This window comes from Halopseudomonas salina (assembly GCF_014637955.1).
Lineage (GTDB): Bacteria > Pseudomonadota > Gammaproteobacteria > Pseudomonadales > Pseudomonadaceae > Halopseudomonas > Halopseudomonas salina.
On sequence record NZ_BMFF01000010.1, the window covers coordinates 1 to 52683 of the forward strand.

General features: G+C 58.2%; 70 protein-coding genes and 1 riboswitch (1 of these 71 only partly in view). Of the genes, 56 read left to right on the plus strand and 14 right to left on the minus strand.

What is annotated here, in order from left to right; genetic code table 11:
• From IEV54_RS16620 to rplQ, 29 genes are all read left to right on the plus strand, one after another.
• Positions 1-89, plus strand: an 89-nt coding sequence (locus tag IEV54_RS16620) for an EF-Tu C-terminal domain-related protein (protein WP_074842176.1), incomplete at its 5' end; no start/stop codon positions are given.
• Between the two features lie 157 nt (positions 90-246).
• Positions 247-558 carry a 30S ribosomal protein S10 gene (gene rpsJ / locus IEV54_RS16625; protein ID WP_028614853.1) on the plus strand — a complete coding sequence of 104 codons (312 nt, stop codon included), beginning with the start codon at positions 247-249 and terminating at the stop codon, positions 556-558.
• Between the two features lie 93 nt (positions 559-651).
• A complete protein-coding gene (rplC, locus tag IEV54_RS16630; protein WP_150279276.1) occupies positions 652-1287 on the plus strand; it encodes a 50S ribosomal protein L3 in 636 nt (211 codons plus the stop codon).
• Between the two features lie 12 nt (positions 1288-1299).
• Positions 1300-1902, plus strand: coding sequence for a 50S ribosomal protein L4 (rplD, locus tag IEV54_RS16635; RefSeq protein WP_150279277.1), 603 nt, complete (start codon positions 1300-1302; stop codon positions 1900-1902).
• Positions 1899-2198 carry a 50S ribosomal protein L23 gene (rplW, locus tag IEV54_RS16640; protein WP_150279278.1) on the plus strand — a complete coding sequence of 100 codons (300 nt, stop codon included), beginning with the start codon at positions 1899-1901 and terminating at the stop codon, positions 2196-2198. The genes rplD and rplW overlap by 4 nt, the downstream gene beginning before the upstream one ends.
• Before the next feature lie 10 nt (positions 2199-2208).
• On the plus strand, positions 2209-3033 hold the full coding sequence (gene rplB, locus IEV54_RS16645) for a 50S ribosomal protein L2 (protein WP_150279279.1): 825 nt from the start codon (positions 2209-2211) through the stop codon (positions 3031-3033).
• Positions 3034-3045: 12 nt separating this feature from the next.
• Positions 3046-3321 (plus strand): 30S ribosomal protein S19, encoded by a 276-nt coding sequence (rpsS, locus tag IEV54_RS16650; RefSeq protein WP_150279280.1) that lies wholly within the window; start codon positions 3046-3048, stop codon positions 3319-3321.
• Between the two features lie 12 nt (positions 3322-3333).
• Positions 3334-3666 (plus strand): 50S ribosomal protein L22, encoded by a 333-nt coding sequence (gene rplV / locus IEV54_RS16655; protein ID WP_150279281.1) that lies wholly within the window; start codon positions 3334-3336, stop codon positions 3664-3666.
• A gap of 11 nt (positions 3667-3677) precedes the next feature.
• On the plus strand, positions 3678-4358 hold the full coding sequence (rpsC, locus tag IEV54_RS16660; RefSeq protein WP_150279282.1) for a 30S ribosomal protein S3: 681 nt from the start codon (positions 3678-3680) through the stop codon (positions 4356-4358).
• 11 nt (positions 4359-4369) lie between these two features.
• Complete coding sequence (gene rplP, locus IEV54_RS16665; RefSeq protein ID WP_096348041.1) at positions 4370-4783, plus strand: 50S ribosomal protein L16; 414 nt, start codon at positions 4370-4372, stop codon at positions 4781-4783.
• Complete coding sequence (rpmC, locus tag IEV54_RS16670) at positions 4783-4974, plus strand: 50S ribosomal protein L29 (protein WP_150279283.1); 192 nt, start codon at positions 4783-4785, stop codon at positions 4972-4974. Before rplP ends, rpmC begins: the two co-directional genes overlap by 1 nt.
• Positions 4975-4976: 2 nt before the next feature.
• On the plus strand, positions 4977-5240 hold the full coding sequence (rpsQ, locus tag IEV54_RS16675; RefSeq protein ID WP_150279284.1) for a 30S ribosomal protein S17: 264 nt from the start codon (positions 4977-4979) through the stop codon (positions 5238-5240).
• A gap of 44 nt (positions 5241-5284) precedes the next feature.
• Positions 5285-5653 carry a 50S ribosomal protein L14 gene (rplN, locus tag IEV54_RS16680; protein ID WP_096348042.1) on the plus strand — a complete coding sequence of 123 codons (369 nt, stop codon included), beginning with the start codon at positions 5285-5287 and terminating at the stop codon, positions 5651-5653.
• 11 nt (positions 5654-5664) lie between these two features.
• Entirely contained in the window at positions 5665-5979 is a 315-nt protein-coding gene (rplX, locus tag IEV54_RS16685; protein WP_150279285.1) for a 50S ribosomal protein L24, read from the plus strand.
• Between the two features lie 17 nt (positions 5980-5996).
• On the plus strand, positions 5997-6536 hold the full coding sequence (gene rplE / locus IEV54_RS16690) for a 50S ribosomal protein L5 (protein ID WP_150279286.1): 540 nt from the start codon (positions 5997-5999) through the stop codon (positions 6534-6536).
• Positions 6537-6546: 10 nt separating this feature from the next.
• Positions 6547-6852: a 30S ribosomal protein S14 gene (gene rpsN / locus IEV54_RS16695; protein WP_150279287.1), complete on the plus strand. Its 306-nt coding sequence runs from the start codon at positions 6547-6549 to the stop codon at positions 6850-6852.
• 39 nt (positions 6853-6891) lie between these two features.
• The gene (gene rpsH / locus IEV54_RS16700) at positions 6892-7284 is read left to right on the plus strand and encodes a 30S ribosomal protein S8 (RefSeq protein ID WP_150279288.1); all 393 of its coding nucleotides are present in this window, start codon (positions 6892-6894) and stop codon (positions 7282-7284) included.
• A gap of 12 nt (positions 7285-7296) precedes the next feature.
• On the plus strand, positions 7297-7827 hold the full coding sequence (gene rplF / locus IEV54_RS16705) for a 50S ribosomal protein L6 (RefSeq protein WP_150279289.1): 531 nt from the start codon (positions 7297-7299) through the stop codon (positions 7825-7827).
• Between the two features lie 10 nt (positions 7828-7837).
• On the plus strand, positions 7838-8188 hold the full coding sequence (gene rplR / locus IEV54_RS16710; RefSeq protein WP_150279290.1) for a 50S ribosomal protein L18: 351 nt from the start codon (positions 7838-7840) through the stop codon (positions 8186-8188).
• Positions 8189-8198: 10 nt separating this feature from the next.
• On the plus strand, positions 8199-8702 hold the full coding sequence (gene rpsE / locus IEV54_RS16715; RefSeq protein WP_150279291.1) for a 30S ribosomal protein S5: 504 nt from the start codon (positions 8199-8201) through the stop codon (positions 8700-8702).
• 6 nt (positions 8703-8708) lie between these two features.
• Positions 8709-8891, plus strand: a complete 183-nt coding sequence (rpmD, locus tag IEV54_RS16720; RefSeq protein ID WP_150279292.1) for a 50S ribosomal protein L30 — start codon at positions 8709-8711, stop codon at positions 8889-8891.
• Positions 8892-8894: 3 nt separating this feature from the next.
• Positions 8895-9329, plus strand: a complete 435-nt coding sequence (gene rplO / locus IEV54_RS16725) for a 50S ribosomal protein L15 (protein WP_150279293.1) — start codon at positions 8895-8897, stop codon at positions 9327-9329.
• Entirely contained in the window at positions 9330-10661 is a 1332-nt protein-coding gene (gene secY / locus IEV54_RS16730; protein ID WP_150279294.1) for a preprotein translocase subunit SecY, read from the plus strand.
• A 24-nt stretch (positions 10662-10685) separates the two neighbouring features.
• A complete protein-coding gene (gene rpmJ, locus IEV54_RS16735) occupies positions 10686-10802 on the plus strand; it encodes a 50S ribosomal protein L36 (protein WP_150279295.1) in 117 nt (38 codons plus the stop codon).
• A gap of 170 nt (positions 10803-10972) precedes the next feature.
• Positions 10973-11329: a 30S ribosomal protein S13 gene (gene rpsM / locus IEV54_RS16740; RefSeq protein WP_150279296.1), complete on the plus strand. Its 357-nt coding sequence runs from the start codon at positions 10973-10975 to the stop codon at positions 11327-11329.
• A gap of 20 nt (positions 11330-11349) precedes the next feature.
• A complete protein-coding gene (gene rpsK, locus IEV54_RS16745; RefSeq protein WP_022962893.1) occupies positions 11350-11739 on the plus strand; it encodes a 30S ribosomal protein S11 in 390 nt (129 codons plus the stop codon).
• Between the two features lie 13 nt (positions 11740-11752).
• Complete coding sequence (gene rpsD, locus IEV54_RS16750; protein WP_150279297.1) at positions 11753-12373, plus strand: 30S ribosomal protein S4; 621 nt, start codon at positions 11753-11755, stop codon at positions 12371-12373.
• 25 nt (positions 12374-12398) lie between these two features.
• Complete coding sequence (locus IEV54_RS16755) at positions 12399-13400, plus strand: DNA-directed RNA polymerase subunit alpha (RefSeq protein WP_150279298.1); 1002 nt, start codon at positions 12399-12401, stop codon at positions 13398-13400.
• Between the two features lie 26 nt (positions 13401-13426).
• The gene (gene rplQ, locus IEV54_RS16760; RefSeq protein WP_150279299.1) at positions 13427-13810 is read left to right on the plus strand and encodes a 50S ribosomal protein L17; all 384 of its coding nucleotides are present in this window, start codon (positions 13427-13429) and stop codon (positions 13808-13810) included.
• A gap of 289 nt (positions 13811-14099) precedes the next feature.
• On the opposite strand, the gene uvrA is transcribed toward rplQ, so the two are convergent.
• Entirely contained in the window at positions 14100-16931 is a 2832-nt protein-coding gene (gene uvrA, locus IEV54_RS16765; protein WP_150279300.1) for an excinuclease ABC subunit UvrA, read from the minus strand.
• A 211-nt stretch (positions 16932-17142) separates the two neighbouring features.
• Between uvrA and IEV54_RS16770 the strand changes: the two genes are divergently transcribed.
• The 4 genes from IEV54_RS16770 to IEV54_RS16785 all read left to right on the plus strand — a co-directional run bounded on the left by IEV54_RS16770 (position 17143) and on the right by IEV54_RS16785 (position 20920).
• Positions 17143-18564 (plus strand): MFS transporter, encoded by a 1422-nt coding sequence (locus IEV54_RS16770; RefSeq protein ID WP_150279301.1) that lies wholly within the window; start codon positions 17143-17145, stop codon positions 18562-18564.
• Between the two features lie 3 nt (positions 18565-18567).
• Positions 18568-19065, plus strand: a complete 498-nt coding sequence (gene ssb, locus IEV54_RS16775; RefSeq protein ID WP_150279302.1) for a single-stranded DNA-binding protein — start codon at positions 18568-18570, stop codon at positions 19063-19065.
• Positions 19066-19278: 213 nt separating this feature from the next.
• Complete coding sequence (locus IEV54_RS16780; RefSeq protein ID WP_150279303.1) at positions 19279-19956, plus strand: histidine phosphatase family protein; 678 nt, start codon at positions 19279-19281, stop codon at positions 19954-19956.
• 76 nt (positions 19957-20032) lie between these two features.
• The gene (locus IEV54_RS16785) at positions 20033-20920 is read left to right on the plus strand and encodes a sugar nucleotide-binding protein (protein WP_150279304.1); all 888 of its coding nucleotides are present in this window, start codon (positions 20033-20035) and stop codon (positions 20918-20920) included.
• A 43-nt stretch (positions 20921-20963) separates the two neighbouring features.
• Here IEV54_RS16785 and IEV54_RS16790 read toward each other — a convergent pair whose 3' ends face one another.
• Positions 20964-21629, minus strand: coding sequence for an OmpW family outer membrane protein (locus IEV54_RS16790; RefSeq protein ID WP_150279305.1), 666 nt, complete (start codon positions 21627-21629; stop codon positions 20964-20966).
• Between the two features lie 199 nt (positions 21630-21828).
• On the opposite strand from IEV54_RS16790, the gene IEV54_RS16795 reads away from it, so the two are divergent.
• The 6 genes from IEV54_RS16795 to IEV54_RS16820 are packed head-to-tail and all read left to right on the plus strand — an operon-like array spanning position 21829 to position 26651.
• Positions 21829-22590 carry a DUF3450 domain-containing protein gene (locus IEV54_RS16795; RefSeq protein ID WP_150279306.1) on the plus strand — a complete coding sequence of 254 codons (762 nt, stop codon included), beginning with the start codon at positions 21829-21831 and terminating at the stop codon, positions 22588-22590.
• The gene (locus IEV54_RS16800) at positions 22587-23930 is read left to right on the plus strand and encodes a MotA/TolQ/ExbB proton channel family protein (RefSeq protein WP_150279307.1); all 1344 of its coding nucleotides are present in this window, start codon (positions 22587-22589) and stop codon (positions 23928-23930) included. Before IEV54_RS16795 ends, IEV54_RS16800 begins: the two co-directional genes overlap by 4 nt.
• Positions 23923-24438, plus strand: a complete 516-nt coding sequence (locus tag IEV54_RS16805) for a MotA/TolQ/ExbB proton channel family protein (protein WP_150279308.1) — start codon at positions 23923-23925, stop codon at positions 24436-24438. Before IEV54_RS16800 ends, IEV54_RS16805 begins: the two co-directional genes overlap by 8 nt.
• Before the next feature lie 10 nt (positions 24439-24448).
• Entirely contained in the window at positions 24449-24871 is a 423-nt protein-coding gene (locus IEV54_RS16810; protein ID WP_150279309.1) for an ExbD/TolR family protein, read from the plus strand.
• Positions 24871-25566: an energy transducer TonB gene (locus IEV54_RS16815; RefSeq protein WP_150279310.1), complete on the plus strand. Its 696-nt coding sequence runs from the start codon at positions 24871-24873 to the stop codon at positions 25564-25566. Before IEV54_RS16810 ends, IEV54_RS16815 begins: the two co-directional genes overlap by 1 nt.
• On the plus strand, positions 25566-26651 hold the full coding sequence (locus IEV54_RS16820) for a tetratricopeptide repeat protein (RefSeq protein WP_150279311.1): 1086 nt from the start codon (positions 25566-25568) through the stop codon (positions 26649-26651). The genes IEV54_RS16815 and IEV54_RS16820 overlap by 1 nt, the downstream gene beginning before the upstream one ends.
• A gap of 42 nt (positions 26652-26693) precedes the next feature.
• On the opposite strand, the gene IEV54_RS16825 is transcribed toward IEV54_RS16820, so the two are convergent.
• From IEV54_RS16825 to IEV54_RS16855, 7 genes are all read right to left on the minus strand, one after another.
• Positions 26694-27215 carry a DUF3299 domain-containing protein gene (locus IEV54_RS16825; RefSeq protein WP_150279312.1) on the minus strand — a complete coding sequence of 174 codons (522 nt, stop codon included), beginning with the start codon at positions 27213-27215 and terminating at the stop codon, positions 26694-26696.
• Positions 27216-27244: 29 nt separating this feature from the next.
• On the minus strand, positions 27245-28507 hold the full coding sequence (locus IEV54_RS16830) for an ABC transporter permease (protein ID WP_150279313.1): 1263 nt from the start codon (positions 28505-28507) through the stop codon (positions 27245-27247).
• On the minus strand, positions 28507-29220 hold the full coding sequence (locus tag IEV54_RS16835) for an ATP-binding cassette domain-containing protein (RefSeq protein ID WP_150279314.1): 714 nt from the start codon (positions 29218-29220) through the stop codon (positions 28507-28509). Before IEV54_RS16835 ends, IEV54_RS16830 begins: the two co-directional genes overlap by 1 nt.
• Positions 29221-29301: 81 nt before the next feature.
• Positions 29302-29958 carry a DUF2796 domain-containing protein gene (locus tag IEV54_RS16840; protein ID WP_150279315.1) on the minus strand — a complete coding sequence of 219 codons (657 nt, stop codon included), beginning with the start codon at positions 29956-29958 and terminating at the stop codon, positions 29302-29304.
• A gap of 88 nt (positions 29959-30046) precedes the next feature.
• Positions 30047-30982, minus strand: a complete 936-nt coding sequence (gene trxA, locus IEV54_RS16845; protein ID WP_223825557.1) for a thioredoxin — start codon at positions 30980-30982, stop codon at positions 30047-30049.
• A gap of 24 nt (positions 30983-31006) precedes the next feature.
• Positions 31007-31666 carry a class I SAM-dependent methyltransferase gene (locus IEV54_RS16850; RefSeq protein ID WP_150279317.1) on the minus strand — a complete coding sequence of 220 codons (660 nt, stop codon included), beginning with the start codon at positions 31664-31666 and terminating at the stop codon, positions 31007-31009.
• A 58-nt stretch (positions 31667-31724) separates the two neighbouring features.
• Positions 31725-32633 carry a LysR family transcriptional regulator gene (locus IEV54_RS16855; protein ID WP_150279318.1) on the minus strand — a complete coding sequence of 303 codons (909 nt, stop codon included), beginning with the start codon at positions 32631-32633 and terminating at the stop codon, positions 31725-31727.
• A 129-nt stretch (positions 32634-32762) separates the two neighbouring features.
• Here IEV54_RS16855 and IEV54_RS16860 point away from each other — a divergent pair, with 129 nt between their 5' ends.
• From IEV54_RS16860 to IEV54_RS16930, 15 genes are all read left to right on the plus strand, one after another.
• Positions 32763-33752 carry an NAD(P)H-dependent flavin oxidoreductase gene (locus IEV54_RS16860; protein ID WP_150279319.1) on the plus strand — a complete coding sequence of 330 codons (990 nt, stop codon included), beginning with the start codon at positions 32763-32765 and terminating at the stop codon, positions 33750-33752.
• A complete protein-coding gene (locus IEV54_RS16865; protein WP_150279320.1) occupies positions 33749-35233 on the plus strand; it encodes an AMP-binding protein in 1485 nt (494 codons plus the stop codon). Before IEV54_RS16860 ends, IEV54_RS16865 begins: the two co-directional genes overlap by 4 nt.
• A gap of 119 nt (positions 35234-35352) precedes the next feature.
• The gene (nrdR, locus tag IEV54_RS16870; RefSeq protein ID WP_150279321.1) at positions 35353-35826 is read left to right on the plus strand and encodes a transcriptional regulator NrdR; all 474 of its coding nucleotides are present in this window, start codon (positions 35353-35355) and stop codon (positions 35824-35826) included.
• Positions 35819-36952: a bifunctional diaminohydroxyphosphoribosylaminopyrimidine deaminase/5-amino-6-(5-phosphoribosylamino)uracil reductase RibD gene (ribD, locus tag IEV54_RS16875; RefSeq protein ID WP_223825555.1), complete on the plus strand. Its 1134-nt coding sequence runs from the start codon at positions 35819-35821 to the stop codon at positions 36950-36952. The genes nrdR and ribD overlap by 8 nt, the downstream gene beginning before the upstream one ends.
• 12 nt (positions 36953-36964) lie before the next feature.
• Positions 36965-38227 carry a sodium:proton antiporter NhaD gene (nhaD, locus tag IEV54_RS16880; RefSeq protein WP_150279322.1) on the plus strand — a complete coding sequence of 421 codons (1263 nt, stop codon included), beginning with the start codon at positions 36965-36967 and terminating at the stop codon, positions 38225-38227.
• Positions 38228-38255: 28 nt separating this feature from the next.
• A complete protein-coding gene (locus tag IEV54_RS16885; protein WP_150279323.1) occupies positions 38256-38921 on the plus strand; it encodes a riboflavin synthase in 666 nt (221 codons plus the stop codon).
• 82 nt (positions 38922-39003) lie between these two features.
• Positions 39004-40098 carry a bifunctional 3,4-dihydroxy-2-butanone-4-phosphate synthase/GTP cyclohydrolase II gene (gene ribBA / locus IEV54_RS16890; protein WP_150279324.1) on the plus strand — a complete coding sequence of 365 codons (1095 nt, stop codon included), beginning with the start codon at positions 39004-39006 and terminating at the stop codon, positions 40096-40098.
• A gap of 58 nt (positions 40099-40156) precedes the next feature.
• Positions 40157-40636, plus strand: coding sequence for a 6,7-dimethyl-8-ribityllumazine synthase (gene ribH / locus IEV54_RS16895; RefSeq protein ID WP_150279325.1), 480 nt, complete (start codon positions 40157-40159; stop codon positions 40634-40636).
• On the plus strand, positions 40633-41112 hold the full coding sequence (gene nusB / locus IEV54_RS16900; RefSeq protein WP_150279326.1) for a transcription antitermination factor NusB: 480 nt from the start codon (positions 40633-40635) through the stop codon (positions 41110-41112). The genes ribH and nusB overlap by 4 nt, the downstream gene beginning before the upstream one ends.
• Positions 41113-41143: 31 nt before the next feature.
• On the plus strand, positions 41144-42136 hold the full coding sequence (gene thiL, locus IEV54_RS16905; RefSeq protein ID WP_188434492.1) for a thiamine-phosphate kinase: 993 nt from the start codon (positions 41144-41146) through the stop codon (positions 42134-42136).
• Positions 42129-42614, plus strand: coding sequence for a phosphatidylglycerophosphatase A family protein (locus tag IEV54_RS16910; RefSeq protein ID WP_150279328.1), 486 nt, complete (start codon positions 42129-42131; stop codon positions 42612-42614). Before thiL ends, IEV54_RS16910 begins: the two co-directional genes overlap by 8 nt.
• A 23-nt stretch (positions 42615-42637) precedes the next feature.
• Positions 42638-43291, plus strand: coding sequence for a retropepsin-like aspartic protease family protein (locus IEV54_RS16915; RefSeq protein ID WP_150279329.1), 654 nt, complete (start codon positions 42638-42640; stop codon positions 43289-43291).
• Positions 43292-43408: 117 nt separating this feature from the next.
• Positions 43409-44020, plus strand: coding sequence for a GTP cyclohydrolase II (gene ribA / locus IEV54_RS16920; protein ID WP_150279330.1), 612 nt, complete (start codon positions 43409-43411; stop codon positions 44018-44020).
• On the plus strand, positions 44020-44445 hold the full coding sequence (locus tag IEV54_RS16925) for an MFS transporter (RefSeq protein ID WP_150279331.1): 426 nt from the start codon (positions 44020-44022) through the stop codon (positions 44443-44445). Before ribA ends, IEV54_RS16925 begins: the two co-directional genes overlap by 1 nt.
• Positions 44445-45299, plus strand: coding sequence for a helical backbone metal receptor (locus IEV54_RS16930; RefSeq protein ID WP_150279332.1), 855 nt, complete (start codon positions 44445-44447; stop codon positions 45297-45299). Before IEV54_RS16925 ends, IEV54_RS16930 begins: the two co-directional genes overlap by 1 nt.
• A gap of 36 nt (positions 45300-45335) precedes the next feature.
• Here the strand turns inward: IEV54_RS16930 and IEV54_RS16935 are convergent, their stop codons facing one another.
• From IEV54_RS16935 to IEV54_RS16955, 5 genes are all read right to left on the minus strand, one after another.
• Positions 45336-47150, minus strand: coding sequence for a TonB-dependent receptor domain-containing protein (locus IEV54_RS16935; protein WP_150279333.1), 1815 nt, complete (start codon positions 47148-47150; stop codon positions 45336-45338).
• Positions 47151-47290: 140 nt separating this feature from the next.
• A riboswitch (cobalamin riboswitch) is annotated at positions 47291-47506 on the minus strand.
• Positions 47507-47555: 49 nt separating this feature from the next.
• Positions 47556-49439: a 1-deoxy-D-xylulose-5-phosphate synthase gene (dxs, locus tag IEV54_RS16940; RefSeq protein ID WP_150279334.1), complete on the minus strand. Its 1884-nt coding sequence runs from the start codon at positions 49437-49439 to the stop codon at positions 47556-47558.
• Between the two features lie 88 nt (positions 49440-49527).
• Positions 49528-50415 (minus strand): polyprenyl synthetase family protein, encoded by an 888-nt coding sequence (locus IEV54_RS16945; RefSeq protein WP_150279335.1) that lies wholly within the window; start codon positions 50413-50415, stop codon positions 49528-49530.
• Entirely contained in the window at positions 50412-50651 is a 240-nt protein-coding gene (locus tag IEV54_RS16950) for an exodeoxyribonuclease VII small subunit (RefSeq protein WP_150279336.1), read from the minus strand. Before IEV54_RS16950 ends, IEV54_RS16945 begins: the two co-directional genes overlap by 4 nt.
• Before the next feature lie 66 nt (positions 50652-50717).
• Positions 50718-51491: a sulfite exporter TauE/SafE family protein gene (locus IEV54_RS16955; protein WP_150279337.1), complete on the minus strand. Its 774-nt coding sequence runs from the start codon at positions 51489-51491 to the stop codon at positions 50718-50720.
• 129 nt (positions 51492-51620) lie between these two features.
• Between IEV54_RS16955 and IEV54_RS16960 the strand changes: the two genes are divergently transcribed.
• Positions 51621-52379 (plus strand): alpha/beta hydrolase family protein, encoded by a 759-nt coding sequence (locus IEV54_RS16960; RefSeq protein ID WP_150279338.1) that lies wholly within the window; start codon positions 51621-51623, stop codon positions 52377-52379.
• A 56-nt stretch (positions 52380-52435) separates the two neighbouring features.
• Positions 52436-52683 carry the 5' portion of a copper-binding protein gene (locus IEV54_RS16965; protein ID WP_150279339.1) on the plus strand. Its footprint extends 64 nt past the window's final position, so 248 of the gene's 312 nt are visible here — the first part of the coding sequence; it begins with the start codon at positions 52436-52438; its stop codon lies off the right edge, out of view.

Sequence of the window (52683 nt, forward strand, 5' to 3'; positions counted from 1 at the left end):
CGATCGCCATGGAAGATGGTCTGCGCTTCGCGATTCGCGAAGGCGGCCGTACCGTTGGTGCCGGCGTGGTTGCCAAGATTATCGCCTGATAATCTGACGCCATAAGCAAAAGCCTCCGTTTAACGGGGGCTTTTGTATTTTGGTTGACACTGGGTGGGCGCATCAGTAGAATTGCGCCTCCCTTGGATGGGCCTACCCGACGTTTCGGGTAGCTCTGAAGAATTGAAGCTTGGAGTTTCTGGTCAAATGCAGAACCAACAGATTCGTATTCGGTTGAAGGCTTTTGACCACCGCCTGATAGATCAGTCAACCCAGGAAATCGTGGATACCGCGAAACGTACTGGGGCTCAGGTCCGTGGTCCAATTCCTTTGCCGACACGCAAAGAGCGTTTTACAGTGCTGGTTTCACCGCACGTCAATAAAGATGCCCGAGATCAGTACGAGATCCGCACCCATAAAAGGGTTTTGGATATCGTTCAGCCTACCGACAAGACTGTCGATGCGCTGATGAAGCTGGATCTGGCAGCTGGCGTTGAGGTTCAGATCAGCCTCGGCTGATAGTCCCATACGACGGGGGCTATAAGTCGTGTAACGCCCTGTAATGGGCGGCCATAGCGGGTAATAGCCCCGTGCACTCATGAGGTTTACAAGATGACTATTGGTTTAGTCGGCCGGAAATGCGGTATGACCCGCGTTTTCACTGAAGATGGTGTATCCATACCGGTTACGGTTGTAGAAGTAGAGCCTAACCGCGTCACCCAGGTTAAATCCCTCGACACTGACGGCTATCAAGCTGTTCAGGTGACCGTAGGCGAGCGTCGCGTTTCCCGCGTCAGCAAGCCGATGGCAGGGCACTTTGCCAAAGCCAACACCGCGGCTGGCCGTCGCGTCAGCGAATTCCGCTTTGAAGAAGGCGAGTTTGCTGCTGGCTCAGAAATTACCGTTAGCATTTTCGAAGCGGGTCAGTTCGTTGATGTTACTGGTCAGTCCAAAGGTAAGGGCTTCGCCGGTACTATCAAGCGCTGGAACTTCCGCGGGCAGGATGCTACTCACGGTAACTCCGTATCTCACCGCGTTCCTGGCTCTATCGGCCAGTGCCAGACTCCTGGTCGGGTATTCAAGGGCAAGAAGATGGCTGGTCACATGGGTGCTGAGCAAGTGACCGTGCAGACCCTTGAAGTTGTCCGCGTTGACGCCGAACGTAATCTGCTGCTGATCAGGGGCCCGGTCCCTGGTGCGCCAGGTAGCGACGTCATTGTCCGCCCGGCTGTCAAGGCCAAGGGTTAAGGGGGAGTTACCATGAATCTGAATGTAGCTGGTGCAAATGCGATCGAAGTTTCCGATCTGACTTTTGCCACCGAGTTTAATGAGACCCTCGTTCATCAGGCCGTTGTTGCATATATGGCTGGTGGTCGTCAGGGCACCAAGCAGCAGAAGACCCGTTCTGATGTGTCCGGTGGCGGCAAGAAGCCATGGCGTCAGAAGGGTACCGGTCGTGCCCGTGCTGGTACCATCCGTAGCCCAATCTGGCGCGGGGGCGGTACCACTTTTGCAGCACGTCCGCAGAACCATGAGCAGAAGCTGAACAGGAAGATGTACCGTGGCGCACTGCGCTCGATCCTGTCCGAGCTGATCCGCCTGGACCGTCTGGTAGTGGTTGAAGACTTCGCAATGGAAGCTCCCAAGACCAAGGCCCTGGTTGGCAAGCTCAAGGAGCTGAACCTGGACAACGTGTTGATCGTCACCGACAACCTCGACTCCAATCTGTACCTGGCTGCGCGCAATCTGCCGCACGTTGACGTACGGGACGTTCAGGGTTCGGATCCGGTCAGCCTTATCGCTTACGACAAGGTACTGATTACCGTACCCGCTGTTAAAAAGTTCGAGGAGATGCTGGGATGAACCAAGAGCGCATTTTCAAAGTACTGCTTGGCCCACATGTATCCGAGAAGGCTACCGTGTTGGCTGACAGCAAGAACCAGTTTGTGTTCAAGGTGGAAACCACCGCGACCAAACTGGAAATCAAAAAGGCTGTTGAGCAATTGTTCAGCGTCAAGGTGAAGACTGTTGCAACCTTGAACGTCAAGGGCAAGACCAAGCGAACCGTTCGCGGCCTGGGTAAGCGTAATGACTGGAAGAAGGCGTACGTCAGCCTGCAGCCTGGTCAGGACATCGATTTTGCCAGCGCTGATAAGTAAGGGGTAATTCATGGCACTAGTTAAATGTAAACCTACTTCCCCTGGCCGCCGCTTCGTTGTCAAGGTCGTAAATACTGATCTGCACAAGGGCGCTCCATTTGCTGCCCTGGTTGAGAAGCAAGGCAAGTCTGGTGGTCGTAACAACAATGGCCGTATCACCACGCGTCATCGCGGGGGCGGTCATAAGCAGCATTACCGTCTGGTCGATTTTCGTCGCAACAAGGATGGCATTCCGGCCACCGTTGAGCGTATTGAATACGATCCGAACCGTACTGCGCACATCGCTCTGCTGAAATATGCTGACGGCGAGCGTCGCTACATCATCGCACCCAAGGGTGTGAGTGCTGGCGATCAGGTTGTATCTGGTGCCGAGGCGCCGATCAAGCCGGGTAATTCCCTGCCGCTGCGCAATATTCCCGTTGGTAGCACGATCCACGCGATCGAGCTGAAGCCGGGTAAAGGCGCTCAGGTTGCCCGTAGTGCTGGCACATCTTCGCAGCTGGTTGCTCGTGATGGGGCCTATGTGACAATTCGCCTGCGTTCCGGCGAAATGCGCAAGGTGCTGGGCGAGTGTCGCGCCACCCTGGGCGAAGTGTCCAACGGTGAGCACAGCTTGCGCTCGCTGGGTAAGGCCGGTGCTACCCGCTGGCGTGGTATTCGACCGACTGTTCGTGGTGTTGCCATGAACCCGGTTGATCACCCGCATGGTGGTGGTGAAGGTCGTACATCAGGTGGTCGTCATCCGGTATCACCTTGGGGGTTCCCGACCAAGGGTGCCAAGACTCGGTCAAACAAGCGCACTGACAAGATGATTGTCCGTCGCCGCAGCAAGTAAGGAGATACGACTGTGCCGCGTTCTCTCAAGAAAGGTCCTTTTATCGATCTTCACCTGTTGAAGAAGATTGAAGTGGCAGTTGAAAAGAATGATCGCAAGCCAATCAAGACCTGGTCGCGTCGTTCCATGGTTCTGCCACAGATGGTCGGTCTGACCATTGCAGTACATAACGGTCGTCAGCATGTTCCGGTAATGGTTTCGGAAGATATGGTCGGTCACAAGTTAGGCGAATTTTCTGCAACGCGTACCTATCGTGGTCACGTAGCAGACAAGAAAGCCAAGCGCTAAGGGGTTAGAAAGATGGAAGTAGCCGCTACTCATAAAGGCGCCAGACTTTCTGCCCAGAAAGCGCGTTTGGTCGCCGACCAGATCCGCGGGAAGAAAGTGGATGAGGCCCTGAACCTGCTGAAGTTCAGCAACAAGAAGGCCGCTGAAGTCATCAAGAAGATTCTCGAGTCGGCTATTGCCAACGCGGAACACAATGATGGCGCAGACGTGGATGACCTGAAGGTGTCCACCGTGTTTGTCAACGAGGGTCGTTCATTGAAGCGCATCATGCCACGTGCCAAAGGCCGGGCTGATCGCATCGTTAAGCGGTCTTGTCATATCACGGTCAAGGTTGCTGACAAGTAGGAGTCGATCACATGGGTCAGAAAGTACATCCGATTGGCATACGCCTCGGTATTGTTAAACAGCACACTTCGGTGTGGTACGCAGAAGGTCGCACTTATGCGGACTATCTGTTCACGGATCTGAAGGTACGTGAGTACATTCAGAACAAACTGAAAGCTGCTTCGGTCAGCCGAGTTGAGATTCAGCGTCCGGCACAAACCGCCAAGATCACCATTCACACCGCCCGTCCGGGCATCGTGATTGGCAAGAAGGGTGAGGATGTCGAGAAGCTGCGTCAGGAATTGACCAAGCAAATGGGCGTGCCCGTGCATATCAACATCGAAGAGATCCGCAAGCCGGAGCTCGATGGTGCCCTGGTAGCACAAAGCGTTGCTCAGCAGCTGGAGCGTCGTGTGATGTTCCGCCGTGCGATGAAGCGTGCTGTACAGAACGCCATGCGCATTGGTGCCAAGGGTATCAAGATCCAGGTAGGTGGCCGCCTTGGCGGTGCCGAGATTGCCCGGACCGAATGGTACCGTGAAGGCCGCGTGCCGTTGCACACTCTGCGCGCCGACATCGACTACGCGACGGCTGAAGCCCACACCACATACGGTGTGATTGGCGTCAAGGTTTGGATTTTCAAAGGTGAGATCATTGGTGGTCAGCCTGAAGAAACCAAAGCTGCCGCTCCCAAGAAAAAAGCTGCTAAGTAAGGGGTACGCACATGTTACAACCCAAGCGTACGAAGTTCCGCAAGCAAATGACCGGCCACAACCGTGGCTTGGCTCTTCGCGGTAGTAAGGTGAGCTTTGGCGAATACGCCTTGAAAGCTGTTGGCCGGGGTCGTTTGACCGCTCGCCAGATTGAGGCCGCTCGTCGTGCCTTGACCCGTCATGTTAAGCGTGGCGGAAAAATCTGGATTCGCGTGTTCCCGGACAAGCCAATCTCCAAGAAGCCGTTGGAAGTTCGGATGGGTAAAGGTAAGGGTAATGTCGAGTACTGGGTAGCCCAGATCAAGCCTGGCAAAGTCCTGTATGAGATTGAAGGTGTTTCCGAAGAGCTGGCGCGCGAGGCGTTCGCCTTGGCCGCTGCCAAGCTGCCTCTCGCTACCACCTTTGTTAAGCGGACGGTGATGTGATGAACGCAACTGAACTTCGTGAAAAATCTGCCGAGCAGCTCAATGAGCAGCTGCTCACCCTGCTGCGTGACCAGTTCAATCTGCGCATGCAGAAGGCAACCGGTCAACTCGGTCAGAGCCACCTGCTGAAGCAGGCAAAGCGTGATATCGCTCGCGTCAAGACCGTGCTCAACCAGAAAGGTGGTAAGTGATCATGGCTGAGACCAAGACTACAAGTAGTGTTACCGGCCGTGTGGTCAGTGACAAGATGGACAAAACCATCACTGTGCTCATCGAGCGCCAGGTAAAGCATCCGCTGTACGGTAAGTACATGCGTCGTTCTACCAAGCTCCACGTGCATGATGAGAACAACGAATGCCGCATCGGCGATCTGGTCACCATTAAGGAAACCCGTCCCTTGGCTAAAACCAAGAGCTGGACCCTGGTACAGATCGACGAGCGCGCGGCGCAAGTTTAAAGCCCCGCGCGTTTTAGCGGAATTTTTAAGGGTCGGAGAAAGTTATGATTCAGACTCAATCCATGCTGGAAGTGGCTGACAACAGTGGTGCACGTCGCGTTATGTGTATCAAGGTTCTGGGCGGTTCTCACCGCCGCTACGCTGGCATTGGCGATATCATCAAGGTGACCGTGAAGGAAGCAATTCCCCGCGGCAAAGTAAAGAAAGGCCAGGTGCTTAACGCGGTCATCGTGCGTACCCGTCACGGCGTACGCCGTACGGACGGTTCGCTGATCCGTTTTGATGGCAACGCTGCCGTTCTGCTCAATAACAAGAATGAGCCGATCGGTACCCGCATCTTTGGGCCAGTGACCCGTGAACTGCGTAATGAGCAGTTCATGAAGATCGTATCCCTCGCGCCCGAAGTGCTGTAAGGAGCCCGGTCATGCAAAAGATTAAACGTGAAGACGACGTAATCGTCATCGCCGGCAAGGATAAAGGCAAGCGCGGCAAGGTCCTCAAGGTCCTGGCTGATCAACGACTGCTGATTTCCGGCGTCAACATTATCAAGCGGCACACCAAGCCAAATCCCATGGCTGGTTCGCAGGGCGGTATTGTTGAAAAGGAGGCGCCCATCCACGTCTCCAACGTGGCAATCTTCAACGGCGAGACCAGCAAGGCCGATCGTATCGGCTTCAAGGTCGAAGACGGTAAGAAGGTTCGTATTTTCAAGTCGACGCAAAAAGCCGTCGACGCTTGAGAATCTAGGTGCTTACCATGGCAAGATTGAAAGAAGTATATCGGACGACTCTCGTTCCCCAGCTCCAGGAAGAACTTGGACTGAAGAACGTGATGGAAGTACCGAAGCTCACCAAAATCACCCTGAACATGGGTCTTGGTGAAGCTGTCGGCGACAAGAAAATCATCGAGAACGCGATGGCTGATCTCGAGAAGATCACTGGCCGTAAAGGCATTGTGACCTATGCTCGCAAGTCGATCGCCGGTTTCAAGATTCGTGACGGCTGGCCCATCGGTATCAAGGTAACCTTGCGCCGTGAGCAGATGTACGAATTCCTGGATCGCCTGCTGTCGATTTCTCTGCCGCGCGTGCGTGACTTCCGTGGCCTGAACGCGAAATCGTTCGACGGTCGCGGCAACTACAGCATGGGCGTCAAGGAACAGATCATCTTCCCGGAGATCGATTACGACAAGATCGATGTTCTGCGTGGTCTGGACATTACCTTGACAACAACTGCCAGGACGGATGACGAAGGTCGCGCGCTGCTGCGTGCGTTCAAGTTCCCGTTCCGTAACTAGGAGTCAGGTAATGGCTAAAGTCAGCATGAAAAACCGTGAGCTCAAGCGTTCGCGCACGGTTGCCAAGTACGCCAAGAAGCGTGCTGAAATCAAGGCTGTCATCGGCAATATCAACGCGTCTGTTGAAGACCGTTGGAATGCCCAGGTGGCCCTGCAAAAACTGCCGCGCGATGCCAGCCCGGTTCGTCAGCGTAACCGCTGCCGCATCACTGGTCGCCCGCACGGTGTATATCGCAAGTTTGGCCTGAGCCGTATCAAGTTGCGTGAAGCAGCTATGCGCGGTGATGTCCCCGGTCTGGTCAAGGCCAGCTGGTAAACCAGACCTTAATTACTCAGTTTCAGGAGCACAAAGCCCATGAGTATGCAGGACCCGTTAGCAGATATGCTGACCCGCATCCGTAATGCCCAGATGGCTGAAAAGTCCAGCGTAAGCATGCCTGCGGCAAAGCTGAAGGTGGCTGTCGCCAAAGTATTGAAAGAAGAAGGCTATGTGGCCGGTTACGACGTACAGGGCGATACCAAGCCTGTGCTGTCCATCGAGCTCAAGTACTTCGAAGGCAGGCCGGTTATTGAAGATATCAAGCGCGTAAGCCGTCCCGGTCTGCGCCAGTACAAGTCCGTTGACCAGATTCCCAAGGTCAAGGGTGGATTGGGCGTGTCGATTGTCTCCACCAACAAAGGTGTTATGACTGATCGCGCTGCTCGCGCTGCCGGTGTCGGCGGTGAAGTGCTCTGTACCGTATTCTGATAGGGGGTTACGATGTCTCGCGTCGCTAAGGACCCTGTCAAATTGCCACAGGGTGTAGAAGTAAAGCTGAACGGTCAGGATATTTCCGTCAAGGGAGCCAAGGGCTCCATGGATCTGGTCCTGCACTCGACAGTCGAAGTTGTCCAGCAAGACGGCATGCTGCATTTTGCCGCTCGTGAAGGCAGCGTCAACATGGCCATGGCCGGTACCACGCGTGCGTTGGTGCAGAACATGGTTACCGGTGTCACCGATGGCTTCGAGCGCAAGCTCCAGCTGGTAGGTGTTGGTTATAAAGCACAGTCCAAGGGGCAGACTCTGTCCCTGGCGCTGGGTTATTCCCACCCTATCGAGTATCAGCTGCCCGAAGGTGTTTCTGCGGAAACTCCCAGCCAGACTGACATCATCATCAAAGGTATCGACAAGCAGCTGGTCGGCCAGGTAGCCGCGGAAATTCGTGATTTCCGTCGTCCCGAACCCTATAAGGGCAAGGGTGTACGCTACGCCGATGAGATCGTGCGTCGTAAAGAAGCCAAGAAGAAGTAGGGCATAGCAAATGAGCGATAAAAAAGTTATTCGTCTCCGTCGCGCTCGCCGTTCGCGTCTTAAGCAGCGCGAGCTGGAAGCCGTACGTCTGTGCGTGTACCGTTCTTCGCAGCACATGTACGCACAAGTGATCTCGGCTGATGGCGCCAAGGTTTTGGCCAGCGCTTCCACGCTGGACTCCGAGCTGCGCAGTGGTAGCACTGGCAACATCGAAGCCGCCAAGAAAGTCGGTCTGCTGGTTGCCGAGCGCGCCAAGGCCGCCGGTATAACTCAGGTCTCCTTCGACCGTTCCGGCTTCAAGTATCATGGCCGCGTGAAAGCGCTTGCCGACGCCGCTCGTGAAGGCGGGCTGGAATTCTAAGGGTAGAGCTATGGCTAATTTCGAGCAAAAGCGCGACGAAGGTTACATTGAGAAACTGGTTCAGGTAAACCGCGTTGCCAAGGTAGTAAAAGGTGGCCGTATCTTCGCTTTCACCGCTTTGACGGTGGTAGGTGACGGTAATGGTCGCGTGGGTTTCGGTCGTGGTAAGGCGCGTGAAGTGCCTGCCGCCATCCAGAAAGCCATGGAAGCCGCACGTCGTAACATGATCCAGGTGGACCTGAACGGTTCAACCCTGCAGTATCCGGTCAAGGCCGCGCATGGCGCCTCCAAGGTGTACATGCAGCCTGCTTCCGAAGGTACCGGTGTAATTGCCGGTGGTGCAATGCGCGCCGTCCTGGAAGCTGCTGGTGTGCATAACGTACTGGCCAAGTGTTACGGTTCCACCAATCCGGTCAACGTCGTTCAGGCCACTTACAAGGGCCTGAAGTCTATGCAGTCGCCTGAGTCGGTAGCGGCCAAGCGCGGCAAGACCGTTGAAGACATCGTGGGGTAAGCTGACATGGCTAATGCAACAATTAAAGTGACCCTGTTCAAAAGTGTCGTCGGTCGTCTGCCGAACCATAAGCTCTGCGTCAAGGGCTTGGGTCTGCGTCGGATCAACCACACTGTCGAGGTCGAAGATACTCCGGCCGTTCGTGGGATGATCAACAAGGTCTCCTACATGGTTCGGGTAGAGGGTTAAGACATGAAACTGAATGATCTGCGTTCCGCGCCGGGTGCACGCCGTAACAAGCTGCGCGTCGGCCGCGGTATTGGTAGTGGTCTGGGCAAGACAGCCGGCCGTGGTCACAAGGGTTTGAGCTCGCGTTCCGGTGGCACCGTTGCCCCCGGTTTCGAGGGTGGTCAGCAGCCTTTGCACCGCCGTCTGCCGAAGTTCGGCTTCACGTCCAAGATTGCCATGGTCACTGCGGAAATTCGTACCAGCGAGTTGAACAAGCTGGACGCTGACGTAATTGACCTTCAGGCGCTCAAGGATGCCAATATCATTGGCAACAAGTTTGTACGTGCCAAGATCGTCCTCTCCGGCGATGTGACCAAAGCGGTCAACATCAAGGGGCTGATGGCCACCAAAGGTGCGCGTGCAGCAATCGAAGCAGCTGGCGGCAAATTCGAGGAATAAATGGCTAAGCAAGGCGCTCTCTCAGGAATCAAACAAGGCGGCCTGACCGAACTTTGGACGCGACTGCGTTTTCTGTTCCTGGCAATCATTGTCTACCGCATCGGGGCGCATATCCCGGTTCCGGGTATAGATCCTGATCGTCTGGCCGAGCTGTTCAGACAGAATGAGGGTACCGTTCTTAGCCTGTTCAACATGTTCTCGGGTGGTGCATTGGAGCGGATGAGTATCTTTGCTCTGGGTATCATGCCGTACATCTCTGCGTCGATTATCATGCAGCTGATGACGGCGGTGAATCCCACCCTGGAGCAGTTGAAAAAGGAAGGTGAGTCCGGTCGGCGCAAGATAGCCCAGTACACGCGTTATCTGACGCTGGTTCTGGCGCTTGTGCAGGCGGTCGGGATGTCGGTAGGCCTCTCCAGTCAAGGCGTCGCGTTTGATACAGGGTTTGGCTTCTATTTCATAGCAGTCACCACCTTTGTGGCGGGCGCGATGTTCATGATGTGGCTGGGCGAACAGATCACCGAGCGGGGTATCGGCAACGGTATTTCCATGTTGATCTTCGCGGGTATCGTGGCTGGTCTGCCGAGCGCAATCGGGCAGTCCTTCGAGGCGGCGCGTCAGGGTGATATCAATATCTTCGCTCTGATTGCCATTGCCTTGTTGGCCATCGGTCTGGTGGCCTTCGTGGTCTTTGTTGAGCGCGGGCAGCGTCGGATTACCGTTAACTATGCCAAGCGTCAGCAAGGTCGCAAGGTGTTTGCTGCGCAAACCAGCCACCTGCCGCTGAAAGTGAACATGGCAGGTGTGATTCCGGCGATCTTTGCCAGTAGCATCCTGTTGTTCCCTGCGTCGCTGGGTACATGGTTCGGTCAGGGCGAAGGTATGGGTTGGTTGCAAAGCGTCTCCCAGGCACTCGCTCCAGGCCAGCCGTTGAATATCATTCTGTTTACCGCAGGAATTGTTTTCTTCTGCTTCTTCTATACAGCGTTGATGTTCAACCCCAAGGACGTGGCAGAAAACCTCAAGAAGTCAGGTGCGTTTATTCCTGGTATCAGGCCTGGTGAGCAGTCGGCGCGCTATATTGATGGCGTACTGACACGGCTGACCATGTTTGGTGCCATGTATATGGCAGCGGTTTGTTTGCTGCCCCAGTTCCTGGTGGTATCGGCCAATGTGCCCTTCTATCTGGGTGGGACCTCACTGTTGATCGTTGTAGTGGTTGTGATGGACTTCATGTCCCAAGTACAATCGCACCTCGTTTCTCAGCAGTACGAGTCTCTTATGAAGAAATCCAACCTGAAAGGCTATGGCGGCAGCGGTATGCTGCGCTGAGATGCCAGGTTCTAGGAGTCAGTTATGAAAGTTGGAGCATCGGTCAAGAAGCTTTGCCGTAACTGCAAGATCATCCGCCGCAATGGTAGCGTCCGTGTGATTTGTGCAGCTGAGCCCCGTCACAAACAGCGCCAGGGTTAATTTTTACCCTATCTGTTTGTCGACTACGTCTCAGGATAACCGCCACTCGGCCAGATAACTGGTCGGGTGGTTGATTTTTATTTATGTTAGCGCTACCCTACTGCACCCTTTTTCTCACAACCTATGTTGTTTTGGTTGAGTAGAGTAGCTGTCAGACGGAGTAAATTTGGATGGCCCGTATTGCAGGCGTCAACATCCCGGATAACAAACATACTGTTATCTCATTGACCTATATCTTTGGTATCGGTCAAACCAAGGCACAGAAAATCTGTGCGGCCACTGGCATTGCGCCCAGTGCAAAAATCAAGGATCTAAGCGAGGAGCAGGTTGATCTGCTGCGCACCGAGGTGGGCAAGAACAACACTGAAGGTGACCTGCGTCGTGCGATCAACATGAACGTCAAGCGTCTCATGGATCTCGGTTGTTATCGTGGTCTGCGTCACCGTAAGGGCCTTCCGGTCCGCGGTCAGCGCACCAAGACTAACGCCCGTACCCGTAAGGGTCCGCGCAAGCCGATCCGTAAGTAAACGCGAAGGAATATACAGATATGGCTAAGCCTGCTGCTCGTGTACGTAAGAAAGTAAAAAAGACGGTGGTTGATGGGATCGCCCACATCCACGCGTCTTTCAACAACACCATCATTACCATTACCGACCGTCAGGGCAACGCTCTGAGCTGGGCGACTTCTGGTGGTTCCGGTTTCCGTGGTTCGCGTAAAAGCACCCCCTTTGCTGCCCAGGTTGCAGCTGAGCGTGCTGGTCAGGCTGCTCTGGAATACGGTCTGAAAAACCTAGACGTTAACGTGAAGGGCCCAGGCCCGGGTCGTGAGTCGGCTGTTCGTGCTCTGAACTCTTGTGGCTACAAGATCAGCGGCATCACCGATGTCACCCCCATCCCACATAACGGCTGTCGCCCGCCTAAAAAGCGCCGCGTGTAACCAGGAGACGGAAATGGCTAGATATATTGGTCCCAAGTGTAAACTGTCTCGTCGCGAAGGCACTGACCTGTTCTTGAAGAGCGGCGCCCGTGCTATCGAATCCAAGTGCAAGCTGGACAGCCCTCCAGGTGTGCATGGTCAGCGTCGTGGTCGTCTCTCCGAGTACGGCACCCAGCTGCGCGAGAAACAGAAAGTTCGTCGTATCTACGGCATCCTCGAGCGTCAGTTCAGCAACTATTACAAGGAAGCTGCCCGTCTCAAGGGCCCGACCGGTGATAACCTGCTGCAACTGCTCGAGCGTCGCCTGGATAACGTTGTATATCGTATGGGGTTCGGTTCGACTCGTGCAGAAGCGCGTCAACTGGTCTCGCACAAGGCAATCAGCGTCAATGGCAAAACCGTTAACATCGCTTCGTTCCTGGTGTCCCCAGGCGACGTGGTTGCTGTTCGCGAAAAGGCCAAGAACCAGTTGCGTATCGGCGGTTCTCTGGAGCTCGCAGCGCAGCGCGGCCAATCCGAGTGGTTGGAAGTAGATGCAGCGAAGAAGGAAGGTGTCTTTAAAAGCCTGCCCTCACGGAGTGATCTGTACGCCGACATCAACGAGAACTTGATCGTCGAGCTTTACTCCAAGTAAGCGTCAGACAGCAAAAGGTGCCCCCATGCAGAGTTCGGTTACCGAGTTTCTAACACCACGTCATATTGACGTACAGGAAACCTCGCCCACGCGTGCCAAGATTACTCTTGAGCCGCTTGAGCGTGGTTTCGGCCATACCCTGGGCAATGCGCTTCGTCGTATTCTGCTCTCCTCCATGCCCGGTTGTGCCGTGGTAGAGGCGGAAATCGACGGCGTTTTGCATGAGTACAGCGCCATCGAAGGCGTTCAGGAAGATGTCATCGAGATCCTGCTGAACCTGAAAGGTCTGGCAGTCAAGATGCACGGCCGTGATCATGTGACCCTGACCCTGTCCAAAAAAGGACCGGGTCAGGTGACCGCAGCTGATATTCAGCTGGATCACGATGTCGAAATCATCAACCCAGACCACCTGATTGCTACCTTGTCCGACAATGGTTCGCTGAATCTTAAACTGACCGTGGCCCGTGGCCGTGGTTACGAGCCAGCTGACGCACGTCAGACTGACGATGATGAAAGCCGTTCTATCGGCCGGTTGCAGCTTGACGCCACATATACCCCGGTTCGCCGTGTGGCCTATGTTGTTGAAAGCGCCCGTGTCGAGCAGCGCACCAACCTGGACAAGCTGGTTATTGACCTGGAAACCAACGGAACGCTGGATGCTGAAGAAGCTATCCGCCGTGCTGCGACCATCCTGCAACAGCAGCTGGCCGCCTTCGTTGACCTGAAAGGTGAGAACGAGCCCGTTGTTGAGCAGCAGGAAGACGAGATTGATCCGATTCTGCTGCGTCCGGTTGATGACCTTGAGCTGACTGTACGTTCAGCCAACTGTCTGAAAGCCGAAAATATCTACTATATTGGCGATCTGATCCAGCGTACCGAAGTGGAACTGCTGAAGACCCCGAACCTGGGCAAGAAGTCCCTGACCGAGATCAAGGATGTTCTGGCCTCGCGTGGTCTGTCACTGGGTATGCGTCTGGACAACTGGCCGCCTGCAAGCTTGAAGAAGGACGACAAGGTTTCGGCCTGATCGTCCTGACACCGAGGAATTGAGAGATGCGTCATCGTAAAAGTGGTCGTCACCTGAGTCGGACCAGCTCGCACCGTAATGCCATGTTCCAGAACATGGCGGTGTCGCTGTTCGAAAACGAACTGATCAAGACTACTCTGCCCAAGGCCAAGGAATTGCGCCGTGTTGCAGAGCCGCTGATCACCCTGGCGAAAGAAGATACTGTCGCCAATCGCCGTCTGGCATTTGACCGCACTCGCAGCAAAGAAGCTGTTGGTAAGCTGTTCAATGACCTGGGCAAGCGTTATGCCGAACGTCCCGGCGGTTATGTGCGTATTCTCAAGTGCGGTTTCCGCGCTGGTGATTCTGCGCCCATGGCTTACGTCGAGCTGGTCGATCGCCCTGACCTGGCTGCTGCCAGCGAAGAGTAATAGCCAAGCGCTAGAAAAAACCGGACCTTGTGTCCGGTTTTTTTGTGGCTGGTATTTGGGTATTCGGAGTCTTGTGTATTCAGAGAGATCGAACAGTTGGACTTGAGTTTGGTGCTAGCTGCGGAACCGTTAGCCCTTCCCATGACACGCTACAAGCCGTCCCTGGGGCTCGTCGTCGCACGTCCCTGTGCTCCGACGGTCATGGGAAGGGCTGACGGTCCCTCAGCAATCGAGCTTCCCGCAAGCCGCAACTTAAAGCCTCTTCGAGAGTAAGCGGTTTTTCCCAGGCTCAGCTATCCCGCTTCAGCAGCGGCCCAAGGAAGCTACCGGTATGCGAGTGCGCCATTGCAGCCACCTGCTCCGGTGTTCCCGTCGCAATGATCTTGCCACCACGTGAGCCCCCCTCTGGTCCCAGATCGACGATCCAGTCTGCAGTCTTGATCACATCCAGATTGTGTTCGATCACCACCAGGGTATTGCCGTGATCGCGTAGGCGGTGCAGCACGTCCAGCAGTTGCTGAATGTCGGCAAAGTGCAGGCCGGTTGTCGGCTCGTCGAGGATATACAGGGTTTTGCCGGTATCACGCTTGGACAGCTCGCGGGCGAGCTTCACCCGCTGTGCTTCACCACCGGACAACGTGGTAGCGGACTGGCCCAGGCGAATGTAGGACAGGCCCACGTCAATCAAGGTCTGTAGCTTGCGGGCCAGGGCCGGGACGGCCTCGAAGAACTCGCGGGCTTCCTCGATGGTGAACTCCAGTACTTCATGGATGTTCTTGCCCTTGTATTTGATCTCCAGCGTCTCGCGGTTGTAGCGCTTGCTCTTGCACACATCGCAGGGCACGTAGATGTCCGGCAGAAAGTGCATTTCCACTTTGATCAGGCCGTCGCCCTGACAGGCTTCGCAGCGACCGCCCTTGACGTTGAACGAGAACCGGCCGGCCTTGTAGCCACGCGAGCGGGCTTCCTGGGTGCCGGCGAACAGCTCGCGGATAGGGGTGAACAGGCCGGTGTAGGTAGCCGGGTTGGAGCGGGGAGTTCGGCCGATCGGGCTCTGGTCGATATCCACTACCTTGTCCAGATGCTCCATCCCGTGGAAACTGTCGTAGGGCGCAGCCTCCAGGGTGGTGGCGCCATTGAGTTCGGTGGCGGTGATCGGGTGCAAGGTGTTGTTGATCAGGGTGGATTTGCCTGATCCTGATACGCCGGTGACACAGGTCATCAGGCCAGTCGGGATTTCCAGGGTAACGTTCTGCAGGTTGTTCCCGCGAGCGCCCTTGAGCTGCAACCAGCCGTCTTTTTTCGGTACATGTCGTTTTGCTGGAACGGGGATCTTCACCTTGCCAGACAGGTATTGTCCGGTGAGCGAATTGGGATTGTCCATGACCTCTTGGGGTGTGCCCTGGGCAACGATCTGGCCGCCGTGCACGCCGGCACCTGGGCCGATATCAACTACGTAGTCGGATTGGCGGATGGCGTCTTCGTCATGCTCTACGACGATTACCGTGTTACCGATATCGCGTAGATGCACGAGGGTGGAAAGCAGGCGCTCGTTGTCCCGTTGGTGCAGGCCGATGGAGGGCTCATCGAGAATGTACATGACGCCCACCAGTCCAGCGCCGATTTGGCTGGCCAAGCGAATACGCTGCGCTTCGCCACCGGAAAGTGTGTCGGCGCTACGATCCAGTGATAGGTAATCCAGGCCGACGTTGACCAGAAACATCAGGCGCGCGCGAATTTCCTTGAGGATCTTCTCGGCAATTTCACCGCGGCTGCCGTCAAGGCTGAGCTGACCGAAATACTCCGCTGCTTCTCCAACCGGCAGGGTCGTAACGCCCGGCAGGTTGCGTCCGTCGATGAACACATGCCTTGCCTCGCGACGCAGGCGCGCGCCGTGGCAGGCGGGGCAGGGCTGGGTGCTCAGGTACTTGGCCAGTTCTTCGCGTACGCTCTGGGACTCGGTCTCGCGGTAGCGACGCTCCAGGTTGGGGACGATACCTTCGAACGGGTGTTCGCGTTTGACTATATCGCCACGGTCATTCAGATAACGAAAGGAAACCTTGTCGGTGCCGGTGCCGTGCAGCACCAGTTTCTGGTGTTTTTCGCCGAGTTTGCCGAAGGGCTCCTCCAGTGATATGCCGAAGTGTTCCGCCAGGGAGCTGAGCATCTGGAAATAATAAACGTTGCGTCTGTCCCAACCGCGTATGGCGCCTTCGGCAAGGGTCAGTTCGCTGTTAACCAGTCGCTTGGCATCAAAGAACTGTTTCACCCCCAGGCCATCGCAGGTCGGGCAGGCGCCGGCGGGGTTGTTGAAAGAGAACAGGCGGGGCTCCAGTTCGCTGATGGAGTGTCCGCATTTAGGGCAGGCGAACTTGGCGCTAAAGGTGGTTTCCTGTCCTTCCTCGCCGTCCATTGGCGCGATGATGGCGATGCCGTCGGCCAGGTTCAAACAGGTCTCGAACGACTCGGCCAGGCGTAGCTGAAGATCTTCGCGGACTTTAAAACGGTCTACGACGACTTCGATGGTGTGCTTGCGGTTTTTCTCCAGCGCAGGTGCTTCATCCAGATCGTGGACGCGGCCGTTGATGCGCGCGCGAACAAATCCCTGTGCCCGAAGCTCGTCCAGTAAGGCCAGGTGCTCGCCCTTGCGTTCGCGCATAACCGGCGCGAGGAGCATCAATTTGGCGCCCTCAGGCATGGCCAGAACCTGATCGACCATCTGGCTGACAGTCTGTGCCGCCAACGGGAGGTCGTGGTCCGGACACCGAGGCTCACCGACGCGGGCAAACAGCAGGCGCAGGTAATCGTATATCTCGGTAATGGTGCCCACAGTTGAGCGTGGGTTGTGTGACGTTGATTTCTGTTCGATGGAAATGGCCGGCGAAAGCCCCTCGATGTGATCGACATCGGGTTTTTCCATCATCGACAGAAACTGACGAGCGTAGGCCGAGAGGGATTCAACGTAACGTCGCTGACCCTCGGCATACAGCGTGTCAAACGCGAGTGAAGACTTGCCCGAGCCCGATAGCCCGGTGATGACGATCAACTTGTCACGCGGCAGATCAAGGTCAATGTTCTTCAGGTTGTGGGTGCGTGCCCCACGAATCAGGATGGTATCCACAGTACATTTCCCCAACGACCAGCAAAGCCGGACAGTATACGTGCTCGGGGCTCTGAGCGGCAAAAACCCGGGGGGAAGTTCAGGTGCCGGCGGGGTGCTTTTGCAACTTCACGTGTCCATTACCGCAGGTAACCGACGCGCTGCCGTCCAGGGGTAAGCGTGATAGAATCCGGCCCCTTCATTTCAACCGTTTCATATAACAGGAATATCAATGCATCAGTCCGATCGCATGTCATCCAGCGAGCAGCGCGCAGCGAGTTCGCTGGCAGCCGTTTTTGCGTTTCGGATGCTCGGTCTGTTCATGGTTCTGCCTGTTTTGGCTACCTATGGCGGCAGCCTGGCGGGAGCGACGCCTTTGCTGATCGGTGTAGCGATTGGCGCATATGGCTTAACTCAAGCATTTTTACAAATCCCGTTCGGAATGCTGTCTGATCGTATCGGGCGCAAACCGGTTATTGTCGGGGGCCTGATCCTATTTGCCCTGGGCGGCTTGCTCGCAGCCCAGGCTGACAGTATGCAGGGCATCATTCTTGGCCGCATTGTGCAGGGTGCGGGCGCCATTGCCGCTGCTGTCATGGCGATGGTGGCGGATCTGACCAGGGAACAGCATCGCACCAAGGCAATGGCGATGATAGGCATGAGCATAGGCGTGTCCTTTGCTCTGGCAATGGTCGCAGGGCCGTTAATTGCCGCACGGACTGGCCTGGAAGGTGTCTTTTACGCAACGGTGATTCTTGCACTGATCGGTATTGTACTGGTTATCTGGGTCGTACCGCCGGTTGCGCGCGCCGAGAGACACCGGGATGCGGGTGTGATTGCGGCCAGCTTCTGGCCCAGTCTGCGTAACCCGGAGTTACTGCGGCTGAACTACGGCATCGCGATGTTGCACGCGATTCTGATGGCCAGCTTTGTTGCTATTCCCCTGGCCTTGCAGGAGAACGCAGGACTGCCCCGTGACGATCATTGGTGGGTGTATTTCTGCGCGCTGCTGGTTTCATTTTTTGCAATGGTACCCTTTATCATTTTTGCCGAGCGTAAACGCCAGGTCAAAGCTGTGGTGCTTGGTGCGATCACTTTGCTTGTGCTGGTCCAGCCGTTGCTCTGGCTCAGTGCCAATTCGTTGCCGTGGCTGGTAACGGCCATCGTTCTGTTCTTTATCGGATTCAATCTTCTGGAAGCCACGTTACCTTCGCTGTTAAGCAAAATTGCGCCGGCAGGCGGCAAGGGAACGGCAATGGGAATCTATTCCACCAGCCAGTTCCTTGGCGCTGCGCTGGGCGGGGTACTCGGCGGTGCCGTATTCGGTGCTTATGGGCTGGGAGGGGTATTTGCCTGCTGCGCCGCCCTCGGACTGTCCTGGTTGCTGATTGGTGTTAAGATGCGCCAACCAGCCTACGTGTCCAGTTTTCGTCTGCCGTTGCCCCATGAGCTTGTTCGGGATGAGGCGTTGCTCCGGCGCATTCTTGCCGTACCGGGTGTTACGGAGGCGGTCATCGTGGCTGAAGAAGCAGCCGCTTATATCAAAGTCGATACGCAGGTGCTGGATCGTCAGGGGCTCGAACACGCGGTAGCCGCAGCGTGTAACCCGGACCCGGTATCGCCAGCCAGCATCACGCCGCACACAGGAGATTGAGAAATGGCCAGAGGCGTCAACAAGGTAATTCTAATTGGTAACGTCGGGGGCGATCCCGAAGTACGTTATCTGCCCAATGGTAACGCCGTTGCCAACATTACCCTCGCTACCAGCGATAGCTGGAAGGACAAGCAAACCGGTCAGCAGCAGGAACGCACCGAGTGGCACCGAGTGGTGTTTTTTGGTCGTATCGCCGAGGTTGTGGGTGAGTATGTACGCAAGGGCTCGAAGATGTATATCGAAGGCCGTTTGCAGACCCGCGAGTGGGAAAAGGACGGTGTGAAGCGCTATACCACCGAAATCGTTGTGGATATAGGCGGCCAGATGCAGTTGCTCGATGGCAAGCCCCAGGGCGGCGAGCAGGGTATGGCGCCACGTCCGCAGCAGCAGCGTCCGGCCCAACAGCCAGCCCAGAGACCGGCTCAACAGGCGCCGCAGCAATCCGCTCCGCAGCAGCCCGCGCCCGACTATGACAGCTTCGACGACGATATCCCGTTCTAGGTCATACCTTAGACTTGAATATAAAGTGCTAACCAGAGGCCCCCGACATTCGGGGGCTTCGTGGTTCTGGGTCAGATTGGCTCTTGCTCGTCGGCAGGTACACTGTGCTAACGTACTGCGCTTGCAGGCCGGCAGCCTCTGCTATCGGCGAACTGGACAGAGTATTTCCGGTTTGCTGTATGTGGCCAGAAAGACACTTTGTGAAGATTGACGATGACTGAAATCTATTTTGTACGCCATGGCCAGGCCTCCTTTGGCTCCAGTAACTATGATCAGCTCTCGGAAAAGGGCCATCAACAGGCCAGACTGCTGGGAACATATTTTCAGCAACGCGGTATGCATTTTGACCACGTGCTGATGGGCGACATGGTACGGCACCGGGAAACGGCTCAGGGTATTGCGCAGTCACTGCAACTTGACGAGTCTGCCTTTGAGATCTTCAGGGAGCTTAACGAGTTTGATTTTCATGCCATCCTGGCTGCTTACACCGCTCAGTTTCCTGATCAGGCGCTGCCTGATAAACCTGCTGTGGCTGATTTCTTCAAAAGGCTGCGGCAAGGCATCATGCTCTGGTCGCGCGGCGAGCTTGAGGGCGATTTGCCAGAAACCTGGACTGACTTTTCAGTGCGTGTTGAGCGCGTGAAGATGGACATCATGGCCCGCTGTACCGGCAAGCGAGTGCTTGCAGTCAGTTCGGGCGGCGCCATCGCAATGCTGGTCAGTCAGTTGCTCAGAGCTCCCAGTGAAACCATGATCGAGCTGAATTTGCAGACGCGTAATACAGCACTGATTCATTGCGTTTTCAACCAGCGCAACATGCGTCTGAGCAGCTTCAACAGTGTGCCTCATCTGGATGATCCGGCGCATCAGGCGCTGATAACTTACGCCTGATGCGCCCTTGCGGTAATCCAGGCGCGCGGTGAGGCCTCGGGGGCCTCATATAGCATTCAGAAAACAGGGTACAACCATGCGGATGCGCATATTATTGCTGGAAGGGGACTCTTCACTGGGCCAGGCCCTGGTGCGCCTGGCAACTCAGGAAGGAATCGATATCCGGTCTGTGGACCGGCCGCGAGCGGGCTGGAAAAGCGATCAGTTGCTTGATTGGTTTGATCAGTACCAGGCGGATGCGGTAGTCAATCTAGCCTACTTTCATGAGCAGTTTCAGCTTGGAATGGATGATCCGCTGCAACTGACTGCACTGGATGAGTTCAATCGCAATCTCGTTGCACTATGTGCGAAAGATAATCGGTTGTTGGTCCAGCCATCGAGTGCGCGCGTGTTTGACGGCCTCAAGGCGACGCCTTACACGGAGAAAGACGAACGGTTGCCCGGGGACGGGTTGGGGCTGGTGCAAGGTGAGCTGGAGAAGCTGCTTGCCACGCATTGTTCCCGTTATGCGGTGTTGCGGTTCAGTTGGTTGCTCGATGCTTCGGCTGACGGCCAGCTCGCCAAGTTGCTTGAGCAATTACGAGGGCAGGATCCGGTCCTGCTGGCGGAAGAGTGGCGCGGTAACCCCACGCCGGTAGACGATGCCGCCCGTGTGTTGTTGGCCGTGCTCAAGCAGCTCGACTGCGAAGCGCCATTGCATGGCGTCTACCATTACGGCAGCACCGAGCCGTCAAGCTGGATCAGTTTTGCGAAAAGTCTCGCCCAGGAACTGATGGCGAACAACAGGCTGGATCGCGATCCGGTTATCCGCTCCATCCCCTTCGACAAGCAGACCGAAACGGGCTGGGAACCCCAGAACGCGGTCCTGACCAGCCGCCGTATCCTGATGGCGTTTGGCGTCAAGCCGCGGCCCTGGCGTGCGCAGCTGGGGCAACTACTGGACAGCATCGATACTCCGCAATAAAAAACGGCCGCATAGCGGCCGTTTTTTTGCTCTGTCTGTCAGATCAGAACTTGTAGCCAATGCTGGCCATGTAAACCATCGGATCAATTTCCACATCAACCTTGCTGGGTATGCCCGCAGTGCGGAAGTTGGCTGTGGTGTCGATGTCGGCGTACCAGACTGCGGCATTCAGATAAACCTGCTCAGTCAACTTATAGTCCATGCCTGCTTCCAGGGCGTAACCCCAAGAATCATCGAGATCCAGACTGGAAAAGCCCGCGCCCTCTGCGTTGCTGGACAGGTCTTCGCTGAAGAACATGGTGTAGTTCAGACCAGCACCAACATAGGGCTGCCAGGCGGAGCTTTTAGCCATTGGGAAATATTGCAGGGTTACTGTCGGTGGCAGGTGCTTGATGCTGGCAAAGCGGCCTGCGCCCTTGAGTTCGATGTCGTGGCTGAACGGCGTGGCCGCAAGCAGGCCGATACCAATATTGTCGGTCAGCATAAAGGTGCCGGTAATGCCGAGCTGGGTGTTGCTATCAACGCCGACTTCCAGGCCGGTGTTGGCGCCGCCAACGAATACATTACTGCTGCTTTCCTGAGGGTCAACAACCGCGGCGCCAACGCGCACGATGACATCACCTGCCTCATGAGCCTGAGCCACAGATGCGGCCAGCAGTGCGGGGGCGAGCAGGAGGCCGGCGGCCAGTTGAATAGTGAAACGTGACATGATGAATCTCCCTTGCGTTTGGTATGGCGAGACTTTAGGCGTTGTCAGACAGACAGATATTGATCTGGAGCAAAGTTCTTTCGGTCTATCCTCATTCCTTGAAGCTTGCAGACCAGGCCTTGAATAATTGAGCTGTTCAAATGATAATGCTTCTCTTTTAATAGCCCGCCAGCGGGTGAAACATTTCCGGAGAGTCTGGATGAGAGCGGTTTTATGGGTATTCCTCGTCTTGCCGATGATAGCGGTGGGGCAGGACACGACGGAGCAGGCCCTGGAGCAGAGTCAGGCCCTGGTGCGCGAAGCGCGGGACTCGCAGCAACGCATCGATCAGCTTGATGACGCTACCCGACAGGCGCTGGAGCGGTATCGACAAGCCATCGAGCAGCGTGAGCAGCTGGTTGATTACAACGCGCGTCTGGCCGAAATGGTCGGCGCCCAGAACGAAGAGCTCGAGGCTCTGGAGAGCCAGTTGGCGAGTATCGAGGATACCCAGCGCGAGCTGTTGCCTCTGATGCAGCGCATGTACGACTCCTTGCAACGTTTCGTAGCCCTGGATCTGCCGTTTTTGTCTGAGGAGCGGGCAGATCGTCTGGCGCTGCTGAATGAGCTGCTCAAAACCGCCAATGTCAGTGTGGCTGAAAAGTATCGCCGATTGATCGAGGCATACCAGATTGAAAGTGACTATGGCCGCACGCTTGAGGCCTGGAGGGGCACTCTTGGCGAGAATGAGCAGGTCAAGGTAGTCAATTTTCTGCGCCTGGGGCGGGTCATGCTCTTCTATCAAAGTCTGGATGGCCGCGAGCAGGGCTACTGGGATGCTCAAGTCAGCACCTGGAAGCCACTCCCGGACGAATATCGCCGTACGCTTGAGCAGGGCTTGAATATCGCTCGCCAACAACAGACCCCGGTCATGTTACGTCTGCCGTTACCACCGGTAACCGAGCTGGAGGGCGGTCTATGAAACGTTTTCTGATGCTTGCCGTTCTACTGTTGCCGGCCATGGTCTCTGCCCAGCCGGCCGACCTGGATGCGCTTCTGCGCGATATACAACAGGTGCGCAGCAACGAGCAGGCAGCCATGCGTGAGCGGGAATCACGCTTCATTGCCGAGCGCGATCAGCAACAGCGCCGCTTGCGCGAGGCAGAAGCGGCACTGGCTGAAGTGCAGGCCGAATCCGATCGGTTGGAGGCTGAGTTTGGCCTGCATGAAAAGGCCCTCAAGGAGGGTGAGGCGGAGCTGGCGCAGCGTAGCGGCAACCTGGGAGAACTGTTTGGTGTGGTTCGTCAGGCGGCTGGAGATACACGTAGTCAGTGGCAGGACTCGCTACTCAACATGCAGTTTCCGGATCGCATCGCCATGCTTGATCAGTTGGCCGAGAGTCGCCGCATTCCCACAGTAGAAACGCTGGAGGCCTTCTGGTTCATGTTGCAGCAGGATATGACGGCCAGCAGCAAGGTCAGTCGTTTCGTTGCTCCGGTAGTCGGCGAGGATGGTCAACAGCGTGAATTGCCGGTAGTGCGAGTGGGGCCGTTTACCGCTCTACAGGGAAAGGATTACCTGCTTTATCAGCCCGATGCCGAACGCCTGCTGGTTGCCGGACGGCAGCCTGAGGGTCGGAGTCCGGTCAACGATTTTATCGAGCCGCGGGAGGGTCTGGCTGATCTGAGGGTCGACCCAACTCGGGGGAATGTGCTGCAGCAGTTGCAACAGACGCCCTCGCTGGGCGAGCGCGTCCATCAGGGAGGGGTGGTTGGTTATGTGATTCTAGCCTTGGGTGTGCTCGGCTTGCTGCTGGCGCTCTGGCGCCTGGCGTGGCTGCAGCGCACCAGCCTGCGGGTTGATCGGCAGGTGAAGGATCTGGACAACCTCAAACGCGACAACCCTCTGGGCCGGGTGCTCGGAGTTATTGGCAGCCGGCCTCGGCTGGAACAGCTCGATACTCTGGAGCTGAAACTCGACGAGGCTATTCTCAAGGAGACGCCCTCGCTTGAGCGTTGGCAGGGCCTGATCAAGCTGCTCGCAGCAGTAGCTCCCTTGCTGGGCTTGCTGGGCACGGTTACCGGGATGATCGCCACCTTTCAGGCAATCACCCTGTTCGGTACCGGAGACCCAAAGCTGATGGCTGGGGGCATATCCCAGGCGTTGGTGACCACCGTACTCGGCCTGGTGGTGGCTATCCCGTTGTTGTTCATGCATGGCCTGGTGGCCGCGCGCAGCAAGGCGCTGATCCAGTTGCTGGAGCAACAGAGTGCCGGCCTGATCGCGCTGCATCTGGGCGGTGAGGAGAAAGAGAATGCCTGAAGGGCTCTGGCAGCTCCGGGACTTTCTCGATAGTGGTGGATGGGTGCTCTGGAGCATCCTTGGCGTCACCATTGTGTTGTGGACGTTGATGCTGGAACGGTTGTGGTTTCTTGCTCGGGTATTTCCACATGAGGCGCACCAGCTGCAGCAGGGCTGGATAGCCCGTGGCGACCGCAGCAGCACTGCAGCGCGATTTATACGTGCGGCCTGGTTGTCCCGCGCGCAGATTCGTCTGCAGCGGTATTTACCCATGGTGCGCGTATTGATTGCCCTGTGTCCGCTACTAGGCTTGTTGGGTACCGTCAGCGGCATGGTGCAGGTATTTGATGTCATGGCGCTGAGCGGTAACGGTAACCCCCGGGCAATGGCCGCCGGGGTCTCCCGCGCCACAGTACCCACCATGGCCGGGATGGTGGTCGCCATCAGCGGATTATTTTGTCTGGCGCGGCTTGATCAACAGGCCCGCCGGGCGCTGCAGCGGCTCAATGACCGACTGCGATTTGAATAGGATCGACTAGATGCGCATGCGCAGACACCACGCAGGTAGCGATGAAGAAGCCGGTATCGATATGACGCCGATGCTCGACATCGTTTTTATCATGCTGATTTTCTTTATTGTCACCAGCTCCTTTATCAAGGAGTCGGGAATCACTGTGCAGAGCCCCTCGGCGGACTCTGCCGCAGAGCAGCCCAAGGGCAATATTCTGATCGCCGTCAGTCCGGATGGTGAAATCTGGATCGACCAGCAGCAGGTTGATGTGCGAGCGGTGCGTGCAGCGGTTGAGCGTATGCTGGTAGATCAGCCTGACAGCACCGTGGTGGTCCAGGCCGACCGGGATTCGCGCAGCGGGCTGGTCATTCAGGTAATGGACCAGGTCCGTCTGGCCGGCGTGCAGGATGTGGCGCTCGCGGCAACTGCTGCGGCGCCCGGGGGACGCTGATGCGGCTGCTGCTGAGCTTTGCCGGAGCCTTGCTGGTCGCCCTGGTGCTGTTTGCATTGATGGTGATCCTGGTCATGCCGCCGCGTGACGACACTCTGGCGGAGGAAGAGCTCGCGCGGGTGAGCTTTGTGCGCGCGGTAGGCGATACGACCAGCGAAAGCCGGCAAAGGCAGCAGCGTGAGGCGCCCGAACGGCCCCAGCCACCTGAGCCGGTTCCCCAAGCTCAACCGATAACCGCGCAACCTCAGCCTGCACCGGAGGTGAGGCTGGACATCACTATTCCTAGCCTGCCGACTTCGATTCAGCTCAGCAGCGCGCCCACGCTGGCAGGGCTCAGTGCCGCGCAAGTGGCGCCCGCACCGAGTCCGACAGCGGATGCAGCGCCAGCACCCGCAGCAGCTGCCGCGCCCTCCCTGTCGGAAGAAGTTACTCCGCTGGTCGATATACCCCCAAACTATCCAAGGCGGGCGGTCGCCGCGGGCATCGAGGGACAGGTAAAGCTGGCATTCACAATCACGGCGGAAGGTCGGGTGGAGAATTTGCGGGTAACTGACGCCAGTCCTGCGGGGGTGTTCGAGCGTGAGGCTCGCCGGGCGGCTAGCCGCTGGCGGTTTGCGCCCCGTAGGGAGAATGGTCAACCGGTCGCTCGAGAGGCGACCAAGACTCTGCATTTCCGACTGGAAGGGAGGCGCTGATGCGCAGACTACTGTGCGTTCTCGCCGTACTCGTCAGTTGGCATGTCCAGGCTCAGCAAACGATTGAGCCGGCCGTTTTTCAGGCGTTGAGTAGCGCGCTTGGGGCGCAACAGGCTGGGGATCTGGCGGTGGCGCGCAGCCGCCTCGAATCTGCTTTAGCGCAAACTGAAAACCGCACCTTGGAGCGCGCGCTACTCGAGCAGCGGCTGGGTTATCTGGCGATCGAAGCCCAGCGTAATGCCGAGGCCATCGACTGGCTCCGCAAGGCGCTTGCCCATAATCAGCTTGAGGCACAGGCGGCCAGCCAGGATCGGCGCAATCTGGCCCAGCTGCTGGCGCAGGCTGGCCAGGATGCTGAAGCGGTCAGTCTGCTGGAGTCGGAATTGGCCTCCGGTACCTTGCCGCTGGAAACGCGTCAGTTACTGGTGCAGCTGTACAATCGTCTGGAACGCTATAGCAAGGCCATCCCATTGGCTGAGCAGGTAGTCCTGGCCGACCCGGGTGTCGACGTGGTCTGGTATCAGTTGCTGGCCGGTATGAATTATCGGCTTCAGCGTTACCAGGCAGCGGAGAAGTGGTTTCGCGTATTACTGCGCCGGGACCCAGGCAATGCACAGGCCTGGCGGCAGTTGGCGGGTGTGCAAAGCCTCGATCGGCGGCAGGTCGATGCAGCAGCAACCCTGCGTCTTGCCTATGAGGGTGGGATCCGTCTCAGCGACACTGACCTGGAAAACCTGGTGTCCCTGCAGGTTGCGGCTGGAGCGCCATGGCAAGCGGCAAGATTGCTGGAGGTACTGATGCAGCAAGAGCTCCTGGCGCCCAGCCGCAACCGTAACGAGCGATTAGCGCAGCTCTGGCAGCAGGCGCGCGATCATGATCGCGCACAAGCGTCCTGGGAAGCTCTGGCCCGGCGCACTGGCCAGTCCGACCATTGGATGCGTGTTGCGTCAATACAGCTTGAACGCGGGCAATGGCCAGACTTGCTGGAAAGCCTCGCACAGGCCCGTACAACCGCGTCAGCCGCGCAGCGGCAAACGATCGATCAATGGGCAGATTATGCTCGTCGGGTGATGGATCAGGGTTGACGACTGCGTGCTGTCGGGCACTGGTTTGCAAGCACAACCCGCTTAGTAGCTATACGGCTCTACATTCGCATCGGCGATACGGTAGCCGGCGTTGGCCAGGTCACTTTCCACATGCTCTACCTGCATGGCCCCGGTGACCCAGAACGGCTGGTACAGCGCTGCCAGTTCAATACCCTTGGCGCTTTGCACATGGACAATCTGGTTGGAAGGCGGCGGGGGCACATGAATGCAGGCGCCGAAGTAGGGCACCAACAGAAATTCGCTAACGGTGCCGTCGGCATTGATACCTAGCGGCACAATATATCCAGGCAGTTTCACTTCCCGGCCGTCAAGAGTGGCGACGACCGGAGCGGAGGGTTGCATCTGCACGGCCGGATCGCCGAACTCCTCTTCACTCAGGGTGTCGGCGAGCGAGGAAAGATCATGGGTTGGTTGCTGCATGTCGCCTAACCCAAGCGCATCCGGCGGCACCAGGTCGCCCCAGCTCAGCTCTTCCACCGCGATAGCGGGGAGGGCGCCGAGCGACAGTGCGCAGACAGCAGTAAAGGCGGCAAGATAACGCATGCAGTACCCCGTGAGGTTTGGATCTAAAGTCAGGTGCGGATCGAAAGACCATCAGCCAGCGACTGCCGGTAGGCACGCCAGGCTGGCACGCTGCCCATGAGAATGCTGGCTGCCAGAATAGCGCTGAGCAGCGCCCATTCATAGAGCCCCGGAGGGGTGATGGCGATGAACAGCCCATAGCGTGAAAGAATCAAGGGTTGGGCGAGCCACAGACACAGATACATCAGGCCGAGGCCGAGCACGATCCCGGCCAGGGCCAGGCTGGCGGCCTCAAGCAACAGAAGACTGAACACATGTCGCGGTTTTGCTCCAACGGAGCGCAGAATGGCCATCTCGCGGCGGCGCTCGTTCAGGCTGCTGAGAATGGCTGTCAGCATCCCCACCAGACCGGTCAGAACGACAAACAGGGAAACGATGAACAGGGCTTTTTCGGCCATGCCCAGCAGGCTCCACAACTCCTGCAACGCGACACCGGGGAGGACTGCCTGCAGGGGTTCGCCGCCAAACTGGTTGATGTCTCTTTGTACTGCAAAGGTACTGATGCGGCTTGTCAGGCCAAGTAATACTGCGGTTATTGCCTTGGGTGTCAGGTCCATTTCCCGGGCCTGTTCCGCGCTAACACTTGCGGCGCCCCGTGCGGGCATGCCCTGTTGCCAGTCCACGTGCAGCGCTTCCATGCCCTGCAGGCTGATATGGATGGTGCGGTCTACCGGGGTGCCGGTCTTGCGTAGTATGCCGCTGACGCGGAAGGGTTTGTCGCCGTGATCTACAAAACTCACAGAGCCGGTGCCATGGGCCAGCACCAGCTCACTATTGAGCGCATAGCCCAATTCCCGCGCCACGTCCGCACCCAGCACGGCATCATATAGATCGTTGAAAGGTGCTCCACGGGCCATCTCGAGTGCCTGATCACGCCCGTGCCGATAGTGCTCGAAATAGCTGGCGCTGGTGCCCATGACCCGAAAGCCGCGGTGCGAGTCGCCCAGGGAAATCGGTATGGCCCAGGCTACCCTGGGGTGCTCGGCGACCTGCTGGTAGCTGTCCCAGCGAATGTTATTGGTAGCGTTGCCGATACGAAAAACCGAATACAGGAGCAGTTGGACCGAGCCGGAGCGGGCGCCGACGATCAGGTCTGTACCAGAAATGGTACTGGTGAAACTGGCCCGCGCCTCCGTTCGAACCTTTTCCACGGCCAGTAGCAAGGTCACACTGAGGGCAATCGCCAATACCGTCAGGATGGCGGAAAATCGACGGTTGGCCAGACTCTTTATTGCCAGGCGCAATAGATACATCAGAGCACCTCTCGGCTAGTGGCTGCGCGGTTTATGTCCTTCAGCGAGAGCGCCCGATCAAATAGCGGTTCTAGGGATGAGTCATGGCTGACGAACAGCAAGCTGCTACCGCCGCGTTCACATTCAGCGAACAATAAGCGCAGAAAGGCTTCCCGACTGTCCGTATCCAGGGCTGAAGTGGGTTCGTCGGCAATCACCAGTTCCGGATTGCCGATCAGGGCCCGGGCTGCCGCTACCCGTTGCTGCTGGCCTATCGACAGCTCGGTAACGGACCGACGCAGCAATTGCGGATCGGAGAGCCCCAGGCCGGCAAGCAGATCCAGTGCTGCCTGCTCCAGGCTGGCGCTGCGGGCGAGCGCCCGCTCACGGCGCACTGCCGAGAAGCGACAGGGCAGGGTTACGTTCTCAACCAGCGAGAGGTAAGGCAACAGATTGAACATCTGGAATATGTAGCCGGTGTGGTCTGCACGAAAGCGGTCTCGTGCGGCCGCCGAAAGCTCGGGAAGGCTTTTTTCCAGGAGTCTTATGCTTCCGCTGTCTGGCAACAGCACGCCACCGAGCAAGCCCAGCAGCGTGGTCTTGCCGCTACCCGATGGTCCCTTGAGAAATACCCGCTCCCCGCGGTAAAGAGCGAAACTGTGTATGTCCAGTAAGCGCGGCTGGCCGGGCCAGGCGAAGGTCACGGCATCTAGCTGGATCAGGACTGGCTGCATGGGGGTATCTGATTAATTGGAGAGTCGGAAGCTGCAATTGCGAGCGTCTCGAGTATATCCGATCCGCTCGCAACCGCGCCTTCACAGGTGTATGACGTTTTGTTCTGGTGTTAGCTCGCCGCCCTGTTGGCCCGTGGGCGTGATGGCCTGTAACAGGAGTTTTTCGGTACCGGGGAACGCGTCGAACAGCTTGACGTCAATTTGCTTGAGTGCGTCGGGGTTGGCACAGACGAAATGAAAGTGAGCGTTGATATCCGCGTGAGCGCTTTCGGTGTCGCCATGGTCGCCATGCTCGTGATGTTCTGCATGATCATCGTGGTGTCCGCCCTCATGGGCGGCATGATGATCATCGCCCTCAGCTACCATGGCCGCGAACAGGGCGCTCTCGGCTTCAGCCTCTTCCAGCAAGCAACCGGCGGCTTCAGAAAATATGAACAGGGTCTGTGCCTGTTCAAGGCGCTGGCGCGCCTGTGTCACCCTGGCAAGGTCTTCGCTGCGGGTGGGCATATACTCAAAGCCGACAATATTGGCAGCAGGGCTTGCGAGCTCGAGGACCAGGTTCTGGCCTTCCAGTACCAGGTTGAGGCTTGCTACACCATGCTCATGGGATTCCAGACTCGCAGTGTTTGCCTCGCTGTGCCCATGCTCATGTTTGTGATCAGCGTTATGGCTGTTGGCCTGAATGGCAAAGGTCAGCGAACTTAGTAGTCCGCCAACCAGCAAAAGAGTATGGCGCATGGGCAATCTCCAATATGTTGATAGGATGTTATCCTATAACATAAGAATCAGGCCTGCCAGCTTTCTCCGGAATTCCGCCCCGCCAGCTTCAATACAGCGCCTGATAGAGCTTGCGTCGGTACTGGATGGTCAGCGGGTGCTCGCTGCCAAGGGCGTTGAATACATCCAGCAATGTCCGGTGGGGGCTTCCATCGGCGTAACCACGGTCACGCTGGAACAGTGCCAGCAGGGCGGCAAGAGCTTCCTCGTGGCGTCGCTGCGACAAATCGACAAGTGCCAGTTGATAGGTGGCTTCACTGTCATTGCTGTTCTCTTCCAGGCGCTGCTCTAGCTCGATGCGTGGCGGCAAACCCGTGGCCTGGCGCAGAAAGGTTACCTGGGCCCGTATTCCAGTCAGGGCTGCCTTGTGTGCGTCCTTGTCTTTGACTGCTTCGAGTATCTGCTCGGCTGCGTCCAACTGACCATCCAGTGCCAATGCTCGACCTAGCAGAACCAGCAAAGGATCTTCAGGGTGCTCGCTTATGGCCGGCTGCAGCAGCGCGATTGCCTGCGCCGCGTGGCCCTCCTCGAGAAGCGCGGCAGCTACGCTCGCCAGGTCTGCTTCGGGTTCTGGGGCCTCCTCGGGCACGGCGCCCAGATGAGGCTCGATGATCGCCCGGATAGCGCTTTCCGGCTGAATGCCGGCAAAGCCATCGACGGGCTGGCCATCCTTGAATAACACCACCGTGGGCAAGCTGCGAATGCCGAAGCGCTCGCTCAGTCCGGGTTGCTGGTCGCAGTCGACCTTGGCCATCAGCAGCTCACCGGCATAGCTGTCGGTAATGGCGGCGAGTACCGGCATCAATGCCTTGCAGGGAGCGCACCATTCGGCCCAGAAATCCACCAGCACGGGCTTGTGAAAGGAGTTTTCCAGTACGTAGCGATCGAACGTCGCTTCGGTGACATCAAAGATATGGGGTGAGGCGCTCATGGGCGGTATCCGGCTGGTGGTCTGAAGAGTGGGTTGCTGTGCAGTTGTGTGCAGATATGGGGGATGGCCAATGCAAAATCAAGCACCGGTCGTTGCACGATACAGGCTGACCTGGCGAAATTCGGCCGGTTCACCCAGATCCGGCCAGGTACGGCCCTCAAGTATGCAATCACGGCGGTACCCGGGATGCCGCAGATCACGTACCCGCGAGTCGGCCAGCAATACGGCGTCGGCCCGCTGCACAAACAGGTCGAGAAAAAATCGGTTGTCGGCGTCATAGAGTACGTCGGCGGCGACAATCAGATCCACCGGGTCGCTCTGGGTGAAAAAATCTCCCGCGTAGTTCAATGGCAGGGCGTTGAGTTCGGCGTTCAGCTGACAGGCCAGCCGTGCCTGTGGGTCCAGATCGCAGGCAATGCTGCTTGTGGCTCCGGCCAGGCTACAGGCCAGGGCTACCACGCCGGACCCTGACCCGAAGTCCAGTATCCGTTTGCCGCGTACCACCTCAGGATGATCAAGGATCCAGCGCGCCAGAGCCAGACCGCTGCCCCAGCAGAACCCCCAATAGGGCGGATCTTCCAGGATTCGGCGGGTCTCCTCGCTGGAAAAGGCCTGATCCAGGTTGTCCGGGTCCAGCAACCATAAACGCAGTTCTGGCACACCGGGCAGATCACTGGCAACGAGGCGGGCGTGGGGCAGAGTCCGGCGTAACTCGGCCTGCAATGCAGCTAGATTCATGGGACTGGGTCCTGAACAAGGGGGAGCATTGTAGCGCTGCTGGCGCCCACGGCGAATATCAGCTGCTGTAAAGGGAGGTGTGCAGGTGATTCTGCAGGTATTCGATCAGCGCCCGGGTGGCAAGCGTCGGGTACAGATTGGGCGCAGTCAGCAGGTACAGGTGGTCCCCCCAGGCCCTGACCCGAGCCTGGTACTGCGGCAGGATATGCGCCAGCGCCCCGTCCGCCAGTTCTTTGCGGACACTGTATAGCGGCAACAACGCGCAACCGAGGCCGGCCAGTGCGGCTCGTTTGATAAACAGCATGTCTTCGGTCTGCAGCCGAGGACGTAATGCCAGCGTACGGGTCTGGCGTCCGTCGCTGAGTTCCAGCGGCAGGCGTTGATCGGGCAGGTTGACACTCAGCATGTCCAGCTCCAACAGGTCATCCGGGGTCTGCGGGGTGCCCTGCCTGTCGAGATACTCGGGGCTGGCGCACAGCGCCCAGTCGACCGGCCCCAGGTCCCTTGCGACCAGGGCATCGGGGGGCGTCGAGGTGACACGGATGGCCACATCGATTTCGGCGGCGACAAGATCGAAGATGCGGTTGCTGAAGGTCAGCTGCAGGCTGACCTCCGGATACAGGCGGGCAAACTCGAGCAGCAGTGGGCCGACGACCTGCTGGCCGAGGGCTACCGGTGCGCTCAGGCGGATATGCCCGCGCAGGTTCTTGCCGAGGTCATCGACCGTGGCCTGCAGGGCGCCCAGCTCCTGGCTGATGCGGGCGGCGTGCTCATACAGCGCCCAGCCGATCTGGGTCGGCTCGACTCGGCGGGTGGTACGCCGGAACAGCTGCAGTTGCAGGTCCTGTTCCAGTGCCTTGAGTCGCCGGCTGATATGCGAACGGGACGTGCCCAGACGCCGCGCCGCGCCGCTCATGCTGCCGGTTTCAACAACGGCGCACAGGCACTGCAGGGATTTGATATCCATTGATTGTCGTCATTTGGTAAACAGTTTGGACTTGTTGCGGAGCATTGTAGATCAAACGGCCGCCTCTTATAGTCAATACATCGTATTTTATGGTCCTGACCTTCCAGTGCCCGTCCAAGGAGAACAACAATGAGTCTACCCCGTGTGCTGCAGCATTCACTGAAGCTGCCCGTCATCTGCTCGCCCCTGTTTATCATTTCCAACCCGGACCTGGTGATCGCCCAGTGCAAGGCGGGTGTTGTCGGCTCCTTTCCGGCCCTGAACGCTCGTCCCGCCGAGGAGCTGGAAGTCTGGCTCAAACGCATCACCAGCGAGCTTGAGCAGTACAAGCAGGAGAACCCCGATGCCGTGGTCGCGCCCTTTGCGGTGAACCAGATCGTGCACAGCAGCAATGACCGCCTGCAGCACGATGTGGAAATGTGCGTGAAGTACAAGGTGCCGATCATCATCACCAGCCTGCGTGCGCCCAATGACGTGGTGGAGCCGATTCACAGCTACGGCGGCCTGGTATTTCATGATGTGATCAACGTCAAACACGCCAAGAAGGCTATCGAGGCGGGTGTCGACGGCCTGATCCTGGTCTGTGCTGGCGCGGGTGGTCATGCCGGCCAGCTCAGCCCCTTTGCGCTGGTCTCTGAAATTCGCGCCTTCTATGACGGCCCGATCATCCTCTCCGGCTCGATCTCCAAGGGTGAGCAGATTCTGGCAGCGCAGGCCATGGGCGCCGACCTGGCCTATATGGGTACCCGCTTTATCGCCACCCATGAGGCCAATGCCGATGCGGCCTACAAGCAGATGCTGGTCGATACCACCGCGGATGACATCGTCTACAGCAACCTGTTCACCGGCGTGCACGGCAACTATCTCAAGCCCAGTATCCAGAATGCCGGCATGGACCCCAACAACCTGCCCGAGGGCGACAAGAGCAGCATGAAGTTCGGCTCCGGCGGCAGCAACAAGAGCAAGGCATGGAGGGACATTTGGGGCGCCGGCCAGGGCGTTGGCAGCATTGCTGCCATCACCTCGACCGCCGAAGCGGTCAGCCAGCTGGAGCAGGAATACGCCAGCGCCCAGGCGCGCATGCAGCAGATCACGGCCCCCTACGGAACCAAGGCATGACCGCACGCCTGGTCTGCGCCGATCTGGAGCGCAGTGGAGATGAGGTTGCCCGGCGAGCCCTGAAGCTTGCCGGCGGGCTGGCGCGGCTGGGGGTAGACGACGGCGACGTGATCGCGGTGATGCTGCGCAACGGTTCGGCGTTTGTCGACGCCATCCTCAGTTGCCAGACCGCTGGGTGTTTCTATTGCCCCATCAACTGGCACTTCAAGGCTGCCGAAGTCGGCTTTCTGTTGCAGGATTCAGGGGCCAGGGTGCTGCTGGTCGAGGCAGATCTGCTGGAGGACATCAGGGGCGTCATTCCCGAGGGCCTGGTGGTGCTGGTCAATGGCAGCGAAGGCCATACCACGATCAATGAGCATGGCTACGAATCCTGGCTGGCGGAGCAGAGCCCGTACTCCGGCGAGCCGCGCACGCCCCGTGCGCACATGGCCTACACCTCCGGCACCACCGGCAGACCCAAGGGGGTCAAGCGCTTGGCCCCGGCGCCGGAGCAGCGCGAGGCGATGGCAGCTGCAATGCGTGACCTGTCCCGCGAGGCCTGGGGCATCGTGCCTGGCGTAAGCACGCTGGTGTCGGCTCCGTTGTATCACAGCGCGCCCAGCTCCTTTGCTCAGCAGTCGATTCTGCAAGCCGACCTGATGGTGTTGATGCCGCGCTTTGATGCTGAACAGACCCTGGCGCTGATCGAGCTGCACCGTATCGATACAGTGTTTCTTGTCCCGATCATGTACGTCCGCCTGCTGCGTCTGCCAGAAGAGGTCAAGGCGCGCTACGATCTGTCGTCGGTGCGCTTTGTTGCCTCCACGGGGGCGCCCTGCGCGCCGGAGGTGAAACAGGCAATGCTCGACTGGTGGGGGCCGGTGATCCACGAAACCTACGCCTCCAGTGAAACCGGCATGATCACAATCCAGGATCCCGCTTCCGCACGGCGTAAGCCCGGCAGCGTGGGTCGTCCGATCGGTGATACCCGCATACGCATTGTTGACGAGCAGGGCGACGACTGCGCTGTGGGCGAGCCCGGTATCATCTACGTCCGCCAACCCGCGGTGCCGGATTTCACCTATCTGAATAATGAGGCCGCGCGCCTTGGCGCCGGCCTGGGTGACCTGGTCACCGTCGGTGATATCGGTTATCTGGATGAAGACGGCTATCTCTATATCTGCGACCGCAAATCCGACATGGTGATTTCCGGCGGGGTGAATATTTATCCCGCCGAGATCGAGCATGTATTGATCACCCTGCCTGGCGTGATCGATTGCGCGGTGGTCGGGTTGCCGGACAGCGAATACGGTGAGTCACTGCTTGCCGTGGTGGCAGCGGCCCCCGGTGCGCTGAGTGTTGAGCAGGTGCAGCAGCATGTGCGCGACCGGCTGGCAGGTTATAAGGTGCCGCGTCGTGTCGAGCTGGTCGACACTCTGCCGCGCGATGATAACGGCAAGGTGGCCAAGCGACTCTTGCGCGAGCGCTTTGCCCCGAGTTGAGCGGCGCCATGTGCTGGTCTTTGCAGGGTCTTTCTTGCGGTGAAATGTAAAGAGGCATTTTTATCGGGGCCTGGACAAGAGTAAGATGTGAACGCTTTTTATCCTCCCGGGAATCTTCTATGCACTGTCCATTCTGTGGCGCCCATGACACCAAGGTGATCGACTCTCGGCTGGTGGCCGAGGGTGACCAGGTGCGTCGGCGGCGTGAATGTCTGGCCTGCCAGGAGCGCTTCACCACCTTCGAGACCGCCGAGCTGGTTCTGCCTCGCGTTATCAAGGGCGACGGTCGTCGCCAACCCTTTGATGAAGAAAAATTGCGTGCCGGTATGCAGCGCGCCCTGGAAAAACGTCCCGTGAGCGTGGAGCAGATCGAGGCGGCTATCGGCCATATCAAGCATCGTCTGCGCGCCACCGGTGAGCGCGAAGTGCAGGCGCTGGTGGTCGGTGAAATGGTCATGAACGAGCTCAAGCAACTCGATGAAGTGGCCTATATCCGCTTTGCCTCGGTTTACCGGCGCTTTCAGGACTTGAACCAGTTCCGTGAGGAAATCGAGCGCCTGTCGCGGCGGGACAAGGACGAGCCCGATGCCTGATCAGGCGATCAGCGACCGGCGCATGATGGCCCGGGCGCTGCAGCTGGCAGCGAAGGGCCTCTATAGCACCGATCCCAATCCCCGCGTCGGTTGCGTGCTGGTGCGTGAGGACCGGATTGTGGGAGAGGGTTGGCATGTGCGTGCCGGAGAGGGACACGCCGAGGTCAACGCTCTGGCTCAGGCGGGCGAAGAGGCCCGTGGGGCAACGGCTTATGTCACGCTCGAACCCTGCAGTCACACCGGGCGTACCCCGCCTTGCGCTGATGCTTTGATTGCTGCCGGCGTTGTACGCGTGGTGGCGGCAATGCAAGACCCCAATCCGCTCGTTGCCGGGCGTGGCCTTGAACGCCTTCGCGCAGCAGACGTGCAAGTCGATTGCGGCGTGCTGGAATCAGAAGCCGCGGCGTTGAATCCCGGCTTCGTCAAGCGCATGCAGACCGGGTTGCCCTATGTGCGGCTCAAATTGGCAATGAGCATGGATGGCCGCACCGCCATGGCCAGCGGCGAAAGTCAGTGGATTACCGGCCCCGAGGCTCGTGCTGATGTGCAGCGCCTGCGCGCGCGCAGCAGCGCGGTGGTCTCCGGGGCCGATGCGGTATTGCTGGATGATTCGGCGTTGACGGTACGTAGCGCGCAGTTGGGCTTGCCTGAAGCGGAGGCAAAGGCGGCCACCGAGCGGCAGCCTTTGCGGGTTTTGGTCGATGGCAGCTTGCGCGTACCGCTCAGTGGTCGGCTTTTTCAGCAGGACGGGCCGGTACTGGTAGCCTGCCGTTTGGATGAGCTGCCAGAGGCTGATTACCGTGCGGCGGGTGCGGAGCTGATCGCCCTTGCCGACGCGGGTGGACAGCAGGTGGATCTCGATGCACTGCTACAGTTGCTGGCCTCGCGTGGCTGCAATGAGGTGTTGGTTGAGAGCGGAGCCAAACTGACTGGCGCTTTCCTGCGGGCAGGTCTGGTTGATGAGTTGGTGGTGTATATGGCGCCAAGGCTGCTGGGCAGCCTGGCGCGACCCTTGTTGGAACTGCCCTTCGACAGTATGGCCCAGGCCATGCAACTCGATGTGACCGACATGCGGGCTGTCGGCCGTGATTGGCGAATCACGGCGCGACCGGTTTTTCCTTTCTGAGAGTGTCGCATCATGCATATGGCAGTTCAGTGGTTGCTGATTCTGATGGCAGTGGTAGCGTTTCTGGGTGTGGTTTTTGAAGAGCTGATTCACGTCAACAAGGCAAAAGTAGTACTGTTTTTCGGCGCGCTGGCGTGGATGGTGCTGTTTATCGCTGCGCCCGACGATGCCTTCCGCGAGCGGGTACATGCCGCTCTGAGTCATAACATTACCGATATCGCCGGCCTCTGGTTGTTCCTGCTGGCAACCATGACGTTCGTTGCCTATCTGAACAAGAAGGGCTTGATCGAGAACATCATCTACAGCGTACTGCCAGGGCGGGTGACGGAGCGCAAACTGTTATTTCTGACAGGGCTGTTCTGCTTCGTGTTTTCCTCGATCGCCGACAACATCACTGCCACCCTGGTGTCAGTCGCGCTGGTCCTGAGTCTCAAGATGGAGCTGCGCAAGACCCTGAGATTCGCAACGCTGGTTGTGTTCGCGGTCAACTCCGGCGGAGTGGCCATGATCACGGGTGACGTCACCACGCTGATGATCTTCCTCGCCGACAAGGTCGAGATCACCCATTTGTTGATGCTCAGCGGCCCTGCTTTTCTGGCGGTACTCCTGCTCGCGGCATTGCTGTCCGTCGGTCTGAAGGATGAAGTGGTGATCGAAAAGGCCGCGTTGCAACCGCTGCGGGGAGTCGATCAGGTGATCGGTCTTCTGTTCTTGCTGACCATTGTAGGTACCATTCTGGGCAGCCTGCTGTACTCGATCCCGCCGGTTCTGACCTTTCTCACCGGTCTTGCGCTGATGTTTTTGATTGCACGGTTTTTCAACGAAGATATCGAAAACGACCCGATTCTCGAGTACGTGAGAGCGATCGAGTTCGAGACATTGTTGTTCTTCCTGGGAGTGTTGCTGCTAGTCGGCATGTTGCAGTTTATTGGTGTGCTGCAAGGCCTGACGGCGCTTTACGACCTCATGCCGGTGCTATTTGCCAACCTTCTGATGGGTATTCTGTCGGCGCTGATCGATAACGTGCCGCTGACTGCAGCCCTGCTTAAAGCCGATCTGCAGATGAGCACCGCCGAGTGGATGGGACTGACTTATGCTGTCGGAGTTGGTGGTTCATTGCTTATAATCGGGTCCGCTGCCGGGATAGTAGCGATGAGCAAGCTGCCCGGGTTGACCTTTCTGACCTACATGCGCAGTTTCGGGTTGCTGTTTGCGGCCTTTGTCTTCGGTTATATCTCGGTTTACGGGTTGGGTCTGCTGGTTGGTGGCGAGTAGACTGCACCCCTGTCAAAGAGGCACTTACATGTTCACAGGCATCATCGAAGCGGTTGGTCAGATCCAGAGTATGCAGCCCCGGGGCGGCGACGTCCGGCTGTATGTGAAAACGGCAGGTCTCGACCTGGACGACGTCAAACTGGGTGACAGCATTGCGGTCAATGGCGTTTGTCTGACAGCGGTGGAGCTGCCCGGTGACGGCTTCTGGGCGGACGTCAGCCAGGAAACCATCCGGCGCACCGCGCTTTCGCGTCTCAAGGAAGGCAGCCGGGTCAATCTGGAGAAGGCGCTGACGCCCTCTTCGAGACTTGGTGGGCACTTGGTCAGCGGCCATGTGGACGGTGTGGGCAAGGTTCTTTCATTGAAAGAAGACGCCCGGTCCTGGCACTTTCGTATCGAGGCGCCTGCAGCACTGGCGCGCTATATCGCCGAAAAGGGCTCGATCACCGTTGATGGCACCAGCTTGACCGTCAACGCTGTCGATGGCGCCATCTTTGACCTTAATATCGTACCGCACACCATGCAGCAAACCGTTATGGGTGAGTATCAAGCCGGCAGTCCGGTGAATCTGGAAGTCGACCTGATTGCCCGTTATCTGGAGCGTCTGCTACTGGGCGACAAGGCGGCGGAATCAGGCGGCGACAGTGGCCTGAGCATGTCTTTTCTCGCTGAAAACGGCTACCTGAAATCCTGAACTCTCAGGCCGTGAACTTTCAAGTGCCGAACTTTCTGGTACTGAACTTTCAAGTACAGAACAAGGAGCCCGGGAGGGCCGCATGAAACTTAATACTGTAGAAGAACTGCTGGAAGACATTCGCGCCGGCAAGATGGTCATTCTGATGGATGACGAGGACCGCGAAAACGAAGGCGATCTGATCATGGCGGGCCAGGCGTGTCAGGCCGAGCATATCAACTTCATGGCCCGCTACGGCCGCGGCCTGATTTGCATGCCGATGAGTCTCGAGCACTGCGAGCGCCTGAACCTGCCGTTGATGGTGCAGCGCAATAACTCGGGCTTTGGTACCAAGTTCACCGTTTCCATCGAGGCCGCGGTGGGTGTCAGTACCGGTATTTCCGCAGCAGATCGCGCGCGTACGGTGCAGGCTGCTGCTGCACCGGGTGCCATCGCCGATGATATCGTCAGCCCGGGTCACATTTTTCCGCTGATGGCTCAGCCGGGTGGCGTACTGGCGCGCGCCGGACACACCGAGGCTGCCTGCGATCTGGCGCGCATGGCCGGGTTTGGCGAGTCTGGCGTGATCTGCGAAATTATGAACGACGACGGCAGCATGTCGCGCCGTCCTCAGCTTGAGGCCTTCGCCCGCGAGCACAACCTGAAGATAGGAACGATCGCAGATCTGATTCACTACCGTCTGCTCAATGAGCGGACGGTCAAGCGCATATCCGAACAGCCGCTGGAAACCGAACTGGGCAGCTTCAATCTGGTGACCTACCGGGATAGCCTGGAAGGTGCCGTGCACCTGGCGCTGACCCTGGGCAAGCTGGAGCCGGAAGAGCCGACCCTGGTGCGCGTGCATAATATGGACCCGCTGCGCGATCTGTTCATGGTCAGTCAGCCGGGTCGCTGGAGCCTGCGCGCCGCCATGGGCAAACTCGCCGAAGAGGGTCATGGGGTTGTACTGTTGCTGGGTAACCAGATGGGCGCCGACGAATTACTGCATCATGTCAATCAGCTGGCAGGTACCGATACGCCCGAGCGTGAACCCACTACCTACAATACGGTAGGGGCGGGATCGCAGATTCTACGGGATCTGGGGGTACGCAAGATGCGGCTGCTGTCCAAGCCGATGAAGTTCAATGCCATATCCGGGTTCGACCTGGAAGTAGTAGAATATTTGCCCTGCGAATAAACGCACCCGATCCACGACTGCGCCTGGTGCGCAGCCGGTTCTTTAAGAGAGAGATAACATGTCAGCTATACGTACCATCGAAGGCGATTTCGTATCCGTGCAGGGCCGCTACGCTCTGGTTGTCGGTCGCTTCAACAGTTTTGTCGTGGAAAGCCTGCTGTCCGGTGCAATCGATGCGCTCAAGCGCCACGGCGTAAAAGAAGCAGACATTACCATCGTGCGGGCCCCCGGTGCGTTCGAGATCCCCCTGGTGGTGAAGAAGGTCGCCGAAACCAAGCAGTTCGACGCCATTGTCACTCTTGGCGCTGTTATCCGTGGCGGTACGCCGCATTTTGAATACGTGGCTGGCGAGTGCGTCAAGGGCATTGGCAGTCTGTCGCTTGAGTACGGTATTCCGGTCGCTTTCGGCGTGCTCACCGTTGACAGCATCGAGCAGGCCATTGAGCGCTCCGGCACCAAAGCGGGTAACAAGGGTGCTGAAGCGGCGATGTCTGCTGTTGAAATGGTCAGCCTGTTCAAGCAGTTGGAGGCCAAGTGAGCGAGTCAGACCAGCAGCCGGCCAGTGCTGGCCGGCCCAAGGCGTCGGCTCGCCGCAAGGCCCGCAGTCTTGCCGTCCAGGCACTTTACGGCTGGCAGGTGGCAGACTTGCCGCTGTCGGATATTGAGGCCCAATATCGCGCCGACAATGATTTTGCCAAAGTTGATGGCGCCTATTTTCACGAACTGCTGACCGGCGTTGGCCGCAATCTGACCGAGCTCGATGAGCATTTGGCCAGCGTCCTGGACCGTCCGGTGCGTGAGCTTGATCCGATCGAAATGGCCATTTTGCGGCTTGGCGTATACGAGCTGGTGCACCGGATCGATGTGCCCTATAAAGTAGTGATCAATGAAGGTATCGAACTGGCAAAGATATTCGGCGCCACCGATGGTCACAAATACGTCAATGGCATTCTCGACAAGCTGGCTCCCAGCCTGCGCAGTGTTGAGGTCAACGCGTCCCGCCGGGGGCGTTGATAGCCATCTGTAAAAGGCCGCAGCCATGTCGCTGGGTGAGTTTGAACTGATTGGCCGGTATTTTCGTAGCATGGAGCTGGGAAATGCCGGTGGTTCGGAACATGTCACCCTCGGCATTGGTGACGACGCCGCCTTGATCAGCATGGCACCTGACAAGCAGCTGGTGGTCTCCACCGACACCGTTGTACTTGGCACGCATTTCCCCCCTGACTACATCCCTGCAAACCTTGCTTACCGAGCCCTGGCTGCGGCAGTCAGTGACCTGGCTGCTATGGGGGCCAGGCCGCTGAGCTTCACATTGGCGCTGACATTACCCGAGGTGGACGAGACCTGGCTGCAGAGTTTTGCCCAGGGCCTTACCGATGCGGCTCGCGATCATCGCATCAGCTTGATTGGGGGTGATACCACCCGGGGGCCACTCAATATAAACGTTACCGTATTGGGAGAAGTGCGGCCGCGGAATGTGGTGCGCCGTGGTGATGCCCAACCCGGTGACCTGCTTTGTGTCGGCGGCCCACTGGGCGACGGCGGTGGTGGCCTGGCTGTGGTTCTGGGTGAAAGCATGCCTTCTTCTGTGAGTGATGCTGCGCGGGATTACCTTTTTCAGCGCTTCTGGCGTCCCCTGGCCCAGTGTGAGCTCGGACTGGAGCTCGCCGGGGTAGCCAGTGCGGGTCTTGATGTGTCTGATGGACTGATTGCAGACGCCCGTCATCTGGCGGAGGCCAGCGGCGTAGCGCTGCATATTCGCCTCGCCGACCTGCCCTGTTCTGCTGCACTGCAAGCCTGGCCGGAGGCGCAGCGAATGGAATGGATGCTGGGCGGCGGCGACGATTATGTGTTGTTATTTACCTTGCCGGTTGCCAGTATCCGCTGCCTCGAAGTGTGGGCTTCCCAGGGCTTTGATGTGACCGTGATCGGCGAAGCCGTGGTTGGCAGCGGTATATGGCTGGATGACGGTCAGGAGTTGAAAGAAAAGGTGCAGCCCGCCGGTTACCAGCATTTTCAGAGGAAAAGTAATGATTGAAGGCTCAACTCACGCGCCCGCATCGGTTTGGCGTAATCCCGTGCACTTTCTGGCCTTCGGGTTTGGCAGTGGTGCAGTGCGACGGGCGCCGGGTACCTGGGGTACCTTGGCGGCAGTGCCATTCGTGCCCCTGTGGCAACACCTGCCTTTTACCGGTTATCTCCTGGTGCTTGTAGTCAGCGCTCTGGTGGGTATCTGGCTTTGCGGGCGCACTGCCAGGGATCTGGGGGTGCACGACCACGGAGGTATTGTCTGGGATGAGTTTGTCGGTTATTGGCTGACCATGCTGCTCGCGCCTCCGGGCTGGCTGTGGCTGCTTGGTGGCTTTGTACTCTTTCGTTTCTTCGATATTCTCAAACCCTGGCCGATCGGCTGGGTGGACCGCAAGGTGCATGGCGGCCTGGGCATCATGCTGGACGATATTCTTGCAGGACTGATGGCACTGGCGGTTTTGCTGGTGGTTGAGCAACTGATCTGAATAGGGTTTCAAGGAGAACGCCGATGCTAAGGAAAGAAGTCATTGCCTGTCTGGTCCTGGCCCTGGGTCTGGCAGCCGGTGCGGCGAGCGCCGAACCGCGCGTCAGGGTCGTTGGTCTGTTTTCCGGTGCGGCAGTGGTCAACATCGACGGGCAGCGGCACATGTTGCGAATCGGCAAGCCGGGGCCGCAAGGTGTCGAATTACTTGCGGCAGACAGCCGTACTGCAACAGTGAGGATCAACGGGCAAACACGTCAGCTCGCCCTGCAGCGCGATTACACGGAAGGCTTTGCCGCTGTGGAGCGCAAGCAGGTAACCATAGGCCGTACTGGGGGAGGCCATTTTCGTACCGTCGGCTCAATCAATGGTCAGAACGTACAGTTCATGCTTGATACCGGTGCCACGAGCGTGGCGATGAACTCCTTTCAGGCCGAACGACTGGGGATTGATTTCCGTTTGGTCGGTGTGCCGATAATGGCGAATACCGCCAGCTCCCAGGTGCAGGGCTTCCGGGTAATGCTGGACAGAGTCAAGGTAGGGGATATCGAGCTGACCAATGTCGAAGGGGTGGTGCTAGAGGGCGCCTACCCTACAGAGGTGTTGCTGGGTAACAGTTATCTGAGCAGGATACGCATGATCGATAACGGCGAAACTCTGCTTCTGGAGAGCCGTCACTGACATTTAGGGCCGGCGGCTACATGACGTCACATTCGCCCTACCTCTATTCATCGCGGCTTTGCCGTTCTCCTGCTAAGATAGCGGCCCTTTATGGCAACAACCGGACAGGAGCCAGGTGTGTCAGTCACCTTTGTTGCGTCATGCAAATTACCGACCCGCTGGGGCACCTTCACCATGCACGGCTTTCTCGAGCCGGAGACCGGCAAGGAGCACGTTGTATTGACCATGGGTGATGTCGCCGATGGTAATCCTGTGTTGGGCCGCCTGCATTCCGAATGTCTGACAGGCGACGCACTGTTCAGCCTGCGCTGTGATTGTGGTTTCCAATTGGAGGCAGCACTTCAGGCAATCGCTGAAGAGGGGCGTGGAGCACTGTTGTATTTGCGACAGGAGGGGCGCGGCATTGGTCTCATGAACAAGGTCAGGGCCTATCATCTGCAGGACGGTGGTGCGGATACGGTCGAGGCCAACGAATTGCTTGGCTTTGGTGCAGACCAGCGCGACTACGGGATTTGTGAGCCAATGCTCAAGCATCTGGGCATATCCAGCCTGCGTCTGTTGACCAATAACCCGCGCAAGGTCAAGGCTCTGGAGGGTTACGGCCTGAGAGTAACCGAGCGCTTGCCCCTGGAGTTTGGTCTGAACCCCCATAACAGCAAGTACCTGGCAACCAAGGCCGGCAAGCTTGGCCATATGCTGGGGCAGATGCATCAGGCGGAGAAAGAATAATGTTCGACCCTACCCAGCACTGGCGTGCCCTGCGGCGCAACTGGCGGATGCAGAGTATCGTTACGCTATGCTTGCCCATAGCGCTGGCCTGGTTTTTGAAAGACCAGCCCGGCGCGTGGGAGGACGCTGCGATAGGTCTGTTTATACTGGGCCTGGCCACGTTGTTCCTGTCACTGTGGCGATTCCGCCGATACAAGGCAGCGTTGATCGAAGCGGATCGTCTGGGTGAAGCCCCCGAGGCAGCCGATGCCTGGGTCACGCTGCACCGTGAACAGTTGCTTGGTCTGTTGAATGCCAAACTGCCCGCCTGGGTCGGCATGCTGCACTACGTCTGCACCTCCGAAATTGTTCCCCTGACCCTGCTGGTACTCGCCAGTATGGGTGTCATGCTGCTTTATCGCCCGCCCACTGCCTGGGTGAAGTAATGCAACGCTGGCTGGCTGCACTGGTTTGCCTATGGTTGGCCAGTACCAGCGCACAGGCTAGCGACTCCGGTTCTGAGGTGCAGCGGATTGTCAGCCTCGCGCCGTTTCTCACTGATATGCTTATCCAGCTTGAGGCGTCTGACCGCCTGGTGGGCGTACTGGATGACGGTCTGTTGGATGCAGAGCTCGATTCTGTAGCGCGCGTAGGCGGTCACCAGACCCTTTCCCGAGAATTGATTCTCGCCGAGCAGCCTGATCTGGTTCTGGCCTGGACGTCGGGTAATGATGCCCAGTTGCTGACTCAGCTTGAGAGCTGGGGCCTGCGGGTAGAGCGGTTTGACCCGCAGCGCCTCACCGACATTGCGACCATGACACGTGGGCTGGGACGACTACTGGGCGTGTCTGAACGAGCTGATGCGATGGCGCACGATTTTGAGCTGTCGCTCTCCCGCCTGCATCGCCCACTGACGCTTGAATCGCCACGCGTATTTGTGCAGTTATGGGACGATCCTCTCTACACGGTGAGCAATGAACAGCTCCTGGGAGACGCGCTGAGTCATTGTGGTGCGCACAATGTCTTCGGTGATCTGCCTGTGCTTGCGCCCCAGGTTGGACGCGAAAGTGTGATCGCTACCGACCCTGACCTGATCATAGCTTTCTCGGACGAGCCGGCACAGGCCAATCCCTGGCTGCAACGCTGGCGTCAGTTTGCACAATTGCGGGCGGTACGCCATGAGGGTTTGAGATCCATGGATGGTGATGCGCTGGTACGCCCGACACCGGCACTGCTGGAGGGGTTGGAGGTGTTATGCGGCTTGATAGCGGAGTATCGGCTGAAACCGAGAGTGGACTAGCTGCCGCATCGATATGATGCGGCAGCACCCAGATCATCAGAAGTCGGGAGTCCAGCTGACTGACAGCATGGCGTTCAGGTCATTCTCTCGATAGGCATAGGTCTGTCCGTCGACGTTGTAGTTGGCCAGGCCGTAGTCCTTGTCCAGCAAGTTGCCGACCTTCAGGTCCCAGCGCAGCGCAGATGTCATGTTCCAGTTGGCGCGGGCCTCTACCAGACCGTAGCCGGACAACTGCTGTTGATTGGCCGGATCGTTGTATCGCTCACTATTGGCCATCACGCTGAAGCCTACACCAAACACCCCCCACTGGCGGTCCGTATCCACGCTGACCAAGCGCTTGGGTCTGCGTGGCAGTAGGTTGCCGGTGGTGCGGTCGCGCGGGTCAAGCCAGGTTGCCGCCAGCATTGTATGCCAACCCGCCAGATCCGTTGTTGCGCTGAGTTCCAGGCCGTGGATCCGCGCGCGGCTGATGTTCTGCGCGACGAAGAAGGGGTCGAGCAGAATCAGATCATCAATATCCGTGCGGAACGCGGCGGCCTGCAGTTGGGTGTCCTGGATCTGTCCGCGCCATTGCAGTTCGTAGCTTTTTGAGCGCTCGGGTTGCAGATTGGGATTCGCGCCAAAGCTGGTGTAAAGATCGTTGAAGGTCGGTGCACGAAAGCCTTCGCCATAGGAGGCGACCAGTTGCTGGTTCTCCGCCACGGGCACGATCAAGGCAGCGTTAAAGGTGTTGGCACGCCCAAACTGCTCGTTGTCGTCATGCCGCCAGCCAAGCTCTGTCTGGAAACGCTCGCTGGCAAAACGGTGCTGAACGAATGCAGCGCGATTGAAGCGCTCGGTCTCGATAAAACTCCCGGTGCTGCGCAATCGGTCTTCATACCAGTCCAGGCCGGTTTGCAGGCTGTGTTGCTCGTTCAGTTGCAGGGTATTCAGCCAGCTCGCAGAATCGCGGTAGGTGTTGTAGGTGAAGCTGAAGAAATCGTAATTGCTGTCACGCTTGTCTTCTGCGTGGCCCGCTTCTAAGCGTGAGGTCCACAACTGATTGACCTGCCATTGCAGGTGCGTAGCGACCGTGCTCAGGGTGAAATCGTCTTCCGGGTTGCCGAACAGATCGTATTCGGTATTTCCGCTCTGCTCGAGCAGCCGCACGCCTGCTTCCAGATTGTCCGAAAAGCTATGGATCAGGCTCGCATTGAAGGCGCGATTGCGATAGGCGTCGTCGTCCTCGTCGCCTGCGGTTTCGTGTCGGGTACGATCGAATCCACCTGTCTCGTTCAGGCTGGCGCCAAGATCGAAGCGCGTGCGCTGATTACCGCCGGAAAGGCCGACATGCCGGCGGTAGCTGTCGTTGCTGCCTACAGCAAAGCTGGCGCGGGGGTTGAGTCCGGGCTCGCCGCGGCGGGTAAAGATCTGCACCACACCACCGATGGCGTCTGAGCCGTAGACGGCAGAGCGGGGACCGCGGATCACTTCGATCCGTTCGATCTGGTCGACGTTGAGAAACTCCAGGCTGGCTTGGCCGGCCGAAGCGCTACCGATGCGCTGGCCGTCCACCAGTACAAGTGACTGCGTACTGCCGGTGCCGCGCAGGGACAAGGCAGTCAGGCTGCCCTGGCCTCCGTTGGTAGTGATTGATGCGCCAGGTACTCGGCGCAGCAGATCGACAATAGAGGTTGGCTGCAGCCGATCGATATCGGCTCGGGTAAAGATGGTTGTAGCTGCCGGCGTGCTGGCGAGGGATTGTGCCTGACGTGAGGCGGTAACCACAGTGTCAGGCAGATCTACGGAGCTGTTGGCCAGTGTTATACCGGATGCCAGCAGGGTAGGGACGAGTAATAGCAATCTGTTCATGTTGAGCCTCAAAAGAAACGCTTTTGAGGAGGGCGAAAAGCCAGCGGAATCTGTCTATACAGCGAAGGGACAGCCATGCACTGGCCGGGTGGCGCCCTCCGCGACACCTCAGCAATGCAGGCCCGGACAAATTTGTCATGGGTTCTGCTTCGCACTGGGCCGGTCTCCGGGCTCAGGACATCAGTGATGCCGCCTTCCCGCGCGAAGAGCGCAGTGGCTGTGTGGCATTACCTGCGAGCAGATATTCGCGGCTCGCGATCCTTTACCGTTGCGGGGGCAGCGTCGGACTTGCACCGACTTCCCGTTTCACCCCATGACCTGTTGGCCAATGGGGCACCCAGTGCGACTGGAAGCGGGGTGGACTCTAGGGGGAATGCGCGCCGGGGTCAAGCTTGCCGGCACGAATCAGTTAATGGAAGGCAGCCGCTGGCGGACGGCGGTTTCAATACCCTTTGCATCCAGGCCGCACTCGGCCAGCATCTCGGCTGGCTTGGCGTGCTCGACATACCGGTCCGGCAGCCCTAGATTGAGTACTGGTATTGCGGTGCCTTCGGCAGACAACCATTCGTTCACTGCGCTGCCGGCGCCGCCCATCACTGCATTCTCTTCCAGCGTTACCAGCAAGTCATGGCTGCTGGCCAGTTGGCTGATCAGGTCGACGTCCAGCGGTTTGACGAAACGCATGTTGGCGACACTGGCATTCAATGCTTCGGCGGCCTCCAATGCGTTGGCGTGCAGAGTACCAAAACACAGGATGGCAACCTTTTCGCCTCGGCGCGTCAGTACGCCCTTGCCTATGGGCAGCCCTTCGAGCTCCGGCTCGATGGGTACGCCCGGTCCGGTGCCGCGCGGGTAGCGCACAGCGGCGGGCCCGTTGTGCAGAAAGCCGGTCGTCAGCATCTGCCGCGTTTCGTTTTCATCGGCAGGCGCCATGATCAGCATGTTCGGCAGGCAACGCAGGAAGGACAGGTCAAAACTGCCAGCGTGGGTCGGGCCGTCCTCGCCTACCAGCCCGGCACGATCAATGGCAAAAAGGACATCCAGGTTCTGCACGGCTACGTCATGTATGACCTGATCATAGGCGCGCTGCAGGAAGGTCGAGTAAATCGCCACCACGGGCTTGGCACCTTCACAGGCCATGCCCGCAGCCAGTGTTACGGCATGTTGTTCGGCAATGGCAACATCGAAATAACGCCGCGGATAGCGCTCGCTGAACGCAATCAGGTCCGAGCCCTCTTTCATCGCCGGGGTAATACCAATCAGGCGTTCGTCCTCGGCTGCCATGTCACAGAGCCACTGGCCAAACACGCTGGAAAACTTCTGTTTGCTTACCCCGTTGCCATTGCGCTTGGGTTCAAGCTTGGTGATCGCGTGGTAGCCGATGGGGTCTGCCTCGGCGGGGGAGAACCCCTTGCCTTTCTGGGTAACCACGTGCAAGAACTGTGGGCCCTTGAGCTCACGCATATTGCCCAGGGTGGACACCAGCGTCGGCAGGTCGTGACCGTCGATCGGGCCAATGTAATTCCAGCCCAGCTCCTCGAACAGGGTGCCCTGCACCAGCATCCCCTTGGCGTGCTCTTCGGTTCGGCGTGCCAGCTCCCAGGCTGAAGGGATCTTGGACAGGACTTTTTTGCTGCCTTCGCGCATGTGCGAATAGGTGCGGCTGGACAGAATCTTAGCCAGATAATTGGACAGGCCGCCAACATTGCGGGAAATCGACATGTCGTTGTCATTAAGTACCACCAACATGTCAGCTTCCACATCAGAGGCGTGGTTCAGTGCTTCAAACGCCATGCCGGCGGTCAGAGCACCGTCGCCGATGACCGCAACGGTGCGCCGGTCCAGCCCCTGCAGTCCGGCTGCGATCGCCATGCCCAATGCTGCGCTGATCGATGTGCTGGAGTGACCGACGCCGAAGGTGTCGTAGGGGCTCTCGCTGCGCCGGGGGAAAGCGGCGAGGCCATCCTTCTGGCGCAGGGTGCTCATCTGCTCGCGGCGTCCGGTCAGTATCTTGTGCGGATAGGCCTGATGGCCCACATCCCAGACAATGCGGTCGTCCGGAGTGTGGTAGGTATAGTGCAGGGCGATAGTCAATTCAATAACACCCAGGCCTGCGCCAAAGTGCCCGCCGGTCTGGCTGACTGTCCAGAGCAGATAGGCACGCAGTTCATCCGCCAGCGTTGGCAGCTGATCTTCATCCAGCTCGCGCAGGCGCGCGGTGGTATCAATGCTGTCCAGCAGCGGGGTGTCAGGCCGTTCGCGGGGTATCTCGTGGAAAGTACTTGGCATCAAACAGGGCTCTGGGTGCCGGGACGACGGGCACAATTAAAACAGCAGTTTAACCGATGCGGGCGGATAGCCCAAGACTGCCGGCTGATCAGAAATCCCGTTGCACAATATAGTTGGCGAGCTGTTGCAGTCGCGCACTGTCGGGACCCAGCGGCTGCAGCGCATCGACGGCCTGATCGCGCAGGGAGGCGGCCAGCTGGCGAGCACCCTCCAGGCCTAACAAGGCTGGATAGGTAGGCTTGTCGCGGGCGAGGTCGGCACCCTGTTGTTTGCCCAGCACACTGGTCTCGCTCTCGATATCGAGAATATCGTCCTGCACCTGAAAAGCCAGGCCAATACACTCGGCATAGGTGCCCAGCGCCTTCAAGTGAGCCTGGCTCGCGTGGCCGCTGGCCAGGGCTCCCAGTTGCACTGAGGCACGTATCAGTGCACCGGTCTTCTGCCGGTGCATGTTCTCCAGGGTCTCTATATCCAGGCTCTGACCAACGGCGCCAAGATCGATTGCCTGACCACCAACCATCCCTGCGGGTCCTGCGGCTGCGGCAAGCAATTGCACCATACGCAAGCGGATAGCCGGATCGAACTGCTCTGCGGCCGCTAGCCAGTCAAAGGCCATAGCATGCAGCGCGTCACCGGCGAGTATTGCAGTGGCCTCGTCGAATGCCCGGTGGCAGGTAGGTTGGCCGCGGCGCAGGTCGTCGTTGTCCATTGCTGGAAGGTCGTCATGGATCAGCGAATAGGCGTGGATCATCTCGACAGCGGCGGCCACCGGATCCGCCTGCGCAATATCACCCTGCAAGGCTTCGCAGCTGGCATAGGCAAGCATGGGGCGAATGCGCTTGCCGCCATTGGTCACACTGTAGCGAATCGCCGAAAACAGTCGATCCAGGCGCGGCTGGTCGGAATTCAGATGCTGGTTGAGATAACCGTCGATGCGTTCCTGGCAGCTACCCAGATATTCCTTGAAATCGGTCATTCAGTCGGCCCGTCGAAGGGTTCGGTCACCGGTTGACCCTGTCGTTCGGTCAGCAAGCTGACCTTCTGCTCCGCCTGGCTCAGCGCTTGCTGGCAATCTCGGGTCAGTGCCACACCCTGCTCGAAGGCAGTCAGCGAGTCTTCCAGGCTCAGTTCGCCGCTTTCGAGCTTTTCGACCAGCCCCTGCAGTGCAGCCAGTGATTGCTCGAAATCCACGGCGGTTTTCTTCTTGGCCATGCTTACCTCGGTTTTCTGGCTAATCGGACTCGGCTGAACAGTATACAAGGGTAATGGGGCGGTCAATCAGCCATACACTTTATAAAAATAGAACAGACTCAAGCTCCAGCCGATCAGAATGACCAGAGCTCTCAGCCATGCGTCGGGCAGCCGGCGGGCCAGGCGACCACCGCAGTAGCCGCCAGCAATCGTGCCAGTCAGCATGATCAGTAGTGCCGGCCAGTGGACCGCACCCGCGACGATGAAAGTTAGCGTTGCAATACTGTATATGACCGATGAAAGCAGACTTTTGATCGCATTGATTTCCACCACCTGCGTACGGCCGGCAATAGCCAGGCTGGCGATCATCATGATGCCCATCCCCGCACCGAAGAAACCGCCATACAGTGACACCAATAATTGGCTCAGGAAACCAACGGGTCCCAGATGGGGGGACTCTTCCCGAGTTCGCTGGCTGGCGACCAGCCTTGCCAGGGATTTGCTGAAGGTAAACAGCAAGGTAGCGAGCAGTAACAACCAGGGAATCAGCCGGTAAAACAGCTGATCGCTGGTCAGTAATAACAGCAGCCCGCCACCCAGGCCACCGATGAGCGCTGCTCCAGCCAAGGGCAGAAGATAACTGTGTAACGGCAGTATGCGCAGTTCACGGCGTAGCGCCCAAGCGGTTGACAAGCTCGCCGGCCACAGTGCGACCGCGTTGGTTGCATTGGCACTGACAGGCGCTATACCTGCCGCCAGCAACGCGGGGAAGGAGAAGAATGTTCCTCCACCTGCCAGAGCATTCATCACTCCGCCTGCAAAACCGCCGGCGATGATCAGCGCAACATGCCATATATCCATACCGAGTCCGCTCTCAGAGTGAACGGCTCAGTATACCGGTGTGCTCGCGCGGAAAGACGAAGTGCAGCGCACAAACTCGCGCCCGCATAATCATGACGTGCTTAACTGGAGGCAATACAGGGAGAACCCATGCAACGAACCCGATTTGAATTTCCTGGCGCCCAGGGCCATGCGCTGGCAGGCCTGCTGGAAATACCTGACACTGGCGAGTATGTCGCCATGGCGCTGTTTGCCCATTGTTTTACCTGCGGCAAGGACAGCGCCGCGGCATCGCGAATTGCCCGGCAGTTGGTGGACCAGGGCATCGCCGTGTTGCGCTTTGATTTTACCGGCCTGGGGAGCAGCGATGGAGAGTTTGCCAACACCAATTTTTCTTCCAATATAGAGGATCTGCTGGCCGCCTCTGCTTGGCTGCAAGAACACCATAGAGCCCCACGCTTGCTGATCGGTCACAGCCTGGGTGGTGCAGCGGTTCTGGCGGCCGCTCAGCAGATGGATTGCGTAGAGGCTGTCGCCACCATTGCTGCGCCATCGACGGCAACACACGTACGGCATCTGTTCGCCGATGACCGTGAAGAAATTCGCCGTCAGGGGCACGCCCGGGTGGACCTGGCTGGCCGGCCATTTACGGTCAAGGCCCAATTTCTCGATGACCTGGAAAAATGGAATTCGGCTGATCACATTAATAACCTGCGCAAGGCGCTGATTGTTTTCCATTCTCCAGTCGATGAACTGGTTGATGTATCCGAGGCTGCAGCGATTTACCAGGCAGCAATGCACCCCAAGAGTTTTATCTCGCTTGATGATGCCGACCATATGCTCAGTCGCAGTGAAGATGCGGTTTATGTGGCGAATGTGCTGGTCGCCTGGGCGACGCGTTATCTGTAATCTGTTTCCCTGCGACCAGAATCCACTCAGATGAAGAATTGACAGGAGTAACACCAATGAAAAAATTTCTCGTGACCCTCCTCTGTACCGGCAGCTTGGCGATCGGCCTGAGTCTGTCTGTTGCCAAGGCAACTACGCACGACGGAGCCTTGAGCGAAGGGGAGATTCGCAAGATCGATCAGGAGTCTGGACGCGTCACCCTGAGCCATGGCCCGATTGAAAACCTGCAGATGCCGGGTATGACCATGATGTTCCAGGTCATGCCGGTTGAGCAGCTGGAAGAGCTTGAAGCGGGTGACAAGGT

Excerpts from the sequence above, each read along its gene's own strand:
- rpsJ (WP_028614853.1), top strand. The coding sequence starts at position 247 with ATGCAGAACCAACAGATTCGTATTCGGTTGAAGGCTTTTGACCACCGC.
- rplC (WP_150279276.1), top strand. The coding sequence starts at position 652 with ATGACTATTGGTTTAGTCGGCCGGAAATGCGGTATGACCCGCGTTTTC.
- rplD (WP_150279277.1), top strand. The coding sequence starts at position 1,300 with ATGAATCTGAATGTAGCTGGTGCAAATGCGATCGAAGTTTCCGATCTG.
- rplW (WP_150279278.1), top strand. The coding sequence starts at position 1,899 with ATGAACCAAGAGCGCATTTTCAAAGTACTGCTTGGCCCACATGTATCC.
- rplB (WP_150279279.1), top strand. The coding sequence starts at position 2,209 with ATGGCACTAGTTAAATGTAAACCTACTTCCCCTGGCCGCCGCTTCGTT.
- rplV (WP_150279281.1), top strand. The coding sequence starts at position 3,334 with ATGGAAGTAGCCGCTACTCATAAAGGCGCCAGACTTTCTGCCCAGAAA.
- rpsC (WP_150279282.1), top strand. The coding sequence starts at position 3,678 with ATGGGTCAGAAAGTACATCCGATTGGCATACGCCTCGGTATTGTTAAA.
- rplP (WP_096348041.1), top strand. The coding sequence starts at position 4,370 with ATGTTACAACCCAAGCGTACGAAGTTCCGCAAGCAAATGACCGGCCAC.
- rpmC (WP_150279283.1), top strand. The coding sequence starts at position 4,783 with ATGAACGCAACTGAACTTCGTGAAAAATCTGCCGAGCAGCTCAATGAG.
- rpsQ (WP_150279284.1), top strand. The coding sequence starts at position 4,977 with ATGGCTGAGACCAAGACTACAAGTAGTGTTACCGGCCGTGTGGTCAGT.
- rplN (WP_096348042.1), top strand. The coding sequence starts at position 5,285 with ATGATTCAGACTCAATCCATGCTGGAAGTGGCTGACAACAGTGGTGCA.
- rplX (WP_150279285.1), top strand. The coding sequence starts at position 5,665 with ATGCAAAAGATTAAACGTGAAGACGACGTAATCGTCATCGCCGGCAAG.
- rplE (WP_150279286.1), top strand. The coding sequence starts at position 5,997 with ATGGCAAGATTGAAAGAAGTATATCGGACGACTCTCGTTCCCCAGCTC.
- rpsN (WP_150279287.1), top strand. The coding sequence starts at position 6,547 with ATGGCTAAAGTCAGCATGAAAAACCGTGAGCTCAAGCGTTCGCGCACG.
- rpsH (WP_150279288.1), top strand. The coding sequence starts at position 6,892 with ATGAGTATGCAGGACCCGTTAGCAGATATGCTGACCCGCATCCGTAAT.
- rplF (WP_150279289.1), top strand. The coding sequence starts at position 7,297 with ATGTCTCGCGTCGCTAAGGACCCTGTCAAATTGCCACAGGGTGTAGAA.
- rplR (WP_150279290.1), top strand. The coding sequence starts at position 7,838 with ATGAGCGATAAAAAAGTTATTCGTCTCCGTCGCGCTCGCCGTTCGCGT.
- rpsE (WP_150279291.1), top strand. The coding sequence starts at position 8,199 with ATGGCTAATTTCGAGCAAAAGCGCGACGAAGGTTACATTGAGAAACTG.
- rpmD (WP_150279292.1), top strand. The coding sequence starts at position 8,709 with ATGGCTAATGCAACAATTAAAGTGACCCTGTTCAAAAGTGTCGTCGGT.
- rplO (WP_150279293.1), top strand. The coding sequence starts at position 8,895 with ATGAAACTGAATGATCTGCGTTCCGCGCCGGGTGCACGCCGTAACAAG.
- secY (WP_150279294.1), top strand. The coding sequence starts at position 9,330 with ATGGCTAAGCAAGGCGCTCTCTCAGGAATCAAACAAGGCGGCCTGACC.
- rpmJ (WP_150279295.1), top strand. The coding sequence starts at position 10,686 with ATGAAAGTTGGAGCATCGGTCAAGAAGCTTTGCCGTAACTGCAAGATC.
- rpsM (WP_150279296.1), top strand. The coding sequence starts at position 10,973 with ATGGCCCGTATTGCAGGCGTCAACATCCCGGATAACAAACATACTGTT.
- rpsK (WP_022962893.1), top strand. The coding sequence starts at position 11,350 with ATGGCTAAGCCTGCTGCTCGTGTACGTAAGAAAGTAAAAAAGACGGTG.
- rpsD (WP_150279297.1), top strand. The coding sequence starts at position 11,753 with ATGGCTAGATATATTGGTCCCAAGTGTAAACTGTCTCGTCGCGAAGGC.
- IEV54_RS16755 (WP_150279298.1), top strand. The coding sequence starts at position 12,399 with ATGCAGAGTTCGGTTACCGAGTTTCTAACACCACGTCATATTGACGTA.
- rplQ (WP_150279299.1), top strand. The coding sequence starts at position 13,427 with ATGCGTCATCGTAAAAGTGGTCGTCACCTGAGTCGGACCAGCTCGCAC.
- IEV54_RS16770 (WP_150279301.1), top strand. The coding sequence starts at position 17,143 with ATGCATCAGTCCGATCGCATGTCATCCAGCGAGCAGCGCGCAGCGAGT.
- ssb (WP_150279302.1), top strand. The coding sequence starts at position 18,568 with ATGGCCAGAGGCGTCAACAAGGTAATTCTAATTGGTAACGTCGGGGGC.
- IEV54_RS16780 (WP_150279303.1), top strand. The coding sequence starts at position 19,279 with ATGACTGAAATCTATTTTGTACGCCATGGCCAGGCCTCCTTTGGCTCC.
- IEV54_RS16785 (WP_150279304.1), top strand. The coding sequence starts at position 20,033 with ATGCGGATGCGCATATTATTGCTGGAAGGGGACTCTTCACTGGGCCAG.
- IEV54_RS16790 (WP_150279305.1), bottom strand. The coding sequence starts at position 21,629 with ATGTCACGTTTCACTATTCAACTGGCCGCCGGCCTCCTGCTCGCCCCC.
- IEV54_RS16795 (WP_150279306.1), top strand. The coding sequence starts at position 21,829 with ATGAGAGCGGTTTTATGGGTATTCCTCGTCTTGCCGATGATAGCGGTG.
- IEV54_RS16800 (WP_150279307.1), top strand. The coding sequence starts at position 22,587 with ATGAAACGTTTTCTGATGCTTGCCGTTCTACTGTTGCCGGCCATGGTC.
- IEV54_RS16805 (WP_150279308.1), top strand. The coding sequence starts at position 23,923 with ATGCCTGAAGGGCTCTGGCAGCTCCGGGACTTTCTCGATAGTGGTGGA.
- IEV54_RS16810 (WP_150279309.1), top strand. The coding sequence starts at position 24,449 with ATGCGCATGCGCAGACACCACGCAGGTAGCGATGAAGAAGCCGGTATC.
- IEV54_RS16815 (WP_150279310.1), top strand. The coding sequence starts at position 24,871 with ATGCGGCTGCTGCTGAGCTTTGCCGGAGCCTTGCTGGTCGCCCTGGTG.
- IEV54_RS16820 (WP_150279311.1), top strand. The coding sequence starts at position 25,566 with ATGCGCAGACTACTGTGCGTTCTCGCCGTACTCGTCAGTTGGCATGTC.
- IEV54_RS16825 (WP_150279312.1), bottom strand. The coding sequence starts at position 27,215 with ATGCGTTATCTTGCCGCCTTTACTGCTGTCTGCGCACTGTCGCTCGGC.
- IEV54_RS16830 (WP_150279313.1), bottom strand. The coding sequence starts at position 28,507 with ATGTATCTATTGCGCCTGGCAATAAAGAGTCTGGCCAACCGTCGATTT.
- IEV54_RS16835 (WP_150279314.1), bottom strand. The coding sequence starts at position 29,220 with ATGCAGCCAGTCCTGATCCAGCTAGATGCCGTGACCTTCGCCTGGCCC.
- IEV54_RS16840 (WP_150279315.1), bottom strand. The coding sequence starts at position 29,958 with ATGCGCCATACTCTTTTGCTGGTTGGCGGACTACTAAGTTCGCTGACC.
- IEV54_RS16850 (WP_150279317.1), bottom strand. The coding sequence starts at position 31,666 with ATGAATCTAGCTGCATTGCAGGCCGAGTTACGCCGGACTCTGCCCCAC.
- IEV54_RS16855 (WP_150279318.1), bottom strand. The coding sequence starts at position 32,633 with ATGGATATCAAATCCCTGCAGTGCCTGTGCGCCGTTGTTGAAACCGGC.
- IEV54_RS16860 (WP_150279319.1), top strand. The coding sequence starts at position 32,763 with ATGAGTCTACCCCGTGTGCTGCAGCATTCACTGAAGCTGCCCGTCATC.
- IEV54_RS16865 (WP_150279320.1), top strand. The coding sequence starts at position 33,749 with ATGACCGCACGCCTGGTCTGCGCCGATCTGGAGCGCAGTGGAGATGAG.
- nrdR (WP_150279321.1), top strand. The coding sequence starts at position 35,353 with ATGCACTGTCCATTCTGTGGCGCCCATGACACCAAGGTGATCGACTCT.
- ribD (WP_223825555.1), top strand. The coding sequence starts at position 35,819 with ATGCCTGATCAGGCGATCAGCGACCGGCGCATGATGGCCCGGGCGCTG.
- nhaD (WP_150279322.1), top strand. The coding sequence starts at position 36,965 with ATGCATATGGCAGTTCAGTGGTTGCTGATTCTGATGGCAGTGGTAGCG.
- IEV54_RS16885 (WP_150279323.1), top strand. The coding sequence starts at position 38,256 with ATGTTCACAGGCATCATCGAAGCGGTTGGTCAGATCCAGAGTATGCAG.
- ribBA (WP_150279324.1), top strand. The coding sequence starts at position 39,004 with ATGAAACTTAATACTGTAGAAGAACTGCTGGAAGACATTCGCGCCGGC.
- ribH (WP_150279325.1), top strand. The coding sequence starts at position 40,157 with ATGTCAGCTATACGTACCATCGAAGGCGATTTCGTATCCGTGCAGGGC.
- IEV54_RS16910 (WP_150279328.1), top strand. The coding sequence starts at position 42,129 with ATGATTGAAGGCTCAACTCACGCGCCCGCATCGGTTTGGCGTAATCCC.
- IEV54_RS16915 (WP_150279329.1), top strand. The coding sequence starts at position 42,638 with ATGCTAAGGAAAGAAGTCATTGCCTGTCTGGTCCTGGCCCTGGGTCTG.
- IEV54_RS16925 (WP_150279331.1), top strand. The coding sequence starts at position 44,020 with ATGTTCGACCCTACCCAGCACTGGCGTGCCCTGCGGCGCAACTGGCGG.
- IEV54_RS16930 (WP_150279332.1), top strand. The coding sequence starts at position 44,445 with ATGCAACGCTGGCTGGCTGCACTGGTTTGCCTATGGTTGGCCAGTACC.
- IEV54_RS16935 (WP_150279333.1), bottom strand. The coding sequence starts at position 47,150 with ATGAACAGATTGCTATTACTCGTCCCTACCCTGCTGGCATCCGGTATA.
- dxs (WP_150279334.1), bottom strand. The coding sequence starts at position 49,439 with ATGCCAAGTACTTTCCACGAGATACCCCGCGAACGGCCTGACACCCCG.
- IEV54_RS16945 (WP_150279335.1), bottom strand. The coding sequence starts at position 50,415 with ATGACCGATTTCAAGGAATATCTGGGTAGCTGCCAGGAACGCATCGAC.
- IEV54_RS16950 (WP_150279336.1), bottom strand. The coding sequence starts at position 50,651 with ATGGCCAAGAAGAAAACCGCCGTGGATTTCGAGCAATCACTGGCTGCA.
- IEV54_RS16955 (WP_150279337.1), bottom strand. The coding sequence starts at position 51,491 with ATGGATATATGGCATGTTGCGCTGATCATCGCCGGCGGTTTTGCAGGC.
- IEV54_RS16960 (WP_150279338.1), top strand. The coding sequence starts at position 51,621 with ATGCAACGAACCCGATTTGAATTTCCTGGCGCCCAGGGCCATGCGCTG.